Origin of the sequence: Cellulomonas shaoxiangyii (genome assembly GCF_004798685.1) — a bacterium.
Classification (GTDB): Bacteria; Actinomycetota; Actinomycetes; order Actinomycetales; family Cellulomonadaceae; genus Cellulomonas; species Cellulomonas shaoxiangyii.
The window spans coordinates 3,211,198-3,267,492 of the sequence record NZ_CP039291.1; the positions used below are offsets into that span (position 1 = coordinate 3,211,198).

Consider the following 56,295-nt stretch of genomic DNA (forward strand, 5'->3'; position numbering starts at 1 on the left):
CCGCCCGGCACGGCCCCCACCCCCGAGACGGTGCACGCCGTGCTCCGCTGGCGCACGCCCCGGTCGGTGCCGCCGCGTGCCGCCGTGGACGCTGTGCTCGCCGAGGCCGGCCGCCTCGGCGTCCTGGGCGCCGGCGCGCTGTCCGGCGCAGGGCGCGCGCTGCTCGCCGAGGACGCCGCGCTCGACGCCGGCGACCCGGCCGCCGCACCCGACCCCGCGGCCGCGCTCGCGGCCGACCTGCCGGCCGCCGTCGACGAGGTGCTGCTGCAGGGCGACCTGACCGGCGTCGTGCCCGGCCGGCCGAGCGCCGAGCTCGAGGACCTGCTCGAGAGCGCCGCGCGCGTCGAGTCCCGCGGGGGCGCGATCACCGTCCGCTTCACCGCGGAGACGGTCCGCCGCGCGCTCGACGCGGGCGCCTCGGCGGACGAGCTGCTCGCCCGGCTGGACACCGCCGCGCGGGGCCGCGTGCCGCAGCCGCTGGAGTACCTCGTGCGGGACGTCGCCCGCCGGCACGGCCGGCTGCGGGCGGGCGCGGCGCACGCGTACGTCCGCTCCGACGACCCGACGCTGCTCGCCGGTCTCGCCGAGGACCCGCGCCTGGCCGGCCTCGGCCTGCGCACGCTCGCACCGACCGTGCTGGTCGCCGACGCCTCGACCGCGGAGCTGCTCGAGGCACTGCGCGCACGCGGCCTGGCGCCCGTGGCCGAGGACGCGCGGGGCGCCGTCGTGCACGGCGTCGCACCGACACGGCGGGTGCGCGGACGCGCGGCGGCGCGGGCCCGGCGGCGGGCCGTCGACGGCACCGCTGTGCACCAGCCCGACGTGCGGGCGCGGGCCGCGCGCGTCGTGGACGTCCTGCGGCGCGCGGACGCGAACGCCGTGCCGGTCACCGCCGCGGACGTCGCCACCGACGGGGCACGCGTCCCGCCCGCCGCACCGCGCACCGGCCGCGTGCTCGGCACCGACGGCTCCGCCGCGGGTGCGTCGGCGGACGCAGCCACGCCCGCCGACGACGCCCCGACCGGCCCGGCCACGCCGGCGGTGCCGCCGGCGCCGAGCCCGGCGGGTGCCGGAACAACCGACCCCGCCGACGCGTTGCTGCTCCTGCGCGAGGCCGCCCAGTCCCGCAGCCTCGTCTGGCTCGAGCTCGTCGGCCCGGACGGGCGGTCGGACCGACGGCTCGTGCGGCCGCTGCGCGTCGAGGGCGGCCGGCTCCGGGCGCTCGACCCGCGCCGTGAGGCGGAGCTCACCGTCGCGGTGCACCGCATCGCGGGTGTCGTCCCGGCGGACGGCACCGGCTGACGTCCCGACCCGACGACGCGTGCACGGCCCCGCACGACCGGCCCGGTCATCGACCCGGCCACCGACCTGCGCCGCCCGAGGGCGGCACCGCACGACCCGAGGAGAACCGCGTGCCCGACGGCCCGCTCATCGTCCAGAGCGACAAGACGCTCCTGCTGGAGGTCGACCACGACCAGGCGGACGCCTGCCGCCGCGCCATCGCACCGTTCGCCGAGCTCGAGCGCGCGCCCGAGCACGTGCACACCTACCGCCTGACCCCGCTCGGCCTGTGGAACGCGCGCGCCGCGGGTCACGACGCCGAGCAGGTCGTCGACACGCTGCTCGAGTTCAGCCGCTACCCCGTGCCGCACGCGCTCCTGGTCGACGTCGCGGAGACCATGGCCCGCTACGGGCGCCTGCAGCTCATCCAGGACCCGGTCCACGGCCTGGTGCTGCACGCGCTCGACGCGGCGGTCCTGGTCGAGGTCATGCGGTCCAAGAAGACGGCCGGCCTGCTGGGCGAGCGCATCGACGACACCGACGTCGTGGTGCACAAGTCCGAGCGCGGGCACCTCAAGCAGGTGCTGCTCAAGCTCGGCTGGCCGGCGGAGGACCTCGCCGGGTACGTCGACGGCGAGGCGCACCCGATCGCGCTCGCCGAGGACGGGTGGGCGCTGCGCCCGTACCAGAACCAGGCGGTCGAGAACTTCTGGCACGGCGGCTCCGGCGTCGTGGTCCTGCCCTGCGGCGCCGGCAAGACGCTCGTCGGCGCCGGCGCGATGGCCAAGAGCTCGACGACCACGCTGATCCTCGTGACCAACACCGTCAGCGCCCGGCAGTGGCGCGACGAGCTGGTCAAGCGCACGTCGCTCACCGAGGACGAGATCGGCGAGTACTCGGGCACGCGCAAGGAGATCCGCCCCGTCACGATCGCCACCTACCAGGTGCTGACGACGCGGCGGAAGGGCGTCTACACGCACCTCGAGCTGCTCGACGCGCGCGACTGGGGTCTGGTCGTCTACGACGAGGTGCACCTGCTGCCCGCGCCGATCTTCCGCATGACGGCGGACCTGCAGGCGCGCCGTCGCCTGGGCCTGACCGCGACGCTCGTGCGCGAGGACGGCCGCGAGGACGAGGTCTTCTCGCTCATCGGCCCCAAGCGGTTCGACGCGCCGTGGAAGGACATCGAGGCGCAGGGCTACATCGCCCCCGCCGAGTGCGTCGAGGTCCGCCTGACCCTCCCGGACGCCGACCGGATGCTCTACGCGATCGCCGAGCCGGAGGAGCGCTACCGGCTGGCCGCGACGGCGGGCGGCAAGGAGCGCGTCGTCGACCAGCTCGTCGCGAAGCACGCCGGCGAGCCGACCCTCGTCATCGGCCAGTACCTCGACCAGCTGCACGAGATCGCCGAGCACATCGGCGCCGACGTCATCACCGGCGAGACCCCGGTGAAGGAGCGCCAGCGGCTGTTCGACGCGTTCCGGCACGGGGAGATCACCAAGCTCGTCGTCTCGAAGGTCGCGAACTTCTCGATCGACCTGCCGGAGGCGTCGGTGGCGATCCAGGTGTCGGGCTCGTTCGGGTCACGCCAGGAGGAGGCGCAGCGCCTCGGGCGGATCATGCGGCCCAAGGCGTCGGGCAAGACCGCGCACTTCTACACGGTGGTCGCGCGCGACACGGTCGACCAGGAGTTCGCCGCCCACCGCCAGCGCTTCCTGGCGGAGCAGGGCTACGCCTACACGATCGTCGACGCGGAGGACCTGGGCGTAGCGCCGTGACCGGCGGCGCTCGCGCAGCGCCCCCACCCACCTCCCCCTCGTGAACCCGGGGTTCCTCAGCACGCGAGCGCGTCGGCGCTGAGGACCTCCGGGTTCGTCGTCCGTGGGCCCTGTCGACGGACGGCGAACCCGGGCCCGGCGGCGGGAACGGGGCAGTTAGGCGGGGCAGGGCCGGGGTCAGCGGGGACGGAGGCAGCCTTGGCGGCCTCGCGGTCGACCGTGAGCGGCCGCCCGTGCGACGGTGCAGCCGTGCACCTGCGTGACGCGACCGACGACGACCTCGACCTCCTCCTCGACCTGCTGCTCGAGGCGTTCAACTGGACCGGCGAGGCGCGTTTCACCCTCGACGACGTGCGGAGCGACCCGCACACCGGTCGCTACCTCGACGGGTGGCGCCGGCCGGGCGACCTCGGCGTCGTCGCCGTGGACGGCACCGCGCCCGTCGGCGCCGTCTGGGCGCGGGCGCTCACGGCGGACGCACCCGGCTACGGCTACGTCGCCGACGACGTCCCCGAGCTCGGCATGGCGGTGGCCGCGGGCGCGCGCGGGCGCGGCGTCGGCACCCTGCTGCTCAGCGGGTTCCTCGACCGGGCGCGCACGGCCGGGTGGCGGGCGGTGAGCCTGAGCGTCGAGGACGGCAACACCGCCGCCCGCGCGCTGTACGAGCGGCACGGCTTCGTGCCGGTGGGCCGCAACGGCGGCTCGGACACGCTGCTGCGCACGCTCTGACGGCGGCCGGCGGCGCGCTGCTCCCCCACCGACCCGCCGCCCCGGAATCGCCATGCACCGCCCGCGGTTGACGCGCCATGACCCTCCTCGACCCGACGACGGAGCTCGGACGGCGCGCGGTAGGAACGTGCCCGGTCGGCGGCACCCGGAACCCCGGAGGGGCGCGGTCCGTTGCGACGTGTGCAGGCGTGAGAAAGGATCGACGAGTGCGTGCACTGCGAGGTCGGGTCGTCACCGTGGGAGCGGGTGTCGCGCTGGGCGCGAGCCTGCTCATGGCCGGGGCGGGTGCCGCCGCGGCGGTGCCGCCCCCTGCGCTGCGCGAGGACGTGACGGACGAGTCCGGCGTGCTCAGCGCCGGCGAGGAGGCGGAGGTGCAGGCGGCCCTCGACCAGCTCGCCGCCCAGACGGACTACCAGCTGTACGTCGTCTACGTGCCCGAGTTCACGGGCGCCGCGGGCGGCACGGAGTGGGCGCAGGCGGCGGCGGAGGCGAGCCAGCTGGGCGCCGACGACGTGGTCCTGGCCGTGGCGACGGAGACGGAGCGCTACGCGCTCGTGCCCGAGTCGGCGGGCGCCATCACCGCCGAGGAGATGCAGGCCATCGCCCGGTCCGCGGAGGACGACCTGCGCGCGGGCGACTGGGCCGGCGCGGCCGTCACGACGGCCGAGGGCGTCGAGGCCGCCGCCACGGGCAACGCCGTCCCCGGTGCCGGGGGCGGCGGAGGAGGCTTCATGACCGCGCTGCTCGTCGGTCTCGTCGTCATCGGCGGGATCTTCCTGCTCACGACGTTCACGTCCCGCCGCAGGAAGCAGCAGCCCGCCGGCCGCCCGCTGCAGGACACCGCCGGCGCCACGCGCGTGGCATCGACCGCGGACGAGTTCCACCAGCTCCCGACGGCCGAGCTCGACCGCCGCTCCGCGCAGGCGCTCGTGCGCCTCGACGACGCCCTGCGCTCGTCGGAGGAGGAGCTCGGGTTCGCCCAGGCCCAGTTCGGCGCCGCGTCGACGCGCGAGTTCGAGACCGTGCTGGTCGACGGCAAGCAGCGGCTGACCGAGGCGTTCCGCCTGCGCCAGACGCTCGACGACGACATCCCGGACACCGAGGAGCACGTGCGCGGGACGTCGGCCGCGATCCTGCGCCTGTGCCGCGAGATCGGGCAGCGCCTGGACGAGCAGAAGGAGGCCTTCGACCAGCTGCGCGCGATCGAGGAGCGCGTCGACGACGCCCTCGACGCGCACGAGCGCGAGGCCGCCACGCTGCGCGCCCGCGTGGCTCCGGCCCGTGCGGCGCTGTCCGCGCTCGCGGCGCGCTACCCGGCGAGCGCCCTGACCTCGGTCGCGGGCAACCCCGACCAGGCGGAGCTGCTGCTCGGCGAGGTCGGCACCGCGCTCGCGGAGGGACGCCAGCGCGTCGCCGCGGGTGAGCGCAGCACCGCGGTCGGCTACGCACGCGCGGCCGAGGAGGCGCTCGGCCAGGTCCGGCGCCTGCTGGACGCCGTGGACACCGCCGGCGAGGACCTCGCCGCGGTGGGCGTCCGGCTCGAGAACGCGGTCGCGTCCATCACGAGCGACCTGTCCGACGCCGCCCGGCTCGCGCGCGGCAACGCCCAGGTCGAGCCGCGGGCGATCGAGGCGCGCGAGGCCGTGGCCGCCGCGTCGGCGGCGCGCTCGGGGCAGGGCGACCCGCTCGCCGCGCTGCGGCGCATCACCGCGGCGGAGGCGGCGATCGACGAGGCCCTCGCCCCGATGCGCCAGCAGGCGGAGCGCTCGCGACGCGCGCAGGCGCTGCTCGACGACACCCTGGGCCGGCTCGAGTCGGCGGTCCGCGCGACGGCCGACTACGTCAGCACCCGCCGCGGCGCGGTCGGACCGCAGGCACGCACGCGGCTCGCCGAGGCGGACCGGCTGCGCATGCGCGCCGCCGACCAGCGGGCCACCGACCCGGAGGCCGCGCTCGCGACCGCCCAGCAGGGCGAGCAGCTCGTCGCCGAGGCGCAGCGCCTCGCGCAGGTCGACGTCGAGAACGCCGAGCAGATGGCCGGCTACGGCGGCGGGTACGGCCCGGGCGGGTACGGCGGCCGCGGCTACGCGCGGCGCGGCGGCGCGGGTGACATGGTGTCCGGCGTCGGCGGGATGGTGCTCGGCGGCATCCTGCTCGACTCGATCCTGCGCGGCGGCGGCGGCTTCGGCGGCGGTGGCGGCTGGGGCGGCGGCGGTGACGGCGGCGGGTTCGACGGCGGCGGGTTCGGCGACGGCGGGTTCGACGGCGGGTTCTGATGCCGCTACGACGGCTCACCAGAGGGTTTTCCGGTACGAACGAGAGGCACGGGACGATGACCGAGAAGCAGTCCATCTTCGGGCGCATCACGCAGCTGGCGCGGGCGAACGTCAACGCCCTGATCGACCAGGCCGAGGACCCGCAGAAGATGCTCGACCAGCTGGTGCGGGACTACACGAACTCCATCGCCGACGCGGAGAAGGCCATCGCGCAGACGATCGGCAACCTGCGCCTGGCCGAGCAGGACTACAACGAGGACGTCCGCGCCGCGCGCGAGTGGGGGCAGAAGGCGCTGGCCGCGTCGTCGGCCGCCGACCAGGCGCGCGCCCAGGGCGACGGCGTCCGTGCGGACCGGTTCGACAACCTCGCGAAGATCGCCCTCGGCAAGCAGATCACCGCCGAGCAGGAGGTCCGCGACGCCGAGCCGATCATCGCCTCGCAGCGCGAGACGGTCGACAAGCTCAAGGCCGGCCTGTCGCAGATGAAGGACAAGCTCGGCCAGCTCAAGCAGCGCCGGGACACGCTCGTCGCGCGCCAGAAGTCGGCGCAGGCGCAGCGCCAGGTCCAGCAGGCGATCGGCTCGATCAACGTGCTCGACCCGACGAGCGAGCTCGCGCGGTTCGAGGAGAAGGTGCGCCGCGAGGAGGCCGTGGCGATGGGCCACGCCGAGATCGCCGCGTCCTCGCTGGACAACCAGTTCGCCGAGCTCGAGTCGACCGGCGAGCAGCTCGAGATCGAGGCGCGCCTCATGGCCCTCAAGCAGGGCTCCGCGCCGCGGCAGCTCGAGGGCACGCCGGTCACGCCGGTCACGCCCGAGATCGAGGCCTGACCCACCCCTCACGCGACGAGCGTGCGACCCGACCGGGTCGCACGCTCGTCGTGCGTCCGGGGCCGGCCGGCGGGTCAGACCGGGACGCGCACCGCCGCGCGCGTGCGCACGAGAGCGGCGAACGACTCGGCGAGCGCGCGGCCGGCGGCCTCGACCTCGTCGGCGCGCGCGTCGGCCTGCGCCACCACGGCCTCGGTGTCGACGTCGACGTGACCGTCGGCCCACGCGCGCAGCGTCTCGCGGCTCGCCTCCGGGTGGAACTGCACGCCCCACGCGGAGCCGATCCGGAACGCCTGGAACGGGTACGTCGACGACGACGCGAGCCACACCGCCCCGCGCGGGAGGTCGACCACCGCGTCGGCGTGCATGCTCGCCTGCGCGGTGCTGCGGCGGGGCCCGGCGGCCCGCGCCAGCCCCGAGAGCAGGGCGTCCTGCTCGGCCTCGGGGCGCCAGCGCACGTCCACGACGCCGGCCTCGCGTCCGGGCGGGGCGGCGAGCTCGACGCGGCCCCCGCGGGCCACGGCCAGCAGCTGCGCGCCCAGGCAGATGCCGAGGGCGGGCACGTCGGTGGCGCTGACGACGGCGAGGAGCGCGCGCAGGCCCGGCAGCCAGGGGGCCACGGCGTCGTCGTGCGCGGACATGTGCCCGCCGAGGACGACGAGGCCGTCGCCGACCTCGGTCGGACCGGGGATCGCGTCGCCGAGGTCGGCGCGCACGAGGCGGACGTCGACCTCGCCGAGCCAGTCGGCGAAGCGGTCGAGCGTCGCGTCGGGAGAGCTCTGGACGACGGTCACGCGCGGGCTGCGGCCGGTTCGCGCGGCGCCGCCCGGGGCGTCCGCGGGGCCGCCGGTGGCGAGGACCCGGCCGGTGGTGTCTGCGGTCACGCTCCCACGGTAACGGCCGGACGCCCACGGCCCGAGGCGCGAGGTCACATGTCGATCACGATCCGCCGCGGCCGGCCCGCGCCGCGCCGAGCGCGTCCAGCCGGCTCTCAGACTCCGCGCCGCGGGCTCCGGTCCCTCTCAGGCGACTCCCAGATCCCGGCGGGAGAATGGGGCCATGAGCACCGCGTCCGGGACACCCGAGGCCAGGCTCCTCGTCGTGGACGACGAGCCGAACATCCGCGAGCTGCTGGCCACGTCGCTGCGCTTCGCCGGGTTCGAGGTGCACGCCGCCGCCGACGGCGGGTCCGCCCTCCGCCTCGCGCGGGACACCGACCCCGACCTGGTCGTGCTCGACGTCATGCTCCCCGACATGGACGGGTTCACCGTCACGCGCCGCCTGCGCGAGAAGGGCCAGCACGTGCCCGTCCTGTTCCTCACGGCGCGGGACGACACCGCCGACAAGGTGCAGGGCCTGACCGTCGGCGGCGACGACTACGTCACGAAGCCGTTCAGCCTCGAGGAGGTCGTGGCGCGCATCCGCGCGATCCTGCGCCGCACCACCCCGGGCGACCAGGACAGCACCTCCGTGCTGCGCTACGCCGACCTCGAGCTCGACGAGGACACCTACGAGGTCCGGCGCGCCGGGCAGCCCATCGAGCTGTCCCCCACCGAGTTCAAGCTGCTGCGCTACCTGATGCTCAACCCGAACCGCGTGCTGTCCAAGACGCAGATCCTGGACCACGTGTGGCAGTACGACTGGGGCGGCGACGCGAACATCGTCGAGTCCTACATCTCCTACCTGCGGCGCAAGATCGACCAGCTGACGGGCCCCGACGGGGAGCGGCTGCCGCCCCTCATCCACACCCGGCGCGGCATCGGCTACCTGCTGCGCGAGTCGACGTGAGCGACGCGCCACCGGGCACCAGCCGGCGCGCCGCGGCCGCCGCGGCGGTGCGCGAGCGCTGGGACCACGTGCCGCTGAGCGAGCGGCTCGTGTCGATCATCGTCGTGCTGCTCGGGACGGGCCTCGCCCTGGCGGGCCTGGCCAGCTCGACCCTGCTCGAGCGCGAGCTCGTGGCCCAGGTGGACGCGAAGCTGAAGAACGAGGGGTTCCAGCAGGTCCGGGAGCTGTTCGACCCCGCCGCGCCCTGGGACGCCGACGCCACGACCCCGTCGGACTACTACGTCGTCGCCCAGCTGGGCTGGCGCGCCCAGGAGCTGGTGAGCAACCCGTACACGGTCGAGGAGTACGGCACGCCGCGCGTGCCGAACGGGCTGACCCCCGAGAGCGCGGAGCTGGGACGTCCGTACACGGTCGCGTCGGACCGGACGGGATCCCGCTGGCGGGTCGTGTCCTACCCGTACGCGGACGGGAGCGACGTGATCCTGTCCGTGGCGCTGCCGCTGCGCGACATCGACCGGACGGCGACCCGCATGACCTGGATCCTCGTCTCCAGCGGCGCCGCCCTCATGGTCATCGGTGCGATCGTCGGCGGCTGGGCCGTGCAGCGCTCGCTGCGCCCGCTGCGGGAGATCGAGGACACGGCCGCCGCCATCGCCGCGGGCGACCTGTCGCAGCGCGTCCCGCAGGCACCCGCCACCACCGAGGTGGGCAGGCTGGGCGCCGCGCTCAACGGCATGCTCGCGCAGATCGAGCAGGCGTTCGACGCGCGCACGGCGTCCGAGGCGCGCATGCGGCGGTTCGTCGCCGACGCGTCCCACGAGCTGCGCACGCCCCTGGCCGCGATCCGCGGGTACGCCGAGCTGTACCGGATGGGCGCCATGACGACGCCCGAGCAGGTGGACGACACCATGCGCCGCATCGAGGGCTCCGCACGCCGCATGGGCTCCCTCGTCGAGGACCTGCTCGCGCTCGCCCGGCTCGACGAGGGACTGCCCGGCCGGCTGGGGCCGGTGGACCTGACGGTGCTGGCGGCCGACGCCGTGAGCGACCTGCGCGCGATCGACCCGGACCGTCCCGTGCGGCTGGAGACGCTCGCCCCGGCGGCACCCGTCGTGGTGCAGGGCGACGAGGTGCGGCTGCGCCAGGTGCTCGCGAACCTCGTCGGCAACGCCGCGCAGCACACCCCGGCAGGCACGCCGGTGGAGGTCCGCGTGGGGCCCGCGGGCCGCGACGCCGACGGCCGGCGCACCGCGCTGCTCGAGGTGCGCGACCACGGCCCCGGCATCCCGCCCGAGCACGCCGCGCGCGTGTTCGAGCGGTTCTACCGCGTCGACGCCTCGCGCACGCGCGAGTCCGGTGGTTCGGGGCTCGGCATGGCGATCGCGGCCGCGATCGTCGCGTCGCACGACGGGCAGGTCGGCATCGAGGAGACGCCCGGCGGCGGCACCACGGTGCGGGTCGTCCTGCCGGTCGACGGACCCGCCGGCGCGGCCGCTGCGGACGCGCCCGGCGGCGTCACCGGACGTCCGTCCAGTGGGACCGAGGGTGCGCCGTCCTCCCCGGACGCGGCTACGATGGCGCGTCCTACGTCACCGTCGTGAGGCATGATCCATGGGCGTCCATGACGCACCGGGCTGGCTTCTGCCGGCCTTCTCCCGCAGCGTCGTCGGAGCGGGTGGCACCGCCTCCCCCGAGGAGATCCGCCGTACCGGTGAGGACCTCCTCGACCGCTGGTCCCAGACCGGCCGGCACTTCCACAACGTCAAGCACCTCGTCGAGGTGCTCGCGCACGTGGACGAGCTCGACGAGGAGGTGCACGAGCCCGACCTCGTCCGGCTCGCGGCCTGGTACCACGGCGTGGTGTTCGACTCCGCGGAGCGCAAGGCGTACGCCAACCAGGGCGGGGAGGACGAGGCGGCCAGTGCGCGCCTCGCCCGCGAGCAGCTGACCGCGCTCGGCGTGCCGGAGCACCGGGCCCAGCGGGTCGGGGAGCTCGTGTCGGCGCTCGTGCGCCACGCCCCGAACCGCAAGGACCTCGACTGCGCGGTCCTGTGCGACGCGGACCTCGCGATGCTCGCGGCCGAGCCGCAGCGGTACAAGGCGTACCTGCACGACGTGCGCTCGGAGTACGCGCACCTGCCCCTCGAGGACTACGTGCGGGCCCGGACCCGGATCCTGCGCAAGCTGCTGGCCCGCCCCTCGCTGTTCGTCAGCCCCCTCGCGCAGGGGTGGGAGGAGCCGGCGCGGCAGAACGTCGCGGCAGAGCTCCAGCGCCTCGAGAAGGAGCTGGGACGCCTCGAGGCTGCCAGGGCCGCGGACGACGCCTCGGACACCCCGGGGCAGGACGACGAGCGGGGCACGGGGTCCCCGCCCGTCGTCGACGCACCGCAGCCCACGAGCCCGCGCTGACGCACCGGCCCCGGCCGCCGAGACACCCGCACGCGCGCGCCCGCTGACGGACCGGCACCGCCGGCCCCGCGTGCGCGGCCGCACGGCCCGGGCGTCAGTGCGTGAACAGCCGCGCGGCGTGCGCCTCCGCGTCCGCGTACGTACGTGCGGCGGCCTGCATCGCCGTCGCGATCTGCCCGAGGGACTGCTCGACGCGCGCCTGCGTGGCCGTCCACTCGGCGACGAGCGCCGAGAACGCCCCGGCCGCACCGCCGCGCCACGACGCCTGCAGCTCGGTGAGCTGCCGCTGCATGCCCGCCACCTCGGCCTGGATGGTGGCCGCGCGCGCGAGCACCGCCGCCGCCGACCCGTCGAGATGGCCGGCGTCGACCTCGTACCTGCTCATGGGACCTCCCTCGCGTCCGCCGCGGCCGCCCGGCGGGCGACCCGTCGACGACGGACGCGCCGACGCTAGGGCGGCCCCGCCGGGCGTCCGCGCCGAGCGGCCCGCGCGGGTGAGCGCCGCCGCCCTCCCGCGGGCTGGGGTCGGGTCGGCGCCCCTCGCCTCGGGGTGTGCCCCCGCTCCTCGAGCCTCGACGACCCCGGGGGTCGGTGCGACCGCGCGGCCGCCGTCCCCGGGCGACGACCGCCGTACGCTCGCCCGGTGACCGTGCTCGTCGACCCTCCGCTGTGGCCGCGCCACGGCACCGTGTGGGGTCACCTCGTCAGCGACGCCTCGTACGACGAGCTGCACGCCTTCGCGGCGCGCGCCGGCATCCCGCGGCGGGCGTTCGACCGCGACCACTACGACGTCCCGGCGGAGCGCTGGGACGACGTGGTCGCCCTCGGTGCCGTGCCGGTCGGCACGCGGGAGCTGGTGCGGCGGCTGCGCGCGTCCGGGCTGCGGGTGCGGGCCCGCGACCGGCGCCCGGACGGTGCCCCCGACGCGACCGCACGCGACCACCACGCCGACCGGCGCGCCGCCGGGCACCGCGCCGCCTGCTGACACGCCGTCTGCCGGCACGCGGCGTGCGACGCGCGGCCGCCCGTCGGTGCGCACGGCGGGCAGTCCGTCGCGCGCCCCGGCTCAGCGTCCCCGCGCGAGGGCCGCGAGCCACCCCCCGGTGTCGGTGAGGTCGGCGCCGGTCGCCCCGGCCTCGGCGGTGCACCCGAACCCGACGACCCACGTGCCGTCGGCGAGCTCGACCTGCCCCAGGGTCATGGGTGCCGGCAACGCGGCCAGGAACACGCCGAGCGCGCCCGGCGCGAGGCGCCACACCTCGCCGGCGATGGGCGCACCGTCGCCCGGCCCGACGCGGACGAGCCCCGGCTTGCGCGGCACCGTGTCGAGCGCGACGAGCCGGTAGGCGTCCGACGTCGTCACCGCGCGGTCGAACCGCGCGCCCAGGTCGGCGAGCTGGCCCTGCAGCGGCTGCCCGCGCAGGTGCGCGCCGACGACGAGCAGCTCCACGGTGCCCGGCACCAGCAGCGGCGCCGACAGGGGCGCGGACGAGGGCGCGGACGAGGGCGCGGGGGCCGGCACCTGCCCGGACGCCGGCCGCCCCGCCGGACCGGCCCCACCGGCCGAACCCGCCGCCGCCCGCGGGCCGCCCGCGGTCCCCTCCCCCAGCAGGCGCGCCGCCAGGTCGAGCGCGAGCTGGTCCTCGCACGCCCGCGCCAGCACGGTGACCCCGAACGGCCCGCCGTCGGCCTCGCCCACGGGCACCGCCACGGCGGCGAGGTTCAGCAGGTTGACGAAGTTCGTGTACGTGCCGAGCCGCCGGTTGATGCCGACGGGGTCGGCCTGCACCGCCGCGATCGTGGGGTGCTCGGTGGTGGTGGGGAGCAGGAGCAGGTCGCACCCGTCGAGCGTGCGCACCGCCGCGGCGCGCGCCTCGTCGAGCCGCAGGCGGTCGCGCACGTACGCGGCGGCCGGCACCGAGCCCCCCGCCAGGACGATCGACGCGACCGTCGGGTCGGCGTCGGCCGGGCCCGTCGCCAGGAAGTCACCGACGGCCGCGTACCGCTCGGCGACGAGGGCACCGTCGTAGAGCAGCCGCCCGGCCGCGAGCAGGCCGGACACGTCGACCTCGACCGCGCGCGCCCCGACGGCCCGCGCGCGGGCGACCGCACCGGCGAACGCCGCGCGCCACGCGTCCGAGAGGGGCGCGAGGTCCGCCGGGCGCGGCACGGCCACCACGGGCGCGTCCCGCAGGCCGACCCGCACGTCGGCGGGCCACCGGCGCCGCGCACCGCCGCCGGCGTCGGGCGCCGCGTCGTCGTCGGCCACCGCGCCACCGGCGTCGACGTCTCCCGCGCCCGATCCAACCCCCGACCCAGACCCCGCCCCAGCCCCAGCCCCGACCATCAGCCGCGTCGCGAGCACCCCCGTCGCGAGGTCGCGGGTGAACGTCGTGACGACGTCGTAGGACGGGCAGGCGGGCACGACGCCCGCCGTGGGCACCAGGCCGATCGTCGTCTTGATGCCGACGAGCCCGTGGAAGGCGGCGGGCACGCGACCGGACCCCGCGGTGTCCGTGCCGATCCCGATGTCCGCGACGCCCAGCGCAACGGCGACGGCCGACCCCGACGAGGACCCGCCCGAGACCCGGTCCGGCAGGGTCGCGTGCCGCACCGCCCCGTACGGGCTGCGGGTCCCGACCAGCCCGGTCGCGAACTGGTCCAGGTTCGTCTTGCCGAGCACGACCGCACCCGCGTCGACGAGCGCCTGCACGGCCGGTGCCGTCCGCGCCGCGGGCCCGGGCCGCCCGGCGGGGTCGGTGGCGTACGAGGGGCAGCCGGCCGTGGTGGGCAGCCCGGCGACGTCGACGTTGTCCTTCACGGCCAGCGTCGTGCCCGCGAGCGGGAGCCGTTCGCCCGCGGCGACGCGCGCGTCGACGGCGTCGGCCGCGGCGAGCGCGTCCGCCTCCGGGACGAGGGCGATCCACACCTCCGGGCGGTCGGCCGCGCGCACCCGGGCGTACGCCGCGCGCACCCGTGCCCGCGCCGTCCCGTCCGCCGCGGCCGGTCCGTACCCGTCGGCACCGCCCGGGACCGCGGCCTCGTCCGGCGTCCGCGTGCCCGACGTCACCGCCCTCACGCGTCCACCGCCCGCACGCCGAGCGATGCCCCCGGCCCGGCATGCTCCTCGGCAGGCGGCGCGGCGGCCGCGTGCTCGCGGAGCACGGCGACCGTGCGCTGGATCGGGACGGCGGTCTCGCCGCGGCGGGCGGCGGGCAGGGTGTCGAGCACGGCGGCCCCTCGGGTCGGTCCGACCGCGGCGGCCGGAGTGGACGGGGCTGTATACACCCCGGTATCCGGACCGTAGGAAGGCTGTGTTTCACCCGGCGCCCGCCGACGTGAACGCGGGGTTACGGTCGCGGCCCCGTCTAGGGTGACCGCCTCGGGGCAGGAGTCGACGCCGCCGCCGGCCCGCGGGGGGACGGGGTGCGGGCACCTGACCGCACGCGCGCGACGGCGGTGGCCCCACCCCGTCCACGGCCCCCCGCCACCACTCGGAGGACCCGCCCGTCATGCCACGCCGCATCCGCACCCTGACCGGCCTCGGCGCCGTGCTCGCGCTCACCGTCGCCCTGTCCGGGTGCAACGCCTTGCGCGACCAGGTCTCCGGCCCGCCCCGCGACGAGAACGGGGTCGCCATCGTCCGCGTCGTCAAGGACGCGGTCCTCGAGGCACTGCCGGACGCGGTCGACGTCAGCACGCTCGTCCGCCTGGACGGGTTCGCCAACACGATGTCGCTGACCGTGACCCTGCCCGACGACGCCGTCCTCGACGTGGCCACGGTGCAGACCGGCGCGCGGGCCGTCTGCGAGCACGTGACGGGGTACGACAGCATGGAGTACGGCTTCTACCAGGCCGACGGTCGCATCGACCTCACGGAGCTGTGGCCGGCCGCGTTCCCGGGCGTCGGGCGCGTCGACCGGAGCACGGCCGACTTCTGGGAGGACGACTGCGCGGCGATCCTCGCGGGGTGAGCGGCACGGCCGCGCCGTCAGCCCGCGATCGCCATCCGCGCCATCGCGGTCGTCGCGCGGTCCATCACGACCTCGAGCGACTCCCCCACGTGCTTGTGCAGCGCGGTGAGGGACTCCGGCAGCCGGCGGGCGAGGACGAGCCGGAGGATCTCCCGGTGCTCGTCGACGGTGGCCGTGATCCGCTCCTCCTCGACGAAGTCGTGCATGCGCACGGCGCGGATCTTCTGGTTCACGGTGACGAGGGCGTCGGTGAGCTGGACGTTCCCCGAGGCGCGCGAGAGCACCTGGTGGAAGCCCTCGTCGAGGACCACGAAGCTGGCGTCGGGCGTGGGCAGGTCGTCGCGCAGCTCGTCCCACCGGGCGAGCTCGGCCCTGAGCAGGGCCGCGTCGTGCTGGACCTGCGGGTTCTCGATGGCCCGCGCGATGCCGCGCAGCTCGAGGGTGATGCGCAGCTCGTAGAGGTTGCGCAGCGTCTCGAGGGACGGCACGACGACGGCGTACCCGAAGTCCGTGCGCTCGACCAGGCCGTCGGACAGCAACCGCGACAGCGCCTCGCGCACCGGGGTGCGGGAGACCTCGAACGCCTTGGAGAGCTTCGGCTCGGTCAGGCGCTCACGCGGCGAGACGCGGCCGTTGAGGATCTCGTCGCGCAGCCGGTGGTAGACCGCGTCCCGCAGCGACCCCGTGACGGGGGCGCCGCCGGCCGCCATCACGGGCGTCGGGTCGTCACCGGCACCGGTTCCCATACCGGGGAAGCGTAGTCCGGCACCTGCGCCCCCCGGCGGCGGAAGCGCCGCACCGCTCACAGGGCCATCGCCGCCCGGACGACGTCCTGCTGCTCCGCACCACCCGCGCCCGTGGCGGTCACCCGCCCCGACTCGAGCACGTGGTAGCGGGACGCCGCCCCGAGCGCGAACCCGACGTGCTGCTCGACGAGCAGCACCCCCAGCCCGTCGGCCGCGAGCTGCACGACCGCACCCTCGATCTCCGCGACGACGGACGGCTGGATGCCCTCGGTGGGCTCGTCGAGGACCATCACGCGCGGCCCGGTGACGAGCGCCCGCGCGATCGCGAGCTGCTGGCGCTGCCCGCCGGACAGCAGCCCGGCCCGCCGGCTCAGCACCTCGCGCAGCGCCGGGAACAGGTCGAGCGCCTCGTCCACCCGGCGCGACCCGGCGGCGCCCGCCACGTCCGCGACCAGCAGGAGGTTCTCGCGTGCCGTCAGCTGCCCGAAGGACTGCTGCCCCTGCGGGACGTAGGCGAGGCCGCGCCGCACGCGCTGGTGCGGCCGGGCCCGCGTGACGTCGTCGCCGTCGATCAGCACGGCCCCGGACCGGAGGGGCAGGAGCCCCACGGCCGCCCGCAGCAGCGTCGTCTTCCCGGCGCCGTTGTGGCCGAGGACCGCGACGACCTGCCCGTCCGGCACCTCGACGTCCACCCCGCGCACGACCTCCGTGCGCCCGTACCCGACGTGCACACCGCACAGCTGCAGCATCACTCCACCTCCGTCGTCACGCCGGCCGCGTGCCCGGCAGTCGCACCGGCCGTACGCGACCCGCGCCCGTGCGCGCCGGTCCCCAGGTACACCTCGACGACCCGCGGGTCCGCCTGCACCTGCGCGACCGTGCCCTCGGCGAGGACCTTCCCCTGGTGCAGCACCGTCACGGACGCCGCGAACGCGCGCAGGAACTCCATGTCGTGCTCGACGACGACGACGGTCCGCTGCTCGCCGATCCGCTGCAGCAGCAGGCCGGTCTGCTCGCGCTCGGCCTGGCTCATGCCGGCGACGGGCTCGTCGAGCAGCAGCAGGCGGGCGTCCTGGACGAGCAGCATGCCGATCTCGAGCCACTGCTTCTGCCCGTGCGCGAGGACGCCGGCCGGCCGGTCGCGCACGTGCGCGAGGCCGACCGTCTCGAGGGCGGCCTCGACCTCGGCCGGCACGCCCTGCCGGCGCCGCAGGAGGCTGAGCGCCGGCCGCCGCGCCCCGGCGGCGATGTCGAGGTTCTGCAGCACGGTCAGCTCGTCGAAGACGCTCGCCGTCTGGAACGTGCGGCCCACGCCGGCCCGCGCGATGCGGTGCGACGGCCGGCCGAGCAGGTCGGCGCCCCCGAAGCTCGCGGACCCCGTCGCGGGGACGAGCCCGGTGATCGCGTCGACGACCGTCGTCTTGCCCGCACCGTTGGGGCCGATGAGGAACCGCAGGTCACCGCGGGTGACGGTGAGGTCGACGCCGTCGACGGCCACGAACCCGTCGAACACGACCCGCAGCCCGCGGACCTCCAGGTAGTCGTGCGTGAACCGCGCCGGCGGGGCGGCGAGCACCTGCTCGAGCGCCTCGGGGTCGAGGCGGGGGGCGTCGTCCGCGTCGGGTGCGGGCGTGGGGTCGCTCATGCGTGCCTCCCGGCGGTGTCGACGGTGTCGGTGGCGCTGCCCGCCCGGGGGTCGGCGGGTGCGTCGGTGCCGGGACCCGGCCCGGCGTCCGCCCCGGGACCGGCGTCCGGCCCGGCGGCGCCGCGCCGGCGGCGCAGCGCCCCGCCGAGCGTCGCGAGCCCGTTGGGCAGGAACGCGACGACCACGATGAACAGCGCCCCCTGGAAGTAGGTCCAGAAGGACGGGAACTGCTCGGACAGCGTCGTCTCGGCCCAGGACACGGCGATGGAGCCGAGCACGGGGCCCAGGAGCGTGGCGCGCCCGCCGATGGCGACGCCCACGAGCAGCGCGATGGAGGGCACGACGCCGACGTCGGCGGGCGAGATGATCCCGACGACCGGCGCGAACAGCGCACCGCCGATCGCCGCGAACGCCGCCGCCACCGCGTACGCGACGACCTTGACCACCGCGGGGTCGTACCCGAGGAACCGCACGCGGTTCTCCTGGTCGCGCACCGCCACGAGCAGCTCGCCGTAGCGCGAGCGCATGAGCAGCCGCACGGCCGCGACCATGGCGATGAGCACGCCGGCCGCGATGAGGTAGAGCATCCGCTTGTTGACCGGGTCGGCGAGGTCGTAGCCGAAGAACGACCGGAACCCGTTGAGCCCGTTCGTGCCGCCGGTGACCTTCTGCTGGCCGACGAGCAGGATCGCGAACGCCGCGGCGAGCGCCTGCGACAGGATCGCGAAGTACGCGCCGCGCACCCGCCGCCGGAAGACCGCCAGGCCGAGCACCGTCGCGATCGCGGCCGGCAGCACCAGGATGGCGAGGACCGTGACGACCGGGGAGCGCAGCGGCTCCCACCACGCCGGCACGACGCCGTCGCCGTACAGCAGCAGGAAGTCCGGGACGCCGCCCGGGCCGGCGTCCGACAGCTTCATGTGCATCGCCATGAGGTAGCCGCCGAGGCCGAAGAACACGCCCTGGCCCAGCACGAGCATCCCGCCGCGCCCCCACGCCAGCCCGATCCCGACCGCGACCATCGCCAGGCACAGGAACTTGGCGAGCAGGTTGAGCCGGAAGTCGGACAGCACGGCCGGCGCGACGCCGATCAGCAGCACCGCGGCGAGCGCGATCCCGCCCCACGCGCGCACGCCCTCGCGCCGCCACCACACGGGGCGCTCCCCCGTGTCCACCGCCGCCGCGCTCACGCGAGGCTCCGGGTGCGGACCGACACGAGCCCCTGCGGCCGCAGCTGCAGGAACGCGACGACGACGACGAACACGAGCACCTTCGCGAGGCTCGCGGTCGTCGAGTACTCGAACGCCGCCTGCAGGACCCCGAGCCCGACGGCGGCGATCACGGCGCCCTTGAGCTGGCCGATCCCGCCGGCGACGACCACCAGGAACGCGTCGACGATGTAGCTGGTCCCGAGCGTCGGGCCGATCGACCCGAGCAGCGTCAGCGCCACCCCGGCGATCCCCGCGATCCCGGACCCCACGAAGAAGGTCAGCCGGTCGGTGGCCCGCGTCGACACGCCCGACGTCTCCGCGAGGTCGCGGTTCTGCACCGTCGCGCGGATCCGCCGCCCGAGCGGCGTCACCTTGAGCACGACCGACAGCGCCCCGACGGCGACGATCGCGAGCGCGAGGATGAACAGGCGGCTCTTCGGCAGCTCCATGCCGAGCACCGGCACCGCGCCGGACAGCCACGCCGGTGCGCGCACGTCGACGTTCGGCGCACCGAACACGTCCCGCGCGAGCTGCTGCAGCACCAGCGAGACGCCGAACGTCACGAGCAGCGTGTCGAGCGGGCGCCGGTACATGCGCGAGATGAGCGTGACCTCGAGCAGCAGGCCGAGCAGCCCGCCGACGACGAAGCCGAGCGGCAGGGCGACGAGCAGCGAGACACCCGCGTCGGGCAGCACCTGCTGCACGACGAACGCGGTGTACGCGCCGGCCATCATGAACTCGCCGTGCGCCATGTTGATGACGCCCATCTGCCCGAAGGTCAGGGCGAGGCCGAGCGCGGCGAGCAGCAGGACCGAGCCGAGGCTCAGACCCGCGAACAGCTGGGGTAGCAGGGCGTCCATGGGCCGCCTTCCGTGGTGTGGTGCGCGGGCGACGGCCCGGCCGGCCGAGGGGTCGGACCGGCCGGGCCGTCGCGATCGGGGTGCGCGTGGGGCGTCAGGTCAGGACAGGCCCTCGGCCCAGTCGTAGCCCTCGAGGAACGGGTCCGGCTCGATCGGGCCGTCCGACTGCCACACCGGGTAGATGAGCCCGTCCTCGGCGATCTCGCCGATGTACGCCGTCTTGGCGATGTGGTGGTTGTCGCCGTCCACCGTGACGGTGCCCTCGGGGGCGTCGAACGACACGCCGTCGGCGGCCTCCTGGATGGCGGCGACGTCGAACGACTCCGCCTTCTCGACCATGCCCTTCCACAGGTACAGCGACGTGTAGGCGGCCTCCATCGGGTCGGAGGTCGGACGGTCGTCGCCGTACTTCTCCTTGAACGCCGCGACGAACTCCTCGTTCGCGGGCGACTCGACCGTCTGGTAGTAGTTCCACGCCGTCAGCTGGCCCGCGACGTTCTCGACGCCGATGCCGCCGACCTCCTCCTCCGCGATGGAGACGGAGACCACGGGCGCCGTCTCGGGCGTCAGGCCGACGTTCTTGTACTCCTTGAAGAACGCGACGTTCGAGTCGCCGTTCAGGGTGTTGAACACCGCGTCGGCGCCGGATGCCTTGAGCTTGTTGACGATCGTCGAGAAGTCGGTGTGCCCGAGCGGCGCGTACTCCTCGCCGACGATCTCGATGCCGTTCGCCTCGGCGTAGGCGTTGATGATCTTGTTCGCCGTGCGCGGGAAGACGTAGTCGGAGCCGACCAGGAAGACCTTCGTCTTGCCCTGCTCCTTGAGGTAGTCCATGCCGGGGATGATCTGCTGGTTGGTCGTCGCACCCGTGTAGAAGATGTTCGGCGACGCCTCCAGGCCCTCGTACTGGACCGGGTAGAACAGCAGCGCGTCGCGGGACTCGAAGACCGGCAGCATCGCCTTGCGCGACGACGAGGTCCAGCCGCCGAACACCGCGGCGACGCAGTCGGACGAGATGAGCTTCTCCGCCTTCTCGGCGAAGACGGTGGGCTCCGAGGCGCCGTCCTCGCCGACGATCTCGAGCTCCTTGCCGAGCACGCCGCCGGCCGCGTTGATCTCCTCCGCGGCGAGGTCGAGCGAGTCGCGCACGGTCTGCTCGGAGATCGCCATGGTGCCGGACAGCGAGTTGAGGAAGCCGATCTTCACGGTGTCGCCGGAGGTGTCCACGCAGGACTCACCACCCGACGACGTCGAGCCGGCCTCGCCGGAGGCGCCGGCGCGGGCGCCGCAGGCCGACAGGGCGAGCGCGGTGGCGAGGACGCCGGCGGACAGCGCGAGCGCGCGGCCACGGGACGCCCGGACAGGGAGGGGGTGTCGGGTCAACGCAGGTGCCTTTCGTCGGGACGTGCGAGGGGTCGGGAGGTGCTCGGGGCTGCCGGGTGCCGCGACGCACCGCGCTGTGTCCCGCGGCGTATACAGCCCGGTGCCCATGGGTGAGGACGCTAGGGACTCCGTGTTTCTCGGACCCCGCCCCGCACGTAAACACTGCGTTTCCGCCGGTCCCGACCCTGCGGCGCGGGCGGCCGCGGGGCCGCGACGCCGCCGTGACCAGGCCACCTGCTGCCAGGTGGCTGCATCGCCCGCCCCGCCGCCGGCGATAGCATCCCTGCCATGCCGCTGCGCCCCCTCGACCAGTCCGCGAAGCTCAAGGACGTCCTCTACGAGATCCGTGGCAAGGCGCTCGACGAGGCAGCCCGCATGGAGGCCGAGGGCCTGTCGGTCCTCAAGCTCAACACCGGCAACCCGGCGGCGTTCGGGTTCCACGCGCCGCACCAGATCGTCGCCGACGTCATCGCCGCGATCCCCCACGCGCACGGGTACACCGAGTCGCGCGGCATCCTGTCCGCCCGGCGGGCCATCGTCACGCGCTACGAGACCGTGCCCGGGTTCCCGACGTTCGACGTCGACGACGTGTACCTCGGCAACGGCGTCTCCGAGCTCATCACGATGACGCTGCAGGCCCTGCTCGACGAGGGCGACGAGGTGCTCATCCCCTCGCCCGACTACCCGCTGTGGACGGCCATGGCGAGCCTGTCCGACGGCAAGCCCGTGCACTACCGCTGCGACGAGTCCTCCGGCTGGCAGCCCGACGTCGAGGACATCCGCGCGCGGATCACGCCCCGCACCAAGGCCATCGTCGTCATCAACCCGAACAACCCGACCGGCGCCGTGTACAGCCGCGAGGTGCTCGAGCAGATCGCCGAGGTGGCGCGCGAGCACAGCCTCCTGCTGCTCGCCGACGAGATCTACGACCGCATCCTCTTCGACGGGGCGCAGCACGTCCCGCTGGCGTCCGTCGCGCCCGACCTGCTGTGCCTGACGTTCAACGGCCTGTCCAAGACCTACCGCGTCGCGGGTTACCGGTCGGGGTGGGTCGTCGTCACCGGGCCGCAGGCGCACGCGCGCGGGTTCCTCGAGGGCATGACGCTGCTCGCGTCGACGCGCCTGTGCCCCAACGTGCCCGCGCAGCACGCCATCCAGGCGGCGCTCGGCGGCGTCCAGTCGATCGAGGCGCTCGTCGCACCCGGCGGCCGGCTGTACGAGCAGCGCCAGGTCGCCTGGGAGGGCATCGCCTCGATCCCCGGCGTCGACTGCGTCCGCCCGGACGGCGCGCTGTACCTCTTCCCGCGCCTCGACCCCGAGGTGCACGAGATCCACGACGACGCCCAGCTCGTCTACGACCTGCTGGTCCGCGAGCGGATCCTGCTCGTGGCGGGCACGGGCTTCAACTGGCCGACACCCGACCACCTGCGCATCGTGACGCTGCCCGAGGCGCGGGTCCTGGCCGAGGCGGTCGAGCGGATGGGCAACTTCCTCGCGTCGTACCGCCAGGTGCCGGTGCGCCGCAGCGCCTGAGCGCACCGCACCGGTCCCGGCGCGGGACGGAGCGGGTACGCCGAGGGCCGGCCACCCCGTGCGGGGTGACCGGCCCTCGGACCGTTCAGTCGGTGCTGGACCGGCTCAGGCTCAGAAGCCGCCGCCGAAGTCCTCGCCGCCACCGGCCGGGGCCGCACCGGACTTCTCCGGCTTGTCGGCCACGACGGCCTCCGTGGTGAGGAACAGGGCAGCGATCGACGCGGCGTTCTGCAGCGCGGAACGCGTCACCTTGACCGGGTCGTTGACGCCCGCGGCCAGCAGGTCCTCGTACACACCGGTCGCGGCGTTGAGGCCCTGACCGGCGGGGAGGTTGCGGACCTTCTCCGCCACGACGCCGCCCTCGAGCCCGGCGTTGATCGCGATCTGCTTGAGCGGGGCCTCGATCGCGACGCGCACGATGTTGGCACCGGTCGCCTCGTCACCCTCGAGCTCGAGCTTCTCGAACGCGAGCTTGCCGGCGTGGATCAGCGCAACGCCACCACCGGCGACGATGCCCTCCTCGACGGCCGCCTTCGCGTTGCGCACGGCGTCCTCGATGCGGTGCTTGCGCTCCTTGAGCTCGACCTCGGTCGCCGCGCCCGCCTTGATGACGGCCACGCCACCGGCGAGCTTCGCGAGGCGCTCCTGGAGCTTCTCGCGGTCGTAGTCCGAGTCCGAGTTCTCGATCTCGGCGCGGATCTGGTTCACGCGACCCTGGATCTGCTCGGCGTCGCCGCCGCCCTCGACCATCGTGGTCTCGTCCTTGGTGACGACGATCTTGCGCGCCGTGCCGAGGACCTCGAGGCCCACCGTGTCGAGCTTGAGACCGACGGTCTCCGAGACGACCTGGCCGCCCGTGAGGACCGCCATGTCCTGCAGCATCGCCTTGCGGCGGTCGCCGAAGCCGGGGGCCTTGACGGCGACCGACTTGAACGTGCCACGGATCTTGTTGACGACGAGCGTGGCCAGGGCCTCGCCCTCGACGTCCTCGGAGACGATGAACAGCGGCTTGCCGGCCTGGATGACCTTCTCCAGCAGCGGCAGCAGGTCCTTGACGTTCGAGATCTTCGACTCGACGAGCAGGACGTACGCGTCCTCGAGGACCGCCTCCTGGCGCTCCGGGTCCGTCACGAAGTACGCCGACAGGTAGCCCTTGTCGAAGCGCATGCCCTCCGTGAGCTCGAGCTCCAGGCCGAGGCCCGAGGACTCCTCGACGGTGATGACACCCTCCTTGCCCACCTTGTCGAGGGCCTCGGCGATGAGCTCGCCGATCTGGGTGTCCGCGGCGGAGATGGCGGCCGTGGCGGCGATCTCCTCCTTGGTCTCGATCTCCTTGGCCTGCGTCAGCAGCTCGGCCGTGACGGCCTGGACCGCCTTCTCGATGCCCTTCTTCAGGGCGATCGGGTTGGCGCCGGCCGCGACGTTGCGCAGACCCTCGCGCACGAGCGCCTGGGCGAGGACGGTGGCCGTCGTGGTGCCGTCACCGGCGACGTCGTCCGTCTTCTTGGCGACCTCCTTGACGAGCTCCGCACCGATGCGCTCGTACGGGTCCTCGAGGTCGATCTCCTTGGCGATGGAGACGCCGTCGTTGGTGATCGTCGGCGCGCCCCACTTCTTGTCGAGCACGACGTTGCGGCCCTTCGGGCCGAGTGTGACCTTGACGGTGTCGGCGAGGATGTTGAGCCCTCGCTCCATGCTCCGCCGGGCCTCCTCGTTGAAGGCGATGATCTTGGCCATGGGGCTGTGATCCTTCTTCCAGTTCGTGGGTCGGCCGGTCGGTGCCCGCGACGGACGGGTCGCGCGCGCGGTCACGTCCCGCATCGCGACGACCCTCACCTAGGCCGGTGTGCTGCTGTCACTCTCCACCGGAGAGTGCTAACCCAATGGTTAGCACTCGACCCCTGCGAGTGCAAGCAGCGGAGCCGGGACGTCGGCCGGGCGAGCACCCCGCCGGGCCCACTCGGAGCCGGCGGGAGCACGACGACGGCCCGGTCGCGGACGTCCGCGACCGGGCCGGTCGAGCGGGCCGGCGGAACAGGCGGGCCCGCGGTGCTGCGAGGTCAGACGGGGCGGACCTGCTCGGCCTGCGGCCCCTTGGTGCCCTGCCCCACCTCGAAGTCGACCGCCTGCCCCTCCTCGAGGGAGCGGTAGCCGTCGACCTGGATCGCGCTGTAGTGGACGAAGAGGTCCTGGCCGCCGCCCTCGGGCGTGATGAAGCCGAACCCCTTCTCCGCGTTGAACCACTTGACCGTGCCCTGCGCCATGCCCGCTCCTCGCCGTCCGGGTGCCGGGACGCTCCGCCGTCGCCCCGGTGCGTGGAGCGTAGCGGCGGCCGCGTGGGCGGGAACAGGGGGTTCGTCCGTCCGCCGGGAGGGGCGCGCGGTCAGGCCGCCGGGTCGGTGACCAGCACGACGACGATGCCGACGAGGGCGCGGTCCGGGTCGACCTCGACCGCCGGGACGCCCGTGGTCGAGGCGACGAGGTCGGCCGTGGTGCGCAGGTCCTCCGACGCGACGTAGACGGTCGACACGTCGGGCAGGTCCTCCGTCGCGTTGTCGGGGGCCACGTCCGTGAAGCCCGCGGCGAGCAGGTCGTCGGCGACCCGGCCCGCGAGGCCCGCGACGCGTGCGCCGTTGAGCACCTCGACGGGCGTCGTGAGCACGGGCTCCGCGACGGGGGCCTCCGGCTCGGGGGCGGTCTCGGTCGGCCCCTCGCCCTCGGGTGCGGGTTCCCCCGCGGCCGGGTCCTCGGGCGCCTGGGTCTCCTCCGCCGCGGGCGCTGTGCCGCCGCCGACGACGGGCAGGTCACCCGTCCGGGAGAGGTAGGCCACGGCGCCGTACGCGAGCACCGGCACGACCAGCAGCACGACCAGGAACGGCCACCAGCGGCTCCACGCGGAGCGGGGCGCACGGTGCACGCCACGTGGCCCGTCGGGCGTCGCGGCGTCGAACTCGTCGTCCGGGTAGGGGTAGTCGGCCTTGCTCACGGCGGAAAGGCTAACGGGTCGACCCGCGCGGCTCGGGGACGCCCGGGCACGTCCGTGCGGCGGGGTCCGACGTCAGGCGTCGGCGCCGAGGCGGCGCGCCGTGCGCGCGCGCTGGCGCGAGGTCCGCATGCGCCGCAGGCGCTTGACCAGCATCGGGTCGAACGCGAGGGCCGCCGGGTCGTCGATCAGCGCGTTGAGCACCTGGTAGTACCGGGTGGCCGACATGTCGAACAGCTCGCGGACGGCCTGCTCCTTCGCGCCCGCGTACTTCCACCACTGACGCTCGAAGGCGAGGACCGCCTGGTCGCGCTCGGAGAGCGTCGTCGCGGCGCCGACGGGCCGGGACTCCTCGAGCGTGGCGGTCGCGCTGCTCGCCGCGGCGTCCATGGTGCCTCCGGTGCGTCGGTCGTCCGCACGCGCCGGGTCAGGCCCGGCACCGTGCGCCGCCCTCGCGGACGGCTCCGCCATGCTACGTGCGAATGACAGGGGTGTCATTCCTCCGTCGGTGTCGCACGGGCGACGGCGCGGGCGCCCTCGGGCGGCGGTAGCGTGCGGCGCCGTGACCCCCGCACCCCTGGACCAGCTCGTCGCCGCCGACTGGGCCCGGGCCCTCGCCCCGGCCCAGGACGCGCTGCGCTCCGCCGGCGACTTCCTGCGCGCCGAGGTCGCGGCCGGGCGCGCGTACCTGCCCGCCGGCGACGCCGTGCTGCACGCGTTCCGGCGTCCGCTGGCCGACGTGCGCGTGCTCGTCGTCGGCCAGGACCCGTACCCGACGCCGGGGCACCCCATGGGTCTGTCGTTCTCGGTGCAGCCCGACGTGCGGCCGGTACCGCGCTCGCTCGCGAACATCTTCACCGAGCTGGTGGCGGACGTCGGCGTCCCGGCGCCGTCGTCGGGGGACCTCACGCCGTGGTCGGACCAGGGCGTGATGCTGCTGAACCGCGTCCTGACGGTGCGGCCCGGTGCGCCGGCGTCGCACCGCGGCAAGGGCTGGGAGCAGCTCACGGACCGGGCCATCGCGGCGCTCGTGGAGCGGGGCGGGCCGCTCGTCGCCGTGCTGTGGGGCCGCGACGCGCAGCAGCTGCGGCCCGCGCTGGGCGACGTGCCCGTCGTCGCGAGCCCGCACCCGAGCCCGCTGTCGGCGAGCCGCGGCTTCTTCGGGTCCCGTCCGTTCTCCCGCGTGAACGAGCTGCTCGTGGCGCAGGGGGCCGAGCCGGTCGACTGGACGCTGCCCTGACGACGCTGCCCTGGGACGACGGTCCGGCCGGGAGCCGGTCGTGTCCCCCGGACGGGGCATAGTGGGACACGTGCACGCCGACGACCACGCCCATCCGACCCCCGCCGCGAGCGCACCCCGCTGGGCCCGCTACGTCGCCTGCGGCGACTCCTTCACCGAGGGCCTGTGGGACGCGCCCGACGGCCGGCAGGCCCCGCAGCGCGGGTGGGCCGACCAGCTCGCGTCGCACCTGTCGCGACGCCGCGTCGCGGCCGGCCTGGCCCCGCTCGAGTACGCGAACCTCGCCGTCCGCGGCCGGCTGATGGGGCCGATCCTGCGCGAGCAGGTGCCCGCGGCCCTCGAGCTGCAGCCCGACCTCGTCAGCATCATCGGCGGCGGCAACGACATCCTGCGCCCGGCCGTCGACGTCGACCGGCTGGCCGCCGAGCTCGAGGCCGTCGTCGCGCGGGTGCGCGCGACGGGTGCGGACGTGCTGCTCGGCACCGGGTTCGACACCCGCCAGAGCCCGCTCGTCAAGGCCACGCGCGCCCGCGTCGGCGTCTACAACGCGGACATCTGGTCGATCGCGCGCCGGCACGGCGCCTACGTGCTCGACGCATGGGGCATGCGCAGCCTCCTCGACTGGCGGATGTGGTCGGAGGACCGCATCCACATGACCACCGACGGGCACGCCCGGGTCGCGCAGGCCGCGCTCGTCGGCCTCGGCCAGCCGCCCGAGCGCGCCGACTGGGACGACCCGCTCGCGCCCGCGCCGCCGGTCCCCCGACTCGACCGCGCGCGCGCCGACGCGCGCTGGTTCCGGGAGCACGCGTACCCCTGGGCGACCCGTCGGCTGCGCGGCCACTCGTCGGGCGACCTGCGGATGCCGAAGCGGCCCGTGCCCCTGCCCGTCGAGTGACGCGGTGCGGGACCGGCCCGCGTCAGGGCGTGCCGACGCCCAGCGGCAGGTGCGCCTCGACCCGCACCCCGACGTCCGCCCCCGGCCCCACCCGCAGCCGCCCGCCGGCCACCGCGAGCCGCTGGGCGAGGCGTGACGTCCCCGACACCGGGTCGACGGCGCGGGGCGCGTACGGGGCGCCGTCGTTCGCCACGACGATGTGCAGCACCGCGCCCTCGACGTCGAGCCGCACGTCGACGCGGGACGCGGGACCGTGCTTCAGCGCGTTCGTCACGGCCTCCTCGACGACGCGCAGGGCCAGCAGCCGCTCGGGGACCGTGACGTCGCTGCGCGTCGGGTCGTCCAGCGCGCGCATCGCCTCGCTCGCGTGCAGGCTCGTCGCGATCGTCGCGGGCAGCCGCCCGAGCAGCGCGCGGACCGCCGGCACGAGCCCGAGCTCGAGCCGGTCGGGGTAGAGCAGCCGGCTCATCTGGCGCACGTCGTCGTCGCGGATCTGCGCGAGCTCGCGACGCACCCACGCGAGCTCGTCGGCGAGGCCGGCGTCGCTCGTGCGCCGGCGGGCCTCGACCTCGGCGAGGTGGGCGTCGACGAGCACGAGCCGCTGCTGGAGCGTGCCGTGCAGGCCCTCGGCCACCTGACGCCGGATGCGGATCTCCTCGTCCTCGAGCGCCCGCACGGCGTGCTCGACGGCCACGGCGTCGCGCTCGGCCGCGCGCGTCCGCCGGCGCGCGGAGCGTCGGCCGAGCATGACCCACACCCCGATCCCCGCCGAGACGGCGCCCGCGACGACAGCCGCGAGGAGCTCGGCGCGCAACGCGGCCACGTCGTCGGCCGGGTACACGCCGACCATGACCTGCACCAGGGTCCGCACCACCGCCATGAGCGTCGCGGCGGCCAGCGTGCCCGCCGCGACCGCCCAGCCGGAGCGCGCCCGGTGCACGCGGACGGCGGCCAGCGCCGCGACGAGCACGACGACCCCGACCACGTTGGCGGTCAGGCGCTGCCACAGGGCGACGTCGTCCCAGCCGGGCACCACCCGCGTGTAGATGTACGCCGCCTGGAAGGAGGCGCCGACGCCGTAGCCGGCCGCGACGAGCGCGGACGCGCGCAGGAGCACGGTGCGGTCGGCCTCGTCGTCGCGCCGGCGCACAGAGAGCGGCACCGAGTCGTGCGTCCCCGCCATCCACGGCTCCTCGTCCCCCGGTCGGGCGCACCGGTCCCGCGCGCCGGATGCCCGGGGCGACGATACTGGCCGGTAATGAGCTCACCTGCCGACCACCCGCTGCGCGTCGCGATCGTCGAGGACCAACCACTCTTCCGCTCCATGCTCGAACGCACGGTGGCGGTCGACCCGGACCTTCGGGTCGTGGCGTCGTGCGCCACCGTGTCCGACGCCCGCCGCGTGCTGCGGCCCGGCACGGCCGACGTGGTCGTGCTCGACATCGACCTCCCCGACGGCAACGGCATCGCGCTCGGCGTGCTCCTGCGCCGCGAGCAGCCCGACCTGGGGATCCTGCTGCTGTCCGCGCACGACGCGATGGACCTGCTCCTGGACCTGCCCCGGGACGTCGGCCACGGCTGGGGCTACCTGTCCAAGACGAGCATGACGGACGAGGCGACGCTGCTGGCTGCCGTGCGCGCCGCCGCCGCGGGGCGCACGGTCCTCGACCCGGCGCTGCTCGGCCGGATGACCCCGCGGCACGGGTCGGCGGTCGCGCAGCTCACCCAGCGGCAGTACGAGGTGCTGCGGCTGCTCGCGCAGGGCCTGTCGAACTCCGGCATCGCGGAGCAGCTCGGGATCACGGAGAAGTCCGTGCAGAACCACGTGTACGCGGTCTACGGGACGCTCGGCATCGACGCGGACCCCGCGCGCAACCCCCGCGTGAGCGCGGCGCTGCGGCTGCTGGAGGAGACCGGCCCGGCGGTCTGAGGCCGGCCCGGCGCTCTCAGACCGGCCCGGCGCTCCGACGACCGGCGGCTCCCCGGTCCGGCCGTCAGCCCACGGCGGTCTCGGGCTCCACGGGCCGCCCGTCGGGACGCAGGCCGGCGGCGACGCGCGTGCGCCGCGACGCGTGCACCGACCACCGCGGCACCGTCCGCGCGAGCGCCCCCGCGGCGACGGCCGCCAGCCCGCCCGTCGCCAGGACCCCGGCGCCCAGGCTGCCGACGGCGGCGCCCGCGGACACCACCAGCGGACCGGCGGCGTTGCCGGAGTCCTGCAGGAGGCGCCACGCACCGAGGAACGCCGCCCGCCGCTCGGGCGGCGCGACGTCCGACCCCAGCGTCATGAGCAGCCCGGAGCTGATGCCGTTGCCGGCGCCCAGCAGCATCGCGACGGCCGCGAGCCCGGCGACCGTGCCCGTGGTGGGCAGCAGGAGCAGCGCGACCGCCATCACGAGCATCGACGGCACGGCGACGGCGAGCCGCCCGCGCCGGTCCATGATGCGGCCCGCCGGGTAGAAGAGGAGGACGTCGAGCGCGCCGGCGACGCCGTACACGAGGCTCGTCGTCGCGGGCGCCAGCCCCAGGTGCTCGCCCCACAGCGGCACGACGGTCTGCCGGGCGCCACGCACCGCGCCGACGAGGAGCACGGCCGTGCCGAGCGTCGCGAGCACGTGCCGGTGGTCGCGCACGACCGTCGCGACGGAGACCCGGGGCCGGTTCCGTGCGCCGGGCGCCTCGACGTCGGGCACCGCGAGCAGGACGACGACGGCGAGGACCGTGGTCGCGACCGCCAGCCAGAACGCGGCGGGCGTCGCGGTCAGGTGCATGACGCCCGCCCCGAGGAACGGCCCGAGGAACACGCCCATGCGGCCGACGCCGCCGAGCGTGGACAGCGCCCGCGCGCGGTACACGACCGGCGTGATGGCGGTGACGTACGCCTGGCGCGCGAGCATGAACACGGCGTTCGTCGCGCCGACGCACAGCGCCCCGACGGCGAGCAGCGCGACCCGGTCCGCGAGCGCGCAGCCGGCGAACGCGACCACCGCGACACCGGAGGCCATGAGCATGGCGGCGCGGTCGCCGACGCGGCTCGCGAGCGCGCCGGCCGGGATGTCGGCGAGCAGCTGCCCGACGCCGAGGAGCGCGGCGAGCACACCGGCGGTGGCGAGGTCGGCGCCGAGCTCGACGGCCCGCACGGCGACGACCGGCACGACCGCGCCCATCCCGAGCTCGAACACGAGGGCCGGCAGGTACACGCCGAGCACGGCGGCGCGCGACAGGAACCCGCCACGGGCGGTGGGAGCGGACGCGTCGTGACTCATCGCCCCCAGTCTCCCTGGCCCGGAGCACCGGCTCGCGCACGCGTCCGCGGTCCGGCGGCGGGTGCGCTCCCCGGATCATCGAGACCGCACTCCCGAACGGCGGCCGAGTACGCTCCTGCACGTGCGAGACACGCCGAGGGTCGGAGCGGCGGCGCCGGGCAGGCCGACGCTCAGCCGGGAGACCTTGTCGAGCCAGATCCGCGACCACCTGCTCGTCGAGATCGCCGAGGGCCGGATCGCCGTGGGGGCCCGCCTGCGTGAGCTGAAGGTGGCCCAGGAGCTGGGCACCAGCCAGACCCCCGTGCGCGAGGCGTTCCGGGAGCTGGCGGCCCTCGGCCTGCTCGAGACCCAGAGCCACACCGGCACGCGCGTGCGCGAGGTCGGGGAGCGCGACCTGCGCGACGCCGTCCCCGTCCGCGCCGCCCTCGAGGGCCTCGCGGGTCGCCTGGCCGCACCCCGTCTACGCGGCGCCGGCGAGGCCCTCGCCGAGGCGCTCACCCTCATGGAGGAGGCCGCCGAGCGCGGCGACCGCCTCGCCCTCGCGAGCGGCAGCACGCACTTCCACCGCGCCGTCGTGCGCGGGGCGGGCAACGACTCGCTGCTGCGTGCGTGGAACGCCCTCGGCATCGAGGTCATGACGATCGTCTCGCTGCTGTCGTCCACGATGCCGCTGGCCGACGTCGCCGCGCACCACCGGCCGATCTACGACGCGCTGGTGGCGGGCGACGGCGAGCGGGCGGAGTCCGTCCTGGCGGACCACGTCGCGCAGTACCTGCCGTCGCTGCACGCGACCCCGGCCGACCGGACGCACGGCGGCGCGTGACACGCACCCCGCGCGGCGGGTGACGGCCGGGCGGCGGGCCCGGACGAGTGGAGCCCCCTGTCGGATTCGAACCGACGACCTGCTGTTTACAAGACAGCTGCTCTGGCCAGCTGAGCTAAGGAGGCGACGGCGCCAGCGTAGCGGCCGGCGCCCGGACGCCGCGGGCGCCCGTCCCCGGTCAGGGACGGGCGCCCGCGGTCGGCCTGCGCGGGTCAGCCCTGCGCGGGTCAGCCCTGCGCGGCGGCCGCGAGCACGGCCTCGGTCAGCGGGCCGGGCGTGTACAGGTCGCCCTCCCACTTCTCGCCGTCGATGAGCACCGACGGCGTGCTGACGCCGCCGAGGTCGGTGTTCGCCTGCTCCGTGGCGGCGAGTACCCACGGGGCGAAGGTGCGCCACGTGCCGTCCCGCTCCTCGGTGCCGTCGTCCGCCGCGACCTCGTAGGTGCCGTCGACCGTCGCGGTGAACTGCTCGGTCACGTCGGCGGGCACCCCGACCTCGGTCGCGAGCTCCGCGATCTCGGCGTCGCTCAGGCCGGACGAGCCCTCCTCCGGCTGGTTCTCGTAGAGCGCCGTCATGAAGGCGGTCATGTGCTCGGGGTCCTGGTCCGCGACGACCGCGACCGCGTTGGCCGCGCGCGTCGAGTAGAAGGTGCCCTGCGACGTGCCGTCGAGGAACGCGATCGGCTTGTACTCGATCGTGATGCCCTCCTGCGCGGCGAGCTGCTCGAGCTCGGCACCGTTCGCGGCGTCGAACTGGCCGCAGTAGGGGCACATGAAGTCGAAGTACACGGTCACCGTCGTGCCGTCCTCGGCCGCCTCGCCGACGCCGGCGGCGCTGACGGGGATGCCGCCGCCCTCCGCGACGGACGGGGCCTCGACCTCGTCGACGGCCGGGACGACGAGGCCCTCGGCCCCGGCGCCGTACTGGACCGTGCCGTAGGCCTCGGCGCGCTCGGCGCCCTGGCGGACGATGACGATCACGACGGCCGCGAGGACCGCGATGGCCGCGATGAGACCGCCGATGGCGAGCAGGCGGTTGCGCTTGGCCTTGCGCTCCTGCTCCTGGCGCATGGCGATGGCCTTGGCGCGGGCCTCGTCGCGCCGGACGGCCTTGGTGGGGCGGGGGTCGTTCGTGGGCATGGGTGCTCCTGGTGCTCCGGGTGCCGGCGTTCACCGGCGGGACGTGCGGGCACGGGACCGGCCGAGCCGGTCAGCAGGCCGCGGGCGGCCCCCGGTGCGGGCGGACGAGCACGAGGCCGCGGTCGTGGCGCACCAGCACGGGCAGCACGGGCGCGGTGAGGGGGGTGCGCGGCACGGCCGGCAGCGCACGGGCGACGACCCGGCGGACGGCGGCGGCGCCCAGCAGGGCGACCACGCCGGTACGGGCGCGGCGGACCAGCGCCCCCAGCCCGAGACCGGCGGCCGCCAGGACGAGGTGCAGGACGACGACCGGCACGGCGACGCTCAGGAGCAGCACCGCACCCTGCGACGTGGCCCCGAGCGCGTACGCGCCCTGCGGGCAGTGGTCGGCCGACGCCAGCACGTCCATCCGCAGGCCGAGGGACGCCAGCGCGCCGTCGGCGGCGACGCACCGGTGCACCATCACGCGCCCCTGGGCGGCAGCGACGAGCGGCGTCGCCGCGACCAGCACGCCGGCGAGCGTCAGCGCGCGGGCGCGCGCGTGCCGCAGCACCGGGGCCGGACGGGTACGCACGGGCCCAGGGTAGGCGCTGGGCCCCGGCCTGCCGAGGGGCCCGTGGTCCCGGTCCGGCCCGGCGGCCGCACGTGAACCGCTTCGTGCCGGGCGCGGGCGGTCAGGGCAGGGGCATCCGCGGCACGGGCAGCGGGGCCCACTCGATCGGCGAGCCCGCGAGCACCTGGTGCGCGAGGGCGGCGGCCGCGACCAGGGCGAGGGCCACGACGACGAGCGCGCCGACCCACCCGGGCGCCACCCCCGCGAGGACCCGCCGGGCCCCCGTGCGCGTCATGGCCGACAACGGCCCGAACCACAGCACGAGCACCGCGAGCAGCACGGCGGACCCGACGGCCACCGACGCGGCGAGCCCGCTCGGCGGCTCCCCCGGCACGGCGTCGCCGAGCACCCACCGCCCGGAGCCGACCAGCCACCACGCCACGCCGACCGCGATGACGACGACGCTCGCGCTCACCAGCACGGACGGGAGCAGGCCGACCAGCGCGCGCACGAGGTACCAGGGCGAGGACGCGACCGCGAGCGGCACGTCGGACCGGCGCACGCCGGCGCGCTCGCGCCGCCCGTGCATCGACTCGACCGTCGAGCCCACCGCCCGGACGACCACCACGAGCACCAGCACGACCGCGAGCGTGATGCCGGGCGCGTGGGCGCCGGCCACGCCGACGAGCAGCGCGAGCGCGAGCAGCGTCCCCCACCGGCGCCGCGCGCGGGGCCGGACGTACCCGGAGCCCTCGGTGGACGGTCCCTCCGAGCGCTCGAGGTCGTCCTCGATCCAGTCGACGCCGTCGGGGTCGTCGGGGTCGTCGTCGGGGAAGCCGTCGTCGTGGAAGCCGTCGTCGGGGAAGCCGTCGTCGTGGGCCGCGTGGCCTGCCGGGTCCTCCCACGCGCGCGCGTCGACCAGCGTCGCGTCGGGGTCGCGGTCCGGGTGGTCGCGGCCGGCGCCGAGCGGCACCGCGACCGTGTACCCGTCGTTCGCCGGGGGCTCGGGCGGGCCGACGGCGGTCGTGCCGGCACGGGCCGCGGCGCCCGCGAGCGCGACCGTCGGCGCGGTGCCGGCGCCCGCCGACCGGTGCGCGGCGCCGTCCTCGTCCGCGTGGTCGGCGGCGTCGTCGAGGTCGTCGTCGGGGTCGTCGTCGTCCGCGCTGTCGTCGGAGGCGTCGTCGTCGGACGCGCCGGCGGGTGCGTCGTCCCGGGTCGCGTCGACGTCGGCCGCGACGACCGTCGTCGGCATCTCGTCGCGCCCGACCAGCGTCGTCGCCACGTCGTCCTCCGCGAGCGCGGCATCGTCGTCGTCGAGCTCGTCATCAAGCTGGTCATCGAGCTCGTCGTCGGGCTCGTCATCGAGCTCGTCCCCCGGCTCGCCCTCCTCCGGCACCGCGACGTCGGTGTCCTCGTCGTCCGCGTCGGCGTCGGCACCCGCCGCCCCCGTGACCGCGGCCAGTACCACGGCCGCGTCCGCACCGGGCGGCAGCTCGCCCTCGGCGGCGACGACGCGCAGCGCCGCGACGACGTCCTCGGGCGTCGTCCGCTCCGCCGGGTCCGGGCGCAGCGCCCCCGCGATCGCCGCCGCGGTCAGCGGCCCGACCCCCGCGAGGTCGGCGTCGCCCGAGCGGGCGAGCGCGAGCACGGCCTCGACGGGCCGCGAGCCGAACGGGTCGCGCCCCGTGGCGGCGAACGCGAGCAGGGCCGCCCAGCCCCACAGGTCGGTGGCGACGCTCGGCTCCGCGCCGTCGAGCAGCTCGGGCGCGAGGTAGCCCGGCGTTCCGAGCACGAACCCGGCGGTGGTGAGCGTCGCGTCGTCGTCGACGCCCTGCGCCAGGCCGAAGTCGATGAGCACCGGGCCGTCGTCGGTGAGCAGCACGTTGGACGGCTTGAGGTCGCGGTGCACGACGCCGGCCGCGTGCACCGCGGCGAGCGCCGAGCGCAGCCCCTCCGCGAGCGCGAGCAGGTCCTCGGGGGCGAGGGGGCCGCGCTCGCGCACGTGCTCGGTGAGCGTGTCGCCGGGGACGAGCTCGGTGACGATGAACGCCTCGGTCGAGTCGGCCTCCGCGTCGAGCACGGCGGCGACCGCAGGGTGGCGCAGGCGCTGCAGCGCGGCGACCTCGCGCATCAGCCGGGTCCGCACGACCGCGTCGGCACCGACGTGCGGGTGCAGCAGCTTGAGCGCCACCGCGGTGCCGCCGCCGTCGACGGCGCGGTACACGGTCCCCATGCCGCCCGACCCGAGCGGCGCGACGATCGTGTACCCGCCGATCTCCGATCCCGGCGTCAGGCCGATCCGCTCCATGCCCGGCACGCTAGCGGGCGCGTCGCCGCGCGTGGGGGAGGCCACACCCGCGCCGCACCCCGGGCGGGCGGCGGGGCGGACGACTAGGGTCGGCACCGATCCCGAGGAGTTGATCCGCGTGCCCTTCGACGTGCCCGCCGACGGCCACGACCTGGTCGTCGTCGCGAACCGCCTTCCGGTCGACGTGAGCCTGGACGAGTCCGGCGAGCCGACCTGGAGCCGGTCCCCCGGCGGCCTGGTGACCGCCCTCGCCCCCGTGATGGCCAACGCCGAGGGAGCCTGGGTCGGCTGGGGCGGGTCTCCCGGTCTCGAGCTCGACCCGTTCGTGGACGAGGGCATGCGCCTGGTCCCGGTCATGCTGACCGAGCAGGACATGGAGCGGTACTACGAGGGCTTCGCGAACGACACGCTGTGGCCGCTGTACCACGACGTCATCGCGCCGCCGCAGTTCCACCGGCAGTGGTGGGACGCCTACCGCAAGGTGAACCGCCGGTTCGCGGAGGCCGCCGCCGGCCAGGCCGCGCGCGGCGGCACCGTGTGGGTGCACGACTACCAGCTGCAGCTCGTCCCCGCGTTCCTGCGGGAGCTGCGCCCGGACCTGCGCATCGGCTACTTCCACCACATCCCCTTCCCGCCGCTGGAGATCTTCGCCCAGCTGCCGTGGCGCAAGCAGGTCGTCGAGGGCCTGCTCGGCGCGGACCTGATCGGCTTCCAGCGCGCGGGCGACGCGGCGAACTTCGTCCGCGTGGTGCGCCGCCTGACCGACCTGACGGCGCGCGGGCAGGTCGTGACGGTCGGCGAGGGGACCCCGCAGCAGCGCCACGTGCGCGCGGCGGCGTTCCCCATCTCGATCGACTCGCACGCGTTCGACCAGCTCGCCCGCACGCCGGAGGTCCAGACCCGCGCCAAGGAGATCCGGACCGAGCTCGGCGACCCCGAGGTGCTGCTGCTGGGCGTGGACCGCCTGGACTACACCAAGGGCATCCGGCACCGCATCAAGGCGTACGGCGAGCTGCTCGAGGACGGGCGCCTGTCGCCGACCGAGACGACGCTCGTGCAGGTCGCCAGCCCGAGCCGGGAGAACGTCGGCGCCTACCAGCAGCTGCGCGACGACGTCGAGCTGCTGGTCGGGCGCATCAACGGCGACTACGGGCAGGTCGGCCACGCGCCCGTGCAGTACCTGCACCAGTCGTTCCCCATGGAGGAGATGGCCGCCCTCTACCTCGCGGCCGACGTCATGCTCGTCACCGCGCTGCGCGACGGCATGAACCTGGTCGCGAAGGAGTACGTGGCGGCCCGCTCGGACGACCGCGGTGCGCTCGTGCTGAGCGAGTTCACCGGCGCCGCGGACGAGCTCGTCGGGTCGGTGCTGGTCAACCCGCACGACATCGACGGCATGAAGGACGCCATCACGTACGCCGTGCACATGGACCCGCGCGAGTCCCGCAAGCGCATGCGGCGTCTGCGCCGGCGCGTCCTCGGCCACGACGTGGCGGCGTGGTCGCACGAGTTCCTCTCCGCGCTCACGTCCGTACCGGTCCGCGACACGACCGGCGACGCGCCGGGCGACGACGCCACCGCCGGGGTACTGCGGTACCAGGACGCACCGCAGTACGAGGACGCGCAGCGCCACGGCGACCCCTACGACGCCGACCGGGGCCGTGATGACTGAGCCGACGCCCACCACCGGGGGCCCGGCCGGGCCCCCGGACGCCGCGCCGCAGGACGCGCACGCGCTCGCGCAGCGCCTGGAGGAGGTCCTCGCCGACGCGGGCCGACGCCCCGTGCTGCTCGCCCTCGACTTCGACGGCACCCTCTCCCCGCTCGTGGACGACCCCGCGAGCTCCGCGATCCTGCCGGCGGGCGTCGAGGTCCTCGCCGCGCTCGGCGGCCGCGACGGCATCGCGCTGGCGCTCGTCTCCGGCCGCGCGATGGCCGACCTGCACGCGCTGGCCGCGGTGCCGCCGGGCACCTACCTCGTCGGCAGCCACGGCGCCGAGCGGGCGCGCGTGACGACGTTCGGGCTCGAGCGCGACGTCGTCGAGCTGACGTCGGCGCAGGCCGACCGGCTGGCGTCGCTGGGCGCGCGCGCGGCCGCGGTCGCCCGCGGACGCGACGGCGTCTGGGTCGAGACGAAGCCGACCGCCGTCGTGGTGCACACGCGGCTCGCCGAGCGCGACGTCGCCGGGCCCGCGGAGCAGGAGGCGCTCGCGCTCGGGGCCGAGCTGGGCGCCGGGACGCTGCACGGCAAGGACGTCGTCGAGCTCACGGTGCTGCCGGCCGACAAGGGCAGCGCGCTGGCCGCGCTGCGTCGCGAGCTGGGTGCGCCGGTCGTCCTCTACGCGGGCGACGACGTGACCGACGAGCACGCGTTCGCGGCTCTCGGCCCCGACGACCTGACGGTCAAGGTCGGTGCCGGCGCGACCGCCGCGCGCTACCGCGTCGACGGGCCGCAGGACGTGGTCGCCGCGCTCGCCGTGGTGGAGCGCGCGACGCGCTGACCTGGGCACCGGGTGGCCGTCCGCCGTCCGGGTGTGCCCCCGGACCACGTCCGGGGGCGTCCGCCCGCGTGCCGCGGCGCCCCACGCCGGCGGCCGCCCGACACGTGAGGTGTGCCATACTGACGACCCGGCCGAGGACGTTCGACAGGACGCCCCCGGCCCGTGTCAGCGGAGACACAGCGCTCGGCAGGGTGCCTCCACCGACCCTGCGTTGACACTCTTCACGACGGATCGTCCGGCACGTACCTGCCGGTGAAGGGAAAGACCGCTCATGGCTACGGTCACTTTCGACAACGCGACCCGGATCTATCCGGGCACCGAGCGTCCCGCGGTGGACGCGCTCAACCTCCACATCGAGGACGGCGAGTTCCTCGTCCTCGTCGGCCCCTCGGGCTGTGGCAAGTCCACCTCGCTGCGCATGCTCGCCGGCCTGGAGGACGTCAACGCCGGCCGCATCCTCATCGGCGACCGCGACGTCACGGACGTCCAGCCGAAGGACCGCGACATCGCGATGGTCTTCCAGAACTACGCGCTGTACCCGCACATGTCGGTCGCCGACAACATGGGCTTCGCGCTCAAGATCGCGGGCACGCCGAAGGCGGAGATCCGCACCCGCGTCGAGGAGGCCGCCAAGATCCTCGACCTCACGCAGTACCTCGACCGCAAGCCGAAGGCGCTCTCCGGTGGCCAGCGCCAGCGCGTCGCCATGGGCCGTGCCATCGTCCGCCAGCCGCAGGTCTTCCTCATGGACGAGCCGCTGTCGAACCTCGACGCCAAGCTCCGCGTGCAGACGCGTACGCAGATCGCGTCGCTGCAGCGCCGCCTCGGCGTCACGACGGTCTACGTCACGCACGACCAGACCGAGGCCCTGACGATGGGTGACCGCATCGCGGTCCTCAAGGACGGCATCCTCCAGCAGGTCGGCACGCCGCGTGACATGTACGACACGCCCGCGAACGTCTTCGTCGCCGGCTTCATCGGCTCGCCCGCCATGAACATCGGGACGTTCCCGGTGCTCGACGGCGCCGCGTCGGTCGGCCAGTCGCGGCTGCTGCTCCCCCGCGACGTCATCGGCCGCCTGGCGGACGACGACAAGGGCCACATCACGGTCGGCTTCCGGCCCGAGGCGCTCGACGTCGTGCCCTCCGGCACGCCCGACTCGTTCCCGGTCGAGGTCAACATCGTCGAGGAGCTCGGCTCCGACGCGTACGTCTACGGCTCGCTGACCAACGAGTTCGGCCAGGCCAGCCAGGTCCACTCCGGCGCCGGCGACGCGCAGATCATCGTGCGCGTCGACCCCCGCCAGGTGCCCGCCAAGGGCGACGCGATCAACGTCCGCATCCGCCCGAACGAGCAGCACCTGTTCCACGCGGGCTCGGGCGAGCGCATGGCCGTCTGACGCACCACGCACCACCGACGAGGCGGGTCCGGTCACGACCGGGCCCGCTTCGTCGTGTCCGGCCCGGACCTGAGAGGATCGACCCATGAGCGGCACGGCGCAGCGTCTGCAGATCACGGCGGCGAACCCGGACCCGGCGCTCCTCGACCTCCCCTGGCACATCCCGCTGGAGGACTGGCCGGCCGAGAACCTCGCCGCCCTCCCCCGCGGCATCTCCCGGCACGTCGTGCGGTTCGCGCGGCTGTCCGGGCGGGTCATCGCGATCAAGGAGATCGGCGAGAGCGTCGCGTACCGCGAGTACGAGCTGCTGCGCCAGCTGCGCAAGATCGACGTGCCCAGCGTCGAGCCGGTCGGCGTCATCACGGGCCGCCGCGCCCCCGACGGCGAACCGCTCGAGGCGGTGCTCATCACCCAGCACCTGTCGTTCTCGCTGCCGTACCGCGCCCTGTTCAGCCAGTCGCTGCGGCCCGACACCGCCACGCGCCTGATCGACGCGCTCGCGGTCCTCATGGTCCGCCTGCACCTCGCCGGGTTCTACTGGGGCGACGTGTCGCTGTCGAACACGCTGTTCCGGCGCGACGCGGAGACGTTCGCCGCGTACCTCGTCGACGCCGAGACGGGCGACCTGCACGACCGGCTCTCGGTCGGGCAGCGCAGCTACGACCTCGAGGTGGCGCGGGTCAACATCATCGGTGAGCTCATGGACCTGCAGGCCGGCGAGTTCCTCGACGAGCACGAGGACGCCATCGCGATCGGTGACGCGCTCGCCGAGCGGTACCAGGAGCTGTGGCAGGCGCTCACCGAGGTCGAGTCGTTCGGGTACGGCGAGCGGTGGCGCGTGCAGGCGCGCATCGACCGGCTCAACAACCTCGGCTTCGACGTCGGCGAGCTCGACATCACGACCGACCTGGAGGGCACCTCGGTGCGCATCCAGCCCAAGGTCGTCGACGCCGGCCACCACTCCCGCCGGCTCATGCGCCTCACCGGGCTCGACGTGCAGGAGAACCAGGCGCGCCGGCTGCTCAACGACCTCGACGAGTTCCGCGCCGCGACCGACCGGCAGGCGGAGGACGAGTCGTTCGTCGCGCACGACTGGCTCACGGAGGTCTTCGAGCCGGCCGTGCGCCGCGTGCCGCGCGAGCTGCGCACGAAGCTCGAGCCCGCGCAGGTCTACCACGAGCTGCTGGACCACCGGTGGTACCTGTCGCAGCAGCACCACCGGGACGTGCCGATGACCGAGGTCGTGAAGAGCTACGTGAACAACATCCTGCCGACCCGGCCCGACGAGCAGGCCGTCCTCGGCACGCGCGCGGAGGACCTGCGTGACGGTGACGCGGCCTCCGGGTCGCGCGCCGGGGACTACGACCCGGATCAGCTGATCGGCTGACCGCCGACGTCACGACGACGGCGCCGTCCCCCCGGGTCTCTCGGAGGAGCGGCGCCGTGGTCGTGCGGGCACGGGACCCGGGCGTGTCAGGCGGTCCGCTGGCGCGCGACCTCGTACAGCGCGATGCCCGCGGCCACGCCGGCGTTGAGCGACTCGACGGCGGACGCGATAGGGATGGACGCGATCGCGTCGCACTGCTCGCGCACGAGGCGCGACAGGCCCTTGCCCTCCGACCCGACGACCAGCACCAGCGGGTCGTTCGCGTACGGCAGCTCGGCGAGCGGCACGTCCCCGCCCGCGTCCAGGCCGACGACGAACACGCCGGCCTGCCGGTACGCCTGCAGGGCACGGGTGAGGTTCGTGGCCCGGGCGACGGGCACGCGCGCCGCCGCGCCGGCGGAGACCTTCCACGCGGCCGCCGTGACCCCGGCCGAGCGCCGCTCCGGCACCAGCACGCCGTGCGCGCCGAAGGCCCCCGCGGAGCGCAGCACGGCGCCGAGGTTGCGGGGGTCGGTGACGCCGTCGAGCGCGACCACCAGGGGCGGCACCCCGGCGACCTCGGCCGCGTCGAGCAGGTCGTCCGGCTCGGCGTACTCGTACGGCGGCACCTGCAGCGCCACGCCCTGGTGCACCGCGTCGTCGGTGAGCCGGTCGAGCTCGGCGCGGCCGACCTCCAGCAGCGGGTAGCGCGCGTCGGCCGCGATCGCGACGATCTCGCGCGTGCGGTCGTCGGCCTCCAGCCGCGTGGCGATGTAGACGGTCGTGACCGGGATGCCCGCACGCAGCGCCTCGAGCACCGAGTTGCGGCCCGCGACCATCTCGTGGGTCGAGCTCGTGCGTCCGCCGCGTGCGCCCCCGGCACTGCGCGACGCGCCGGCGGTGGGCCGCCCGGACGACGTCGTGCCCTTCGTGGCCGCCACCTTGCGCTTGTGCGCGACGTGGTAGGGCCGGTCCTCGGCCTTCGGCGTCGGGCCCCTGCCCTCGAGTGAGCGGCGCCCGTGACCGCCGGTGCCGACGGTCGCGCCCTTCTTGGATCCCGCCTTACGGGTCGCGCCGCGGCGCGAGGAGTTTCCGGCCATCAGTCCTCCGTGGTGTCGGTGGGGGCGGCGAGCGTCCAGCGCGCCCCCGTCGGCGAGTCCTCGACGACGACGCCCGCGGCCGTGAGGCGCTCGCGGATCGCGTCGGCGGTGGCCCAGTCGCGTGCGGCCCTGGCGGCCGCACGCGCGTCGATCTCGGCGGCGACCAGCGACGCGAGCGCGCGCTCGGCGCGGCCGTCCCCGCCCGCGGCAGCCGTCCACTGCGGCGACGCCGGGTCGAGGCCCAGCACGTCGAGCATGCCCCGCAGCGTGACCATCGCGGCACGTGCCGTCGCGTCGTCGCCCGCCGCGAGCGCGCTGTTGCCCGCACGCAGCGTCTCGTGCACCACCGCGAGCGCGGCGGGCACGTTGAGGTCGTCGTCCATCGCGGCGGCGAAGCCGGTGGGCAGCGTCGCGGCCGCCACCTCGTCCGGCCCGGCGGCGCCGACGCGCTCCACCGCGCGCTGGACGAACCCGGCGAGGCGGTCCCACGTCGCCTCGGCCTCGCGCAGCGTGTCGTCGGTCCACTCCAGCATCGAGCGGTACTGCACGGCCGTCATCGCGTAGCGCAGCACGACCGGGCGGACCTTCTCCAGCACCGTCGTGACGAGCAGCCCGTTGCCGAGCGACTTGCTCATCTTGGCGCCGCTCTGCGTGACCCAGCCGTTGTGCAGCCAGTAGCGCGCGAACCCGTACCCGGCGGCGTGCGACTGCGCCTGCTCGTTCTCGTGGTGCGGGAAGCGCAGGTCGAGCCCGCCGCCGTGGATGTCGAACGTCTCGCCGAGGTAGCGGTGCGCCATCGCCGAGCACTCCAGGTGCCACCCGGGCCGGCCGCGGCCGTACGGCGTGTCCCACGAGGCGGTGGGCGGCTCCCCCGGCCTCGGTGCCTTCCACAGCGCGAAGTCGTGGGCGTCGCGCTTGCCGCCGCGGGTCGTGTCGTCGGGCGAGTCGACCATGTCGTCGATGCGCTGGTTCGTCAGGGCGCCGTAGGACGGCCACGAGCGGACGTCGAAGTACACGTCCCCGGGTCCGGCGACGTACGCGTGCCCGCGCTCGACGAGGCGCTCCATAAGCTCGAGCATCGCGGGCACGTGGCCGGTCGCCCGGGGCTCGTAGCTCGGCGGCAGGACGCCCAGCGCGTCGTAGGCGGCGGTGAACGCGCGCTCGTTCGCCATCGCCCACGCCCACCACGGCTCACCCGCGTCGGCCGCCTTGGCGAGGATCTTGTCGTCGATGTCGGTGACGTTGCGGACCAGGGTCACGCGCGTGCCCCCGCGGCGCAGCCAGCGGACCAGCACGTCGAACGCGACACCGGAGCGCAGGTGCCCGATGTGGGGCGGCGCCTGCACCGTGGCACCGCACAGGTAGAGGCCGACCTCGCCCTCGACGAGAGGGACGAAGTCGCGCACCGACTGGGTGCCGCTGTCGAACAGCCGCAGGCTCACCCGACCAGGCTACCGGCGCGGACGCCGCCCGCCGGTCCTGCGCGGCGCCGGCGGCCCGCCCCCTGAGGGCCGCCGGCACCGGCGCGCCTCACGCCAGGGCGGTGAGGTTCGGGGTGGGGGACGCCTCGAGCCGGCGTGCGGGGCTGTCGTCGACGAGCTCGTCCCGCACAGCGGAGTCGGCCAGCACCGCGGAGTCGGCCAGCACCGCGGAGTCGGTCAGCACCGCGCCCTTGAGCGCAGGGCCGGGGAGGGCCGGACCGTCGACGTCCGCGGCACCGCCCGACGTCTCGTCCGCCAGGACCTCGAGCCGCGGCGCCGGCAGCGCGAGGCGGGCGAGGTGCTCGGCGAACATCCGCAGCCCGGTGTAGCCGGCCTCCTCGTCGCCGTCGACGAGCCACGCCAGCGAGTAGCCGTCGATCGCGGCGATGATCGAGCGCGCCACCATGGTGCGCGGCACGCGCCACGTCACGCCGGCCACCCGCTCGACCTCCTCGAGGAAGTGCTCGGCGGCCGCCCAGCTGTTGACGTACTGGTCGACGCCGACCTGCCGGAGCTCGGGGTGCCGCAGCGACGTCGTGGTGAGCTCGTACGTCAGCAGCTGCGGCCCCCGCGTGTTGCGGATGTTGGCCCACAGCCCGTCGAGCACGCCCACGATCAGGTCGAGCACGGGTGCGTAGTCCGGCATCTCGGCCATGGCACGCGCGCTGTTGCGTTCGGTGATGGCATGGGCCATCGCGCGCAGCAGCTCGTCCTTGTCCCGGAAGCAGTAGTGGACGACACCGAGGGACACCCCGGCCTCGGCGGCGACGGCGCGCACAGTCGTGCCGTCGACCCCGTCCCGGGTGGCGACGGCGAGCGCCGCCTCGATGAGCTGCTCACGACGCTCGGCGACCGGCAGTCGGTTCATGACTTCCTCCTCGCGGTGGCGTGCGCGACCCCCCCGGCCCGCTCTACGCCCCGGTCATCATCTCATCGATCCGCGTGACGATAGTCAAGGATTTCACGCACTTGTCCTGGACGGACGCTCAGGTGCCCGCGCCGACCATCCCACGTCCGGCGGCGACACAGCCCGCCCATGGGGCTGCCCGACACGCCCCACCTCCCGGCGCAGGAGGGCACCGCAGCGCTGCGACGTGCACGGACGCACCGAGCGCCGACACGGCTCGGTCGTCGCCGGCACCCCGGGGTGGCCGCACGCGGCGCACGCGCGGGTCCGGGCGCACGGCCGGGTCACGCCGCGCGGAAGATGGCCGCGACACGCCGATTCACCCGCGGACCGGGCGAACCGGACGCCGGCGCCCGTGCCGACGCTGTGACTGCGCCGCGCCCGTACGCGCCCGGACGGGTGACGCGGAATCGACGTTCGCCCCATCGGGTGACGGCCCTCGGCTTGGTGGGTGACCCCGGGCAGGACAGGCTTTCGCCCGTGACGTACACGGGACGTGCCGTCGTGGCGGGCTCGCTCGGCGGGCCCGAGGTCCTGCGCGTGGTCCAGCGGGAGTCCGCGGAGCCGGGTCCGGGGCAGGTGCTCGTCGCCGTCGAGGCGGCCGGCGTGAACCCGTGGGACTGGAAGAGCTACGCGCCGGGCTCCGGCGGCACGCCCCCCGTCGACCTCGGCATCGAGGTGGCGGGCGTCGTGCGCGCCGTCGGCGCGGGCGTGCGCTGGTTCTCCCCCGGCGACGAGGTCGCCGCGTGGCCCGTGCGCGGCGGCTACGCCGACCTCGTGACGGTGCCGCAGCAGGTGCTGGTGCGCCGCCCGCCCTCGCTGCCGGCGCCCGCCGCCGCGGGGCTGCTGGCGGCGGGCGCGGCGGCGCTGCACGCCGTCGTCGCCACCGAGGTGGACGCCGACGAGGTCGTCGTGGTGCACGGCGGGTCCGGCGGCGTCGGGCGGATGGCCGTCCAGCTCGCCGTCCTGCGCGGCGCGCACGTCGTCGCCACGGCGTCCCCGGGGTGGCACGCCTGCCTGAGCCGCCTCGGCGCCGTCCCGGTCACGCACGGCCCCGGGCTGCTCGACCGCCTCCGGGAGGCGGCGGCCGGGCTCGGCGACGTCGTCGCGGCCGTCGACACCGTGGGGACGCCCGAAGCCCTCGAGACGTCGCTCGCCCTCGTCGCGGACCGCCGTCGCGTCGCCACGCTCGTGGCCCTCGACCGTGCCGCCGAGCTCGGCATCCGCGGCCTCGGGCACGGGCCGGGCGCCGACCCCGGCACGGACGTCCGGGACGCCGCCCGCGGCCAGCTCACGGCCCTCGCCGCCGACGGGTCGCTCGACGTGCTCGTCACCGGGACGTACGCCCTCGAGGACGCCGCCCAGGCGCACCACCGCTCCCGCGCCGGGCACGCGGGCGGCAAGCTCGTCCTCGTCACGGACGCCGCCCGCGCCACGGGCGCGCACGCGCCGGTGCACTGACGCCCCGCCGGCGCCGGCGGCGGCCGGCACCGCGGCCGGCCCGACAGCGCGCGTGCTCAGCGCGTGGGCCAGGGCAGCTCGACGTCCGGCGGCGGGTCGGGCGGGGCGACGGGCCGCGCACGCTCGTCGATCTGCTGCAGGCCGGCGAAGGTCGCCTCGAGCGTCTCGAGCGCGACACGGTTGCGCTCGCGCACGGGCTGCGGTGCCGTGCGGCGGGGTAGCGCTGGGGCGGGTCGCGGGGCGCGCGTGCCCGTGGCCGGCGCGTCGTCGCGCTCGTCGGTGCTGGGCATCGTCACGCCGTCGCACGGTACCGGCGATTCGTCCGGATCGCGACGCCCGTCCGGCACTCGACCGCAGGATGGTCGCGCGCCGTGTCGGCGCGCATACTCGCCGCGTGCCGCCCCGCCACCGCCTCCTCGCCGCGCTCGTCGCGGTCACGTGGGGACTGAACTTCCCCGCGATCCACCTGTCGCTCGAGCAGTTCCCGCCGTTCTTCCTGGTGGCGCTGCGCTGGGCGCTCGTCGCCGTCCCGACGCTGCTGCTGGTGCCGCGCCCGCGCGTCGCGTGGCGGTGGATCATCGGCTACGGGCTGGGGTTCGGCGTGCTGCAGTTCGCGTTCCTCTACCTCGCGATGGAGAACGGCATGCCCGCCGGGCTGGCGTCGCTCGTCCTGCAGTCCTCGGCGCCGTTCACGGTGCTCCTCGCCGCCGTGCTGCTGCGCGAGCGCCTGACGGGCCGCCAGGGCCTCGGCGTGGCGGTGGCCGTCACGGGCCTGGCCGGCATCGCCGTGCACCGCGCCGGGCTCGACGGCGGTGCGGCGCTCCTGCCCGTCGTCCTCACCCTCTGCGGCGGGCTGGGCTGGGCGCTCGGCAACCTCTGCAACCGGCGCGCCCAGCCGGACTCGCCGTTCCGGCTCATGCTGTGGATGTCGGTCGTGCCGCCGCTGCCCATGCTGGCGCTGGCCCTCGCGATCGAGGGGCCCGAGCGGATCCGGGCGTCGCTGACGGGCCTGACCTCGCCCACGGGCCTCGCCGCCCTCGGCGGCCTGCTGTTCACGGTGCTCGTCGCGACGCTCGTCGGCTCGGGCCTGTGGACGTGGCTCATGGTGCGGCACCCGTCGAGCGTGGTCGCGCCGTTCTCGATGCTCGTGCCCGTGGTCGGGATCGGGTCGTCGTGGCTCGTGCTGGACGAGTCGCCCGCGCCGGCGGAGCTGCTGCTGGGCGGCCTCGTGGTGGGCGGCGTGCTGCTCGGCAGCGTCCAGGGGCGCCGACGCACCGCGCCGCCGGCGCACGAGGCGCCGGCCGGGGCGGGGGATCCGCCGGTGCGCGACCACGGCAGCGGGACGACCGAGCCCGCGGAGGTCAGTCCCCCGGCGCGGTGACGAGCGCCGTCGCGATCGCCGCGACGCCCTCGCCGCGGCCCGTGAGCCCGAGCCCGTCGGTCGTCGTCGCCGTCACCGTGACGGGGGCCCCGCACGCCGCGGACAGCACCGCCTGCGCCTCGGCGCGGCGCGGGCCCAGCCGCGGGCGGTTGCCGACGACCTGCACCGCGACGTTGCCGATGGTGAACCCGGCCTCGCGCACCCGCCGCGCCGTCTCCGCGAGCAGCGCCGCACCCGAGGCCCCGGCCCAGCGGGGGTCGCTCGTGCCGAACTGCGCGCCGAGGTCACCCAGGGCGGACGCGGACAGCAGGGCGTCGGCGGCGGCGTGCGCCGCGACGTCCGCGTCGGAGTGGCCGGCCAGCGGCGTCTCGCCGGGCCACTCGAGGCCGGCGAGGTGCAGGACGGCCCCGGGCGCGGGGTCGGGGTCGTAGGCGTGCACGTCGACGCCGATGCCGGTGCGCAGGTTCACGACGGTCCTCCGGGGGTGGGCGCCGCGTGCCACGCCTCGGCGAGCACGACGTCGCGGGGGGTGGTGATCTTGGCGGCCCGCTCGTCCCCGGGCACCATCCACACGCGGCCGCCGGCGGCCTCGACCAGGCCGGCGTCGTCGGACGCCGCGGTGGCCTCGTCGGCGGCGCGGTGGGCGCCGGCCGCGTGCGCGCGCACGAGCACGTCGTGGGCGAAGCCCTGCGGCGTCTGGACCGCGCGCAGCGCCTCACGCGGCGGGGTGTCCACCACGGGACCGCCCGCGGCGTCCCACGACGCCACGCGCTTGACCGTGTCGACGACCGGCAGCCCGGGGACGACGGCGTCGTGCCCCGCGCGCACGGCGTCGACCACGCGCGCGACGAGCGCCGCGGGGGCGAACGCGCGGGCGGCGTCGTGCACGAGCACGACCTCGACGCCCAGGGGCAAGGCGGCGAGGCCCGCGGCCACCGAGGCCTGCCGCGTGGCGCCGCCCACGACGACCCGCACCGGCACGCCGAGGTCGGCGACGGGCGCGAGGGCCTGCGTCACGGCGTGGACGTGCTCGGCAGGGGCCGTGACGACCAGGGCCGTGACCCGCGAGCCGTCGGCGGCGCGGGCGGTGAGCAGCGCGCGGGCGGCGTGCGTCACGAGCGGTGCGCCCGCGACGGGGACGACCGCCTTGGGCAGTGCGTGACCAAGGCGCGAGCCGCTCCCGGCGGCGGTGAGGACGGCGGCGACGCTCATGCGGCTCCCGGCTCGGCGACGTGGGCGCACAGCGAGAGGTCCGGGCGCGCGTCGCGCGCCCGGACCTCTCGCTGCGTCGTCAGGACGCGAGGACCTCGTCGAGGATGGCCTCGGCCTTGTCCTCCTCGGTGTGCTCGGCCAGGGCCAGCTCCGAGACGAGGATCTGGCGTGCCTTGGCGAGCATGCGCTTCTCGCCGGCGGACAGGCCACGGTCGGCGTCCCGGCGCGACAGGTCGCGGACGACCTCCGCCACCTTGATGACGTCGCCCGACTGGAGCTTCTCGAGGTTGGCCTTGTAGCGGCGCGACCAGTTGGTCGGCTCCTCCGTGTACGGGGCGCGCAGCACCTCGAACACGCGGTCCAGGCCCTCCTGGCCGACGACGTCGCGGACACCCACGAGGTCGACGTTCTCGGCGGGCACCTCGATGGTGAGGTCACCGTGCGCGACCTTGAGCTTGAGGTAGATCTTGTCCTCGCCGCGGATCGTGCGGGTCTTGATCTCTTCGATCTTGGCTGCACCGTGGTGCGGGTAGACGACGGTCTCCCCAACAGTGAAAGTCATCTGCCGGTGTCCCCTTTCGCAGACGTGTATGGTATCACGCCCATACCCCCCCGAACCCGGCGTCGGACAGCCGTCCTGGCGGCGAAACCCCAGGTCAGGCGCGTGCTGCTCGCGCGCGGCGCGCCGGCGTGCGCCGCGCGCCCGCCCGGCCGCACCCCGCCGGGGACGCGGTGCACGGCCCCGTGCGCGCCCCACGCCCACCCTGCGCTCGCCCGCCCCTGCGGCGCCGGTACGCTGGCCCGGAGTCCGCCCCGCGCCGCCGGCCCCGCCGCCGGACGAGCGCAGAGTCGAGCAGGAGACATCGTGACCACGCCCCGCCCCCGCGCCGTCCGCACGCCCCGGACGGCCACCCGGCGCCTCACCGCGCTGGCGCTCGCGTCCGCCGCCGTGCTCGCCGGCTGCTCCGCCACGAACCAGATCACGACGATCTCCGACTACCCGCCGTCGGACGGCGTCGCCATCACGGTCGACGAGGTCCGCGCGCTCAACCTCCTGGTGGTCACCGAGGCCGAGGGCGCGCCCGGTCTGCTCGTCGGCGCGCTGAGCAACACCTCGGGCGAGGACACCACCGTGACGCTGACGGTCGAGGGCGGCGAGGCGGTCGAGGTCGACGTCCCGAGCGCCGGCACCGTCCTCATGGGAGGCACGGACGCACCGGGGCGCTACCGGACCGCCGAGGTCCCGGTCGCGGCGGTCGCCGCCCCTCCCGGGGGCATGACGAGCGTCACGATCTCCACGCCGGCCGGCGGCAGCTCGTCGGTCTCGGTGCCGGTCCTCGACGGCACGCTCGCCGAGTACGCGCCGCTGCTCGAGCAGCTCGGTGCCACGCCGGCGCCGTCCGGCACGCCGGCGCCGTCGCCGACGCCCGGCGAGACCCAGGAGGCCTCCGAGCCCCAGCAGGGCCAGGACGCCGACCCGGAGGGCGAGGGCGAGCGGGGCGACTCCTGACCCACCGGCCCCCGGGCCCTGCACGCACGGTGGGCGCACACCGCCCGGCCGGACGCGCCCGTCAGCCGAAGCGGCCGGAGATGTAGTCCTCTGTGGCCTGCTCGCGCGGCGAGGAGAACATCGTCGCCGTGTCGTCCATCTCGACGAGCCTGCCCGGCTTGCCCGTGCCGGCGATGTTGAAGAACGCCGTCCGGTCCGACACGCGCGCGGCCTGCTGCATGTTGTGCGTGACGATGACGATCGTGTAGTCGCTCTTGAGCTCGGCGATGAGGTCCTCGATCGCGAGCGTCGAGATGGGGTCCAGGGCCGAGCAGGGCTCGTCCATGAGCAGCACCTGCGGCCGCACGGCGATGGCGCGCGCGATGCACAGGCGCTGCTGCTGCCCGCCGGACAGCGACGAGCCCGGGCGCTCGAGGCGGTCCTTGACCTCGTTCCACAGGTTCGCGCCGCGCAGCGACTGCTCGACGAGGTCCTGCGAGTCGCCCTTGGACATGCGGCGGTTGTTCAGCTTGGCGCCCGCGAGGACGTTGTCCGCGATGGACATGGTGGGGAACGGGTTCGGGCGCTGGAACACCATCCCGATCTGGCGCCGCACCGTCACCGGGTCGACGTCCGACCCGTAGAGGTCCTGCCCGTCCATGAGCGCCTTGCCCGTCACGCGCGCGCCGGGGATCACCTCGTGCATGCGGTTGAGGGTGCGCAGGAACGTCGACTTGCCGCAGCCCGAGGGGCCGATGAGCGCGGTGGCCTGGCGGGCCTCGATGGCCATCGTGACGCCCTCGACGGCGAGGAAGTCGCCGTAGTAGACGTCGAGGTCCGAGACGTCGATCCGCTTGGACATGGGGTGCTCCTTTTCGTGATCCGGGACGGATCGAGCGGTCAGCGGGCGCCCCGGGGGGCGAACCAGCGGCTGATCAACCGGGCGAGCAGGTTGAGCAGCATGACGATGAGGATGAGGGTGAGCGCGGCGGCCCAGGCGCGGTCGATGCCCGTGCCGCCCTGCTCGTACTGCCGGTACGCGAACACGGGCAGGGTGGCCATGCGCCCGTCGAACAGGTCCGTGTTCACCTGCGTGACGAGGCCGACGGTGAGCAGCAGGGGCGCGGTCTCGCCGATCACGCGCGCCAGGGCCAGCATGACGCCCGTGACGATGCCCGCGACGGCGGTGCGCAGGACGACCTTGACGATGGTCAGCCACTTGGGCACGCCCAGCGCGTAGGACGCCTCGCGGAGCTCGTTCGGCACCAGCCGCAGCATCTCCTCCACCGAGCGGATGACGACCGGCGTCATCAGCAGGGCCAGCGCGACGGCGCCCATGACGCCCGCGCGGTACGCCGGGCCGAACACCAGCGTGAACAGCGCGAAGCCGAACAGGCCGGCGACGATCGACGGGATGCCCGTCATGACGTCGACGAGGAACGTGATGGCCCGGGCGAGCGGCCCGCGGCCGTACTCGACGAGGTAGATGGCCGTGAGCAGCCCGATCGGCACGGAGATGACGGCCGCCGCGAACGTGATGAGCAGCGTGCCGAGGATCGCGTGCGCGACGCCGCCCTCGGCCATGTCCCCGAACACGCCGATCATGTCGGTCGTGAGGAACGTCCAGCTGAACGACCGCGTCCCGCGGCCGACGACGAGCAGGATCAGCGACACCAGCGGGATCAGCGCGAGCAGGAAGGCGCCCGTGACGAGCGTCGTGGCGAGGCGGTCCACCGCGCGGCGGCGGCCCTCGACGACGAACGAGGCGACGGTCGACCCGACCGCGAACAGCACCGCGCCGAGCGCGACCACACCGGCGACGGTGGGCGACCCGAGGACGAGCAGCAGCAGGAACGCCGCGACCAGGCCGCCGCCGGCGAACGCCCAGGTGCTCCAGCCGGGCAGCCGGCCGTGCCCCGGGTCCACGAGCGAGGAGCCGGCGTGGGCGGTGTCGACGGCCATCAGTTGGCTCCCGAGAACTCGGCGCGCCGCGCGATGACCCAGCGCGCTGCGAAGTTGACCACGAACGTGATGACGAACAGCGCGAGGCCCGTCGCGATGAGCGCGCTCACCGACAGCCCGCTCGCCTCCGGGAACTTCGAGGCGATGTTCGCCGCGATGGTCTGCTGCTGCCCCGGCTGGAGCAGGTGGAACGAGTACAGGAACCCGGGCGAGATGACCATGAGCACGGCCATCGTCTCGCCGAGCGCGCGGCCCAGACCCAGCATCGAGGCGCTGATGACGCCGGAGCGCCCGAACGGCAGGACCGCCTGGCGGACCATCTCCCAGCGCGTGGCACCGAGGGCGAGCGAGGCCTCCTCGTGCAGGCGCGGCGTCTGCAGGAACACCTCCCGCGAGACCGCTGTGATGATCGGCAGGATCATCACGGCGAGCACGATCGAGGCCGACAGGATGTTCTTGGCGGGCGCCTGGTAGTCGGCGAACAGCGGCACGAACCCGAGGGTCGAGGACAGCCACGTGAAGAACGGGTCGACCACGCCGAGCAGCCACAGCGCGCCCCACAGCCCGTAGACGACCGACGGGATCGCCGCGAGCAGGTCGATCAGGTAGCCGAGGCTCTGCGCGAGGCGCCGCGGGGCGTAGTGCGAGATGAACAGCGCGATCCCGACCGACACGGGCACCGCCAGCAGCAGCGCGAGGAGCGCCGCGAGCAGCGTCCCGAACACCAGCGGGCCGACGTACTCGGCGACCGAGCCACCGTCGAACCACGAGATCTCGCCGAGCTCCTCGGACGACGCCGTCAGCGCGGGCCACGCCTCGACGAGCAGGAAGACGGCGACCGCGGCGAGCGTCACGAGGATGAGGACGCCGGCCCCGGTCGACAGGCCGGCGAAGACCTTGCCGCCGACGCGGCCCGTCGACGCCGCGCGGACGGCCGCGGCGGCGTCGGCGGGGCCGCGCTCCGGCGCGGGACCGGGCCGGCGTGCGGGAGTGGTGGTGAGAGCCACGGCTTCTCCGGGGGGTGGGGGTGGGGAGGGTGTCGTGCGGGGTGCCGCCGGCGGACGCGACCCGCCGGCACGCAGGGCAGGAGCCGCCCCGGGACGTCGCGTCCCGGGACGGCTCCCGTCCGCTGCGGTCACGCGGGTCGGCTCCCTCAGCCCGCGGTGATCGAGTCGATCGCGGCCTGGACCTCGCCGCGCAGCTCCGCCGAGATCGGGGCGGCACCCGCGACGCCCGGGTCGGCCGCACGCTCCTGGCCGGCCTCGCTGGCGACGTAGGTCAGGTACGCCTTGACGTTGTCGGCGTCGGCCTGGTCCTCGTACACCGAGCAGGCGAGGTGGTACGAGACGAGCACCAGCGGGTAGGTGCCGGGCTCGGTCGTGGTGCGGTCGAGGTCGACGACGAGACGGTTCTCGGTCGCGCCCTCGGCACGCGGGGAGGCGTCGACGACCGCCGCGGCCGCCTCGGCCGAGAACGGCACGTACTCCTCGCCGACCTTGAGGGCGACCGTGCCGAGGTCCTGGGCGCGCGACGCGTCGGCGTAGCCGATCGCGCCCTCGGCGCCCGCGACCGTGTCGATGACGCCCTGCGTGCCCTGCCCGGACTGACCGCCCGCCAGCGGCCAGTCGCCGCTCGCCTCGTGCGGCCACGCGCCGTCCGACGCGGCGGCGAGGTACTCCGTGAAGTTCTCGGTGGTGCCGGACTCGTCGGAGCGGTTGACCGGGATGATGTCGATCGCGGGGAGCTCGACGTCGGGGTTCTCGGCGGCGATCGCCGGGTCGTCCCAGGACGTGATCTCGCGGTTGAAGATCTTGGCGATGGTGGCGGCCGACATGTTCAGGTGCTCCGCGTCCACGTCCGGGAGGTTGTAGACGACCGCGATCGGGGAGATGTAGAGCGGCAGCTCGACGGCCTCGCCGCCGACGCAGCGCTCCTCGGCCTGCGCCAGCTCGTCCTCCTTGAGCGCGGCGTCCGAGCCCGCGAACTGGACGGCGCCCGCGAGGAACTGCTCGCGGCCACCGCCCGAGCCGACGGCGTCGTAGCTGAGCACCACGCCGGGGTACTGGTCGGCGAAACCGGCGATCCAGCCCGCCACGGCCTTCTCCTGGGACGAGGCGCCGGCGCCGGCGAGCGAGCCGCTCAGCTCGGCGGGCGCGTCACCGCCGGCTGTCCCGGCCGGCTCCTGGGCGTTGCCACCGGAGCTGCACGCGGCCAGGGTCAGCGCCACGGCGCCCGTGAGGGCGACGGCACCGAGACGGTTGCGAGGGGAGAGCTTCACTGTGACCCATCCTGTCGTTCCGCGCGCACCGGTCGGTGCGCGGCCGGTGCCGACGCTAGGGACGCGAGGTGACCGCTGCGGCGGCGCTCGGTGAACCCGGGATGAACGGTGGACGACCAGACGCGCCGTCCAGGACCGGCGACCAGGCCCCGGGCGTCGGCGGCGGCCCGCTCACTCGTCGCGGGGGTCCGACAGCTTGTAGCCCAGGCCGCGGACGGTGGTCAGCAGCGCCGGGGCCGACGGGTCCGGCTCGATCTTCGCGCGGATGCGCTTGACGTGAACGTCGAGGGTCTTGGTGTCGCCGACGTAGTCGGAGCCCCACACGCGGTCGATCAGCTGGCCGCGGGTCAGCACGCGCCCGGGGTTGCGCAGCAGCATCTCGAGCAGCTCGAACTCCTTGAGGGGGAACGGCACGAGCGTGCCGTTCACGTGCACGGTGTGCCGGTCGACGTCCATGCGGACGCCCCCGACCTCGAGCGTGCCGTCGTCCGCCGGCTCCTCGCCGTCCGCGGCGGCGCGGGCGCCGGCCTCGCGGCGGCGCAGCACGGCCCGGATCCGCGCGAGCAGCTCGCGCGACGAGTAGGGCTTCGTCACGTAGTCGTCGGCGCCGAGCTCGAGGCCCACGACCTTGTCGATCTCGTCGTCCTTGGCCGTGAGCATGATGACCGGCACGTCGGACTCCAGGCGCAGGCGCCGGCACACCTCGGTGCCGGGCAGGCCGGGCAGCATGAGGTCGAGCAGGACGAGGTCGGCGCCGCCCGCGGCGAACCGTTCGAGGGCCTCGGGGCCCGTCGCGGCGGTGACGACGTCGTAGCCCTCGCGGGTCAGCTGGTAGGTGAGGGGGTCGCGGTAGGACTCCTCGTCCTCCACGAGCAGGATGCGGGTCACGGGTTGCTCCTGGACAGGGGTCGGCCCGGCGGGGTGCCGGTGTCGGTGTCGGACGGGGGCGGCTCCGGGGGACGGGAGTCCGCGACGGGCAGGCGGAGGGTGAACGTCGAGCCGCGGCCGGGCTGCGACCAGACCGACACGTCCCCGCCGTGGTCGGCCGCGACGTGCTTGACGATGGACAGACCGAGACCGGTGCCGCCCGTGTCGCGCGAGCGTGCCGGGTCCACGCGGTAGAACCGCTCGAACACGCGCTCCTGGTCGGCCGGGTCGATGCCGACGCCCTCGTCGACGACCGCGATCTCGACGAGCTCCCCGCGGCGCCGGACGCCCACGGCGACCTGCGTGCCCGCCGGTGAGTACGCCACCGCGTTGTCGAGCAGGTTGCGCACCGCGGTGACGAGCAGGTTGTGGTCGCCGAAGACGGTCACGCCGCTCTCGCCGCCCGTGCTGACGCGCACCCGCTTGGCGTCCGCGCCCGTGCGGGCACGGTCCACGGCCTCGGCGACGACCTCGTCGACCTCGACCGGCTCGGCCTCCTCGAGCGCCCCGGTCGCCTGCAGCCGGGACAGCTCGATGATCTCGTGCACGAGCGCCGACAGCCGGGTCGCCTCCGCCTGCATGCGCCCCGCGAACCGGCGCACGGCCTGCGGGTCGTCGGCGGCGTCCTGCACCGTCTCGGCCAGCAGCGACAGCGCGCCGACGGGCGTCTTCAGCTCGTGCGACACGTTGACGACGAAGTCGCGGCGGATCGCCTCGAGGCGGCGAGCCTGCGTGAGGTCCTCCGCGAGGAGCAGCACGTGCTCGGGCGTCACCTGCGCGACGCGCGCCTGAACGAGCAGCCGGCCCGGGCCCACGGGACCGCGCGGGACGTCGACCTCCTCGTCGCGGATGACGCCGTCCCGGCGCACCGCGGCCACGAGGTCGCGCATCGCCGCGTGCACGAGCCGGCCGTCGCGCACCAGCCCGAGCGCGTGCGCCGGCGGGCTGGCTCGCACCACCCGGTCCTCCGGGTCGAGGACGACCGCCGCCGACCGCAGCACCGCGAGCGCGCGCACGAGGCCGTCGTCGAGCTCCGGCTCGGGCTGCGGCGGCACCGTGTGCTGGGACCGCTCGCTCCACCGGAAGGCACCCACGGCGACCGCGCCCACCAGCACGCCGAGCGCCCCGGCCACCAGCGGCGCGAGCCCGTTCATCCACTCCACGAGGCCACAGTAGGC

Annotated in this window: 54 protein-coding genes and 1 tRNA gene (1 of these 55 only partly in view); 22 read left to right on the forward strand and 33 right to left on the reverse strand. The window is 75.3% G+C overall.

Annotation, left to right across the window (positions count from 1 at the left end):
• The 5 genes from E5225_RS14325 to E5225_RS14345 form a co-directional block, all read left to right on the forward strand.
• Positions 1–1,302 carry the 3' portion of a helicase-associated domain-containing protein gene (locus tag E5225_RS14325; RefSeq protein WP_136225488.1) on the forward strand. The gene continues 1,170 nt to the left of window position 1, outside the view, so 1,302 of the gene's 2,472 nt are visible here — the last part of the coding sequence; its start codon lies off the left edge, out of view; it ends in the stop codon at positions 1,300–1,302.
• A 110-nt stretch (positions 1,303–1,412) separates the two neighbouring features.
• Positions 1,413–3,059: a DNA repair helicase XPB gene (locus tag E5225_RS14330; protein ID WP_135973382.1), complete on the forward strand. Its 1,647-nt coding sequence runs from the start codon at positions 1,413–1,415 to the stop codon at positions 3,057–3,059.
• Between the two features lie 249 nt (positions 3,060–3,308).
• Entirely contained in the window at positions 3,309–3,788 is a 480-nt protein-coding gene (locus tag E5225_RS14335) for a GNAT family N-acetyltransferase (protein WP_135973381.1), read from the forward strand.
• Between the two features lie 206 nt (positions 3,789–3,994).
• Complete coding sequence (locus E5225_RS14340) at positions 3,995–6,064, forward strand: TPM domain-containing protein (RefSeq protein ID WP_244243666.1); 2,070 nt, start codon at positions 3,995–3,997, stop codon at positions 6,062–6,064.
• 56 nt (positions 6,065–6,120) lie between these two features.
• Complete coding sequence (locus E5225_RS14345) at positions 6,121–6,894, forward strand: PspA/IM30 family protein (protein WP_135973379.1); 774 nt, start codon at positions 6,121–6,123, stop codon at positions 6,892–6,894.
• A 74-nt stretch (positions 6,895–6,968) separates the two neighbouring features.
• Here E5225_RS14345 and E5225_RS14350 read toward each other — a convergent pair whose 3' ends face one another.
• The gene (locus E5225_RS14350) at positions 6,969–7,778 is read right to left on the reverse strand and encodes a type 1 glutamine amidotransferase (protein ID WP_243738207.1); all 810 of its coding nucleotides are present in this window, start codon (positions 7,776–7,778) and stop codon (positions 6,969–6,971) included.
• A 175-nt stretch (positions 7,779–7,953) separates the two neighbouring features.
• Here E5225_RS14350 and E5225_RS14355 point away from each other — a divergent pair, with 175 nt between their 5' ends.
• From E5225_RS14355 to E5225_RS14365, 3 genes are read left to right on the forward strand one after another with little or no spacing between them, the layout of a single operon-like run.
• On the forward strand, positions 7,954–8,682 hold the full coding sequence (locus E5225_RS14355) for a response regulator transcription factor (RefSeq protein ID WP_135973378.1): 729 nt from the start codon (positions 7,954–7,956) through the stop codon (positions 8,680–8,682).
• On the forward strand, positions 8,679–10,283 hold the full coding sequence (locus E5225_RS14360) for a sensor histidine kinase (protein ID WP_135973377.1): 1,605 nt from the start codon (positions 8,679–8,681) through the stop codon (positions 10,281–10,283). Before E5225_RS14355 ends, E5225_RS14360 begins: the two co-directional genes overlap by 4 nt.
• 10 nt (positions 10,284–10,293) lie before the next feature.
• Positions 10,294–11,091 (forward strand): HD domain-containing protein, encoded by a 798-nt coding sequence (locus E5225_RS14365; RefSeq protein WP_135973376.1) that lies wholly within the window; start codon positions 10,294–10,296, stop codon positions 11,089–11,091.
• Between the two features lie 94 nt (positions 11,092–11,185).
• Here E5225_RS14365 and E5225_RS14370 read toward each other — a convergent pair whose 3' ends face one another.
• On the reverse strand, positions 11,186–11,476 hold the full coding sequence (locus E5225_RS14370; protein ID WP_135973375.1) for a WXG100 family type VII secretion target: 291 nt from the start codon (positions 11,474–11,476) through the stop codon (positions 11,186–11,188).
• 258 nt (positions 11,477–11,734) lie between these two features.
• Between E5225_RS14370 and E5225_RS14375 the strand changes: the two genes are divergently transcribed.
• The gene (locus tag E5225_RS14375; protein ID WP_341765639.1) at positions 11,735–12,076 is read left to right on the forward strand and encodes a DUF4031 domain-containing protein; all 342 of its coding nucleotides are present in this window, start codon (positions 11,735–11,737) and stop codon (positions 12,074–12,076) included.
• A gap of 81 nt (positions 12,077–12,157) precedes the next feature.
• Here the strand turns inward: E5225_RS14375 and E5225_RS14380 are convergent, their stop codons facing one another.
• The gene (locus E5225_RS14380; RefSeq protein WP_424945133.1) at positions 12,158–14,065 is read right to left on the reverse strand and encodes an amidase family protein; all 1,908 of its coding nucleotides are present in this window, start codon (positions 14,063–14,065) and stop codon (positions 12,158–12,160) included.
• A gap of 101 nt (positions 14,066–14,166) precedes the next feature.
• A complete protein-coding gene (locus tag E5225_RS17600; protein WP_166435947.1) occupies positions 14,167–14,322 on the reverse strand; it encodes a hypothetical protein in 156 nt (51 codons plus the stop codon).
• Between the two features lie 281 nt (positions 14,323–14,603).
• Here E5225_RS17600 and E5225_RS14385 point away from each other — a divergent pair, with 281 nt between their 5' ends.
• Positions 14,604–15,065 (forward strand): hypothetical protein, encoded by a 462-nt coding sequence (locus tag E5225_RS14385; RefSeq protein ID WP_135973374.1) that lies wholly within the window; start codon positions 14,604–14,606, stop codon positions 15,063–15,065.
• Between the two features lie 17 nt (positions 15,066–15,082).
• Here E5225_RS14385 and E5225_RS14390 read toward each other — a convergent pair whose 3' ends face one another.
• From E5225_RS14390 to urtA, 6 genes are all read right to left on the reverse strand, one after another.
• The gene (locus tag E5225_RS14390; protein ID WP_135973373.1) at positions 15,083–15,811 is read right to left on the reverse strand and encodes a GntR family transcriptional regulator; all 729 of its coding nucleotides are present in this window, start codon (positions 15,809–15,811) and stop codon (positions 15,083–15,085) included.
• A 56-nt stretch (positions 15,812–15,867) separates the two neighbouring features.
• Positions 15,868–16,560, reverse strand: a complete 693-nt coding sequence (urtE, locus tag E5225_RS14395) for an urea ABC transporter ATP-binding subunit UrtE (RefSeq protein WP_135973372.1) — start codon at positions 16,558–16,560, stop codon at positions 15,868–15,870.
• The gene (gene urtD, locus E5225_RS14400; RefSeq protein WP_135973371.1) at positions 16,560–17,456 is read right to left on the reverse strand and encodes an urea ABC transporter ATP-binding protein UrtD; all 897 of its coding nucleotides are present in this window, start codon (positions 17,454–17,456) and stop codon (positions 16,560–16,562) included. Before urtD ends, urtE begins: the two co-directional genes overlap by 1 nt.
• A complete protein-coding gene (gene urtC, locus E5225_RS14405) occupies positions 17,453–18,646 on the reverse strand; it encodes an urea ABC transporter permease subunit UrtC (protein ID WP_243738205.1) in 1,194 nt (397 codons plus the stop codon). Before urtC ends, urtD begins: the two co-directional genes overlap by 4 nt.
• The gene (gene urtB, locus E5225_RS14410; protein ID WP_135973370.1) at positions 18,643–19,527 is read right to left on the reverse strand and encodes an urea ABC transporter permease subunit UrtB; all 885 of its coding nucleotides are present in this window, start codon (positions 19,525–19,527) and stop codon (positions 18,643–18,645) included. The genes urtC and urtB overlap by 4 nt, the downstream gene beginning before the upstream one ends.
• A 99-nt stretch (positions 19,528–19,626) precedes the next feature.
• Positions 19,627–20,910 (reverse strand): urea ABC transporter substrate-binding protein, encoded by a 1,284-nt coding sequence (gene urtA / locus E5225_RS14415; RefSeq protein WP_243738204.1) that lies wholly within the window; start codon positions 20,908–20,910, stop codon positions 19,627–19,629.
• A gap of 288 nt (positions 20,911–21,198) precedes the next feature.
• Between urtA and E5225_RS14420 the strand changes: the two genes are divergently transcribed.
• Complete coding sequence (locus tag E5225_RS14420) at positions 21,199–22,443, forward strand: pyridoxal phosphate-dependent aminotransferase (RefSeq protein ID WP_135973368.1); 1,245 nt, start codon at positions 21,199–21,201, stop codon at positions 22,441–22,443.
• A gap of 111 nt (positions 22,444–22,554) precedes the next feature.
• Here E5225_RS14420 and groL read toward each other — a convergent pair whose 3' ends face one another.
• The 4 genes from groL to E5225_RS14440 form a co-directional block, all read right to left on the reverse strand.
• Positions 22,555–24,180, reverse strand: a complete 1,626-nt coding sequence (groL, locus tag E5225_RS14425) for a chaperonin GroEL (RefSeq protein ID WP_135973367.1) — start codon at positions 24,178–24,180, stop codon at positions 22,555–22,557.
• 323 nt (positions 24,181–24,503) lie between these two features.
• Positions 24,504–24,707 carry a cold-shock protein gene (locus E5225_RS14430; RefSeq protein ID WP_135973366.1) on the reverse strand — a complete coding sequence of 68 codons (204 nt, stop codon included), beginning with the start codon at positions 24,705–24,707 and terminating at the stop codon, positions 24,504–24,506.
• A 119-nt stretch (positions 24,708–24,826) separates the two neighbouring features.
• A complete protein-coding gene (locus E5225_RS14435; protein WP_135973365.1) occupies positions 24,827–25,429 on the reverse strand; it encodes a LytR C-terminal domain-containing protein in 603 nt (200 codons plus the stop codon).
• Between the two features lie 72 nt (positions 25,430–25,501).
• Positions 25,502–25,816 (reverse strand): DUF3263 domain-containing protein, encoded by a 315-nt coding sequence (locus E5225_RS14440; protein WP_135973364.1) that lies wholly within the window; start codon positions 25,814–25,816, stop codon positions 25,502–25,504.
• 172 nt (positions 25,817–25,988) lie between these two features.
• Between E5225_RS14440 and E5225_RS14445 the strand changes: the two genes are divergently transcribed.
• Both E5225_RS14445 and E5225_RS14450 read left to right on the forward strand, forming a co-directional pair.
• Complete coding sequence (locus tag E5225_RS14445) at positions 25,989–26,666, forward strand: uracil-DNA glycosylase (protein WP_243738203.1); 678 nt, start codon at positions 25,989–25,991, stop codon at positions 26,664–26,666.
• Between the two features lie 70 nt (positions 26,667–26,736).
• Positions 26,737–27,564 (forward strand): SGNH/GDSL hydrolase family protein, encoded by an 828-nt coding sequence (locus tag E5225_RS14450; RefSeq protein WP_135973362.1) that lies wholly within the window; start codon positions 26,737–26,739, stop codon positions 27,562–27,564.
• Between the two features lie 22 nt (positions 27,565–27,586).
• Here the strand turns inward: E5225_RS14450 and E5225_RS14455 are convergent, their stop codons facing one another.
• Complete coding sequence (locus E5225_RS14455) at positions 27,587–28,747, reverse strand: sensor histidine kinase (protein WP_135973361.1); 1,161 nt, start codon at positions 28,745–28,747, stop codon at positions 27,587–27,589.
• Between the two features lie 75 nt (positions 28,748–28,822).
• On the opposite strand from E5225_RS14455, the gene E5225_RS14460 reads away from it, so the two are divergent.
• On the forward strand, positions 28,823–29,494 hold the full coding sequence (locus tag E5225_RS14460) for a response regulator transcription factor (protein ID WP_135973360.1): 672 nt from the start codon (positions 28,823–28,825) through the stop codon (positions 29,492–29,494).
• A gap of 64 nt (positions 29,495–29,558) precedes the next feature.
• Here the strand turns inward: E5225_RS14460 and E5225_RS14465 are convergent, their stop codons facing one another.
• Positions 29,559–30,830 (reverse strand): MFS transporter, encoded by a 1,272-nt coding sequence (locus E5225_RS14465; protein ID WP_135973359.1) that lies wholly within the window; start codon positions 30,828–30,830, stop codon positions 29,559–29,561.
• 121 nt (positions 30,831–30,951) lie between these two features.
• Between E5225_RS14465 and E5225_RS14470 the strand changes: the two genes are divergently transcribed.
• Complete coding sequence (locus E5225_RS14470) at positions 30,952–31,653, forward strand: GntR family transcriptional regulator (protein ID WP_135973358.1); 702 nt, start codon at positions 30,952–30,954, stop codon at positions 31,651–31,653.
• 48 nt (positions 31,654–31,701) lie between these two features.
• Here E5225_RS14470 and E5225_RS14475 read toward each other — a convergent pair.
• From E5225_RS14475 to E5225_RS17785, 4 genes are all read right to left on the reverse strand, one after another.
• Positions 31,702–31,778: transfer RNA gene (locus E5225_RS14475), tRNA-Thr, on the reverse strand.
• A gap of 102 nt (positions 31,779–31,880) precedes the next feature.
• The gene (locus E5225_RS14480) at positions 31,881–32,792 is read right to left on the reverse strand and encodes a DsbA family protein (RefSeq protein WP_135973357.1); all 912 of its coding nucleotides are present in this window, start codon (positions 32,790–32,792) and stop codon (positions 31,881–31,883) included.
• A 70-nt stretch (positions 32,793–32,862) separates the two neighbouring features.
• Complete coding sequence (locus tag E5225_RS14485) at positions 32,863–33,366, reverse strand: hypothetical protein (RefSeq protein ID WP_135973356.1); 504 nt, start codon at positions 33,364–33,366, stop codon at positions 32,863–32,865.
• Between the two features lie 100 nt (positions 33,367–33,466).
• Entirely contained in the window at positions 33,467–35,653 is a 2,187-nt protein-coding gene (locus tag E5225_RS17785; RefSeq protein WP_208012529.1) for a serine/threonine-protein kinase, read from the reverse strand.
• A 118-nt stretch (positions 35,654–35,771) separates the two neighbouring features.
• On the opposite strand from E5225_RS17785, the gene E5225_RS14495 reads away from it, so the two are divergent.
• The 4 genes from E5225_RS14495 (at position 35,772) to E5225_RS14510 (ending at position 40,940) form a co-directional block, all read left to right on the forward strand.
• Positions 35,772–37,325, forward strand: coding sequence for an alpha,alpha-trehalose-phosphate synthase (UDP-forming) (locus tag E5225_RS14495; RefSeq protein ID WP_135973355.1), 1,554 nt, complete (start codon positions 35,772–35,774; stop codon positions 37,323–37,325).
• Complete coding sequence (gene otsB, locus E5225_RS14500) at positions 37,318–38,154, forward strand: trehalose-phosphatase (RefSeq protein ID WP_135973354.1); 837 nt, start codon at positions 37,318–37,320, stop codon at positions 38,152–38,154. The genes E5225_RS14495 and otsB overlap by 8 nt, the downstream gene beginning before the upstream one ends.
• 271 nt (positions 38,155–38,425) lie before the next feature.
• Positions 38,426–39,553, forward strand: coding sequence for an ABC transporter ATP-binding protein (locus E5225_RS14505; RefSeq protein WP_135973353.1), 1,128 nt, complete (start codon positions 38,426–38,428; stop codon positions 39,551–39,553).
• A gap of 85 nt (positions 39,554–39,638) precedes the next feature.
• Positions 39,639–40,940 carry a DUF4032 domain-containing protein gene (locus E5225_RS14510; protein WP_135973352.1) on the forward strand — a complete coding sequence of 434 codons (1,302 nt, stop codon included), beginning with the start codon at positions 39,639–39,641 and terminating at the stop codon, positions 40,938–40,940.
• An 86-nt stretch (positions 40,941–41,026) separates the two neighbouring features.
• Here E5225_RS14510 and rlmB read toward each other — a convergent pair whose 3' ends face one another.
• The 3 genes from rlmB to E5225_RS14525 form a co-directional block, all read right to left on the reverse strand.
• Positions 41,027–42,019, reverse strand: a complete 993-nt coding sequence (rlmB, locus tag E5225_RS14515; protein WP_135973351.1) for a 23S rRNA (guanosine(2251)-2'-O)-methyltransferase RlmB — start codon at positions 42,017–42,019, stop codon at positions 41,027–41,029.
• Complete coding sequence (cysS, locus tag E5225_RS14520; RefSeq protein ID WP_135973350.1) at positions 42,019–43,461, reverse strand: cysteine--tRNA ligase; 1,443 nt, start codon at positions 43,459–43,461, stop codon at positions 42,019–42,021. The genes rlmB and cysS overlap by 1 nt, the downstream gene beginning before the upstream one ends.
• A gap of 88 nt (positions 43,462–43,549) precedes the next feature.
• On the reverse strand, positions 43,550–44,368 hold the full coding sequence (locus E5225_RS14525) for a TetR/AcrR family transcriptional regulator (protein ID WP_135973349.1): 819 nt from the start codon (positions 44,366–44,368) through the stop codon (positions 43,550–43,552).
• A gap of 519 nt (positions 44,369–44,887) precedes the next feature.
• Between E5225_RS14525 and E5225_RS14530 the strand changes: the two genes are divergently transcribed.
• Positions 44,888–45,868: an alcohol dehydrogenase catalytic domain-containing protein gene (locus tag E5225_RS14530; protein ID WP_135973348.1), complete on the forward strand. Its 981-nt coding sequence runs from the start codon at positions 44,888–44,890 to the stop codon at positions 45,866–45,868.
• A 56-nt stretch (positions 45,869–45,924) separates the two neighbouring features.
• Here the strand turns inward: E5225_RS14530 and E5225_RS14535 are convergent, their stop codons facing one another.
• Positions 45,925–46,164: a hypothetical protein gene (locus tag E5225_RS14535; protein ID WP_135973347.1), complete on the reverse strand. Its 240-nt coding sequence runs from the start codon at positions 46,162–46,164 to the stop codon at positions 45,925–45,927.
• 98 nt (positions 46,165–46,262) lie between these two features.
• On the opposite strand from E5225_RS14535, the gene E5225_RS14540 reads away from it, so the two are divergent.
• A complete protein-coding gene (locus E5225_RS14540) occupies positions 46,263–47,249 on the forward strand; it encodes an EamA family transporter (RefSeq protein WP_135973346.1) in 987 nt (328 codons plus the stop codon).
• Here the strand turns inward: E5225_RS14540 and ispF are convergent.
• From ispF to E5225_RS14555, 3 genes are all read right to left on the reverse strand, one after another.
• Positions 47,230–47,718: a 2-C-methyl-D-erythritol 2,4-cyclodiphosphate synthase gene (gene ispF, locus E5225_RS14545; protein ID WP_135973345.1), complete on the reverse strand. Its 489-nt coding sequence runs from the start codon at positions 47,716–47,718 to the stop codon at positions 47,230–47,232. The two genes, E5225_RS14540 and ispF, sit on opposite strands and share 20 nt — an antisense overlap.
• Positions 47,715–48,461, reverse strand: coding sequence for a 2-C-methyl-D-erythritol 4-phosphate cytidylyltransferase (gene ispD, locus E5225_RS14550; protein ID WP_135973344.1), 747 nt, complete (start codon positions 48,459–48,461; stop codon positions 47,715–47,717). The genes ispF and ispD overlap by 4 nt, the downstream gene beginning before the upstream one ends.
• Before the next feature lie 79 nt (positions 48,462–48,540).
• The gene (locus tag E5225_RS14555) at positions 48,541–49,023 is read right to left on the reverse strand and encodes a CarD family transcriptional regulator (protein WP_135973343.1); all 483 of its coding nucleotides are present in this window, start codon (positions 49,021–49,023) and stop codon (positions 48,541–48,543) included.
• Positions 49,024–49,326: 303 nt separating this feature from the next.
• On the opposite strand from E5225_RS14555, the gene E5225_RS14560 reads away from it, so the two are divergent.
• On the forward strand, positions 49,327–49,971 hold the full coding sequence (locus E5225_RS14560; protein ID WP_208012559.1) for a hypothetical protein: 645 nt from the start codon (positions 49,327–49,329) through the stop codon (positions 49,969–49,971).
• 61 nt (positions 49,972–50,032) lie between these two features.
• Here the strand turns inward: E5225_RS14560 and pstB are convergent, their stop codons facing one another.
• From pstB to E5225_RS14590, 6 genes are all read right to left on the reverse strand, one after another.
• Complete coding sequence (gene pstB, locus E5225_RS14565) at positions 50,033–50,812, reverse strand: phosphate ABC transporter ATP-binding protein PstB (protein ID WP_135973911.1); 780 nt, start codon at positions 50,810–50,812, stop codon at positions 50,033–50,035.
• A gap of 38 nt (positions 50,813–50,850) precedes the next feature.
• A complete protein-coding gene (gene pstA / locus E5225_RS14570) occupies positions 50,851–51,912 on the reverse strand; it encodes a phosphate ABC transporter permease PstA (RefSeq protein WP_135973910.1) in 1,062 nt (353 codons plus the stop codon).
• Positions 51,912–52,919, reverse strand: coding sequence for a phosphate ABC transporter permease subunit PstC (gene pstC / locus E5225_RS14575; RefSeq protein WP_135973909.1), 1,008 nt, complete (start codon positions 52,917–52,919; stop codon positions 51,912–51,914). The genes pstA and pstC overlap by 1 nt, the downstream gene beginning before the upstream one ends.
• Positions 52,920–53,065: 146 nt before the next feature.
• Positions 53,066–54,190 carry a phosphate ABC transporter substrate-binding protein PstS gene (pstS, locus tag E5225_RS14580; RefSeq protein ID WP_135973908.1) on the reverse strand — a complete coding sequence of 375 codons (1,125 nt, stop codon included), beginning with the start codon at positions 54,188–54,190 and terminating at the stop codon, positions 53,066–53,068.
• Between the two features lie 171 nt (positions 54,191–54,361).
• On the reverse strand, positions 54,362–55,078 hold the full coding sequence (locus E5225_RS14585; protein ID WP_135973907.1) for a response regulator transcription factor: 717 nt from the start codon (positions 55,076–55,078) through the stop codon (positions 54,362–54,364).
• A complete protein-coding gene (locus E5225_RS14590; RefSeq protein ID WP_135973915.1) occupies positions 55,075–56,271 on the reverse strand; it encodes a sensor histidine kinase in 1,197 nt (398 codons plus the stop codon). The genes E5225_RS14585 and E5225_RS14590 overlap by 4 nt, the downstream gene beginning before the upstream one ends.
• Between the last annotated feature and the right edge of the window lie 24 nt (positions 56,272–56,295).

What these genes read in the sequence shown, in the direction of transcription:
- E5225_RS14345 (WP_135973379.1), top strand. Translation starts at nt 6,121, where the DNA reads ATGACCGAGAAGCAGTCCATCTTCGGGCGCATCACGCAGCTGGCGCGG.
- E5225_RS14355 (WP_135973378.1), top strand. Translation starts at nt 7,954, where the DNA reads ATGAGCACCGCGTCCGGGACACCCGAGGCCAGGCTCCTCGTCGTGGAC.
- E5225_RS14365 (WP_135973376.1), top strand. Translation starts at nt 10,294, where the DNA reads ATGGGCGTCCATGACGCACCGGGCTGGCTTCTGCCGGCCTTCTCCCGC.
- E5225_RS14370 (WP_135973375.1), bottom strand. Translation starts at nt 11,476, where the DNA reads ATGAGCAGGTACGAGGTCGACGCCGGCCATCTCGACGGGTCGGCGGCG.
- E5225_RS14385 (WP_135973374.1), top strand. Translation starts at nt 14,604, where the DNA reads ATGCCACGCCGCATCCGCACCCTGACCGGCCTCGGCGCCGTGCTCGCG.
- E5225_RS14390 (WP_135973373.1), bottom strand. Translation starts at nt 15,811, where the DNA reads ATGGGAACCGGTGCCGGTGACGACCCGACGCCCGTGATGGCGGCCGGC.
- urtE (WP_135973372.1), bottom strand. Translation starts at nt 16,560, where the DNA reads ATGCTGCAGCTGTGCGGTGTGCACGTCGGGTACGGGCGCACGGAGGTC.
- urtD (WP_135973371.1), bottom strand. Translation starts at nt 17,456, where the DNA reads ATGAGCGACCCCACGCCCGCACCCGACGCGGACGACGCCCCCCGCCTC.
- urtB (WP_135973370.1), bottom strand. Translation starts at nt 19,527, where the DNA reads ATGGACGCCCTGCTACCCCAGCTGTTCGCGGGTCTGAGCCTCGGCTCG.
- E5225_RS14420 (WP_135973368.1), top strand. Translation starts at nt 21,199, where the DNA reads ATGCCGCTGCGCCCCCTCGACCAGTCCGCGAAGCTCAAGGACGTCCTC.
- groL (WP_135973367.1), bottom strand. Translation starts at nt 24,180, where the DNA reads ATGGCCAAGATCATCGCCTTCAACGAGGAGGCCCGGCGGAGCATGGAG.
- E5225_RS14430 (WP_135973366.1), bottom strand. Translation starts at nt 24,707, where the DNA reads ATGGCGCAGGGCACGGTCAAGTGGTTCAACGCGGAGAAGGGGTTCGGC.
- E5225_RS14440 (WP_135973364.1), bottom strand. Translation starts at nt 25,816, where the DNA reads ATGGACGCCGCGGCGAGCAGCGCGACCGCCACGCTCGAGGAGTCCCGG.
- E5225_RS14455 (WP_135973361.1), bottom strand. Translation starts at nt 28,747, where the DNA reads ATGGCGGGGACGCACGACTCGGTGCCGCTCTCTGTGCGCCGGCGCGAC.
- E5225_RS14460 (WP_135973360.1), top strand. Translation starts at nt 28,823, where the DNA reads ATGAGCTCACCTGCCGACCACCCGCTGCGCGTCGCGATCGTCGAGGAC.
- E5225_RS14465 (WP_135973359.1), bottom strand. Translation starts at nt 30,830, where the DNA reads ATGAGTCACGACGCGTCCGCTCCCACCGCCCGTGGCGGGTTCCTGTCG.
- E5225_RS14480 (WP_135973357.1), bottom strand. Translation starts at nt 32,792, where the DNA reads ATGCCCACGAACGACCCCCGCCCCACCAAGGCCGTCCGGCGCGACGAG.
- E5225_RS17785 (WP_208012529.1), bottom strand. Translation starts at nt 35,653, where the DNA reads ATGGAGCGGATCGGCCTGACGCCGGGATCGGAGATCGGCGGGTACACG.
- otsB (WP_135973354.1), top strand. Translation starts at nt 37,318, where the DNA reads ATGACTGAGCCGACGCCCACCACCGGGGGCCCGGCCGGGCCCCCGGAC.
- E5225_RS14505 (WP_135973353.1), top strand. Translation starts at nt 38,426, where the DNA reads ATGGCTACGGTCACTTTCGACAACGCGACCCGGATCTATCCGGGCACC.
- E5225_RS14510 (WP_135973352.1), top strand. Translation starts at nt 39,639, where the DNA reads ATGAGCGGCACGGCGCAGCGTCTGCAGATCACGGCGGCGAACCCGGAC.
- rlmB (WP_135973351.1), bottom strand. Translation starts at nt 42,019, where the DNA reads ATGGCCGGAAACTCCTCGCGCCGCGGCGCGACCCGTAAGGCGGGATCC.
- E5225_RS14525 (WP_135973349.1), bottom strand. Translation starts at nt 44,368, where the DNA reads ATGAACCGACTGCCGGTCGCCGAGCGTCGTGAGCAGCTCATCGAGGCG.
- ispD (WP_135973344.1), bottom strand. Translation starts at nt 48,461, where the DNA reads ATGAGCGTCGCCGCCGTCCTCACCGCCGCCGGGAGCGGCTCGCGCCTT.
- E5225_RS14555 (WP_135973343.1), bottom strand. Translation starts at nt 49,023, where the DNA reads ATGACTTTCACTGTTGGGGAGACCGTCGTCTACCCGCACCACGGTGCA.
- pstB (WP_135973911.1), bottom strand. Translation starts at nt 50,812, where the DNA reads ATGTCCAAGCGGATCGACGTCTCGGACCTCGACGTCTACTACGGCGAC.
- pstA (WP_135973910.1), bottom strand. Translation starts at nt 51,912, where the DNA reads ATGGCCGTCGACACCGCCCACGCCGGCTCCTCGCTCGTGGACCCGGGG.
- E5225_RS14590 (WP_135973915.1), bottom strand. Translation starts at nt 56,271, where the DNA reads ATGAACGGGCTCGCGCCGCTGGTGGCCGGGGCGCTCGGCGTGCTGGTG.